A 57,671-nucleotide genomic window follows, 5' to 3' on the forward strand; every position below is an offset into this window, starting at 1 on the left:
CGTGGTCCGGCATAAGTTGGTCAAAGATATTATCGAGGCCTACGAGAAATTCCACGAGCTGCCCGGTCACACCAGCGAAGACGAGCGGACGAAAGATTAGGCAGATACCGCCACAGAGAAACCGTCCAGAAAATCAATCAGCCAAATTGTGTGTTGTTACACCAGCACAGGGCAGTGGATACCGACGTGAGTGCTGTGATCTGCTTTCAGATTGTTTTTTAGAGTTCTACGGTTTTAAGTTACAGTGCGAGTTTCATCCGTCACAAGCAGCTGTGATCTGCTTTCAGATTGTTTTTTAGAGTTCTACGGTTTTAAGCCTGAGCCTGTAAATCGGCTACAATGGCCGGCTGTGATCTGCTTTCAGATTGTTTTTTAGAGTTCTACGGTTTTAAGCAGGAGCTTCGCGAAACGGCCACAGAAGATGCTGTGATCTGCTTTCAGATTGTTTTTTAGAGTTCTACGGTTTTAAGCCTACGATGGAAGCTATTGGGACAACCCCGGCTGTGATCTGCTTTCAGATTGTTTTTTAGAGTTCTACGGTTTTAAGTGGCCGCTGCCGGCTGTGATCGTGGACATGGCTGTGATCTGCTTTCAGATTGTTTTTTAGAGTTCTACGGTTTTAAGCACGAGCACGGCGAAGTTGCGCGTGCCACGGCTGTGATCTGCTTTCAGATTGTTTTTTAGAGTTCTACGGTTTTAAGGCTGCTCGACTCGATCCAGTATGCTGTTCAGCTGTGATCTGCTTTCAGATTGTTTTTTAGAGTTCTACGGTTTTAAGTGCAGGTCATGGGTGAAGTAGCCAGAGAGGCTGTGATCTGCTTTCAGATTGTTTTTTAGAGTTCTACGGTTTTAAGTTCCGAGTCTGCGATTGCATGAGCGGCGCGGCTGTGATCTGCTTTCAGATTGTTTTTTAGAGTTCTACGGTTTTAAGACGATGACAGCAAGTGCTTTGGACACAACGAATTACGGGCACAATTAGAAAGTAAAAAAGGAGCGCATTCAGAACATCTCGAGTTGCTGCGGCGGCCGCTCGCCCTCCACGGCGGACTGACCATCGAATATCTCCATCAGTCCGAACTGCTTATCGGTGATCGTGAGTATCCCGACTTTGCCCTTCGGCGGCAAGGCGTAACGCACGCGCCGCTTGTGGACCTCAGCATTCTCGCGCGAGAACGAGTGCCGCATATAGGTCGAGAACTGGAATTGCGTGAAGCCGTCCTTGAGTAGCGACTTCCTGAATTTCGTGTATTCCTTCCGGTCCTTCTTCGTCAAAACCGGAAGGTCGAAGAGTACCATGGTCCACAAGGTGCGATATTCGTTAAAGCGTGAGTTCTGCATGACCACCCTCTAACCCCCTCCTTGAAAAGGAGGGGGAAACTTCCAATTATGTAAGAGTTGCGGATTATTTGGTTCGGTCCCAAACGGAAATTCAGGATAGAGAATCTTGCGGCGCTCGCCTAAAAAACAAAACGCGAGCGAGGCCGCCGTGCGCTGCATCGCCACGTGGAGCGGCCGACGTTTGCCAGCCATCACCACATCGAGTGTCGCAAGGGAAAGAAGCTGCTGCTTGATCGACTTCGATAGCTCCGTGAAGTCCTCACCATTCCGTACGATTTCGAGCACGATCGCATCCAGGAACGGACGGTAAGGTTCCATAATGTCGTCCGCCAACGGATACGCGTTGTATTTATTGCGGTGGTGAATCCCCAATGTCGGAAGCATCCCACTGGCAACCAGCGCCTGGGCCGTCATGGAGCGCAGCACCGCATAGCCGTAATTGAGAAGGTTATTCGGGGGATCGCCGTCCCGGTCGCGCCGGAAGTTTAGCTCTGCCGGAAAAAGATTCGCCCAATAAAAGACCGCCGCGCGGCCTTCGATGTTTGCCGTATCGCCCGAACGAACTTCGGATGCCCACTTCAGCATGTTCTCCGATGGCGTGCCCGAGATAGCGAGCAGTGATGCCTGATTTCGGACTTTGAAGTCGATCGTTTGCGCCCACAACTGCTTTCGCAATGGTTTCGGGGACCGAAGCTGATACTTAAATCGCTCCGGCTGCACGCCGCTGCCGGCCAATGGCAGAAACATCCCGCAGGGCATGTGACGGTCATCGCAACTCACGACCGCCACGTTCGCTGCCATGAGATCGCGCAGGAGCGGTTGCGTGATCGTGATCTGCCAGTGGTCCAGCAAGATGCAGCCGATGTCCTCGATCGGAACACACGTCGTCTCGTCGTGCTCGTCCTCTTCGGTAAGCCGACGCTCGACGACAAGTTGATTGTCTTTCGTCGAGAGGTATGCGGCGTTGCCGAAGTAAAGTGTGCGGCGGATCATGGAACTTGCTTGATGTTGCCGAGAATACCTAACTCGACTTTTACGGCTCGAATTGAATTAGGAGAGACCTGGAAGAAATTCACGTTCCGATCTTTATCCTCAAACTTGCTTATGTTATGCCTATCGAGATAGATAATCCCATTGACGTCAAATTTCCGTACGGTGCATAACCTCTGGAAAAGATTGACTTGATTATTCCAGTCGATTTCGTCCGGGGAGTCTTTGAATGTGACAACCGTATCCTTTTGCATGAGCAATAGCCAAAGCGATAGACCGTTCTTCTCGGCAGGCGCCACGGCCTTGCCAGTCCTTGCGCGCTCAGCAGCCATGAAGAAGGGGATCGTGTCGTATGCCCGCTTCTTTGCTTGTGGTTCTCCATAGATGGCCATGCAATAATTCGAACCCGAATCCACAAAGAGCTTTGGGTTCTCTTTCGGCCGAAGCTGAATAAGATTCGTAGCCGGTTCAGTCACTCGGACCGAATGGACGGGAATCCGTTTCTTGCCGTCCTTGCTGGTCAAGAACATTGGCTGCTGCATCGCTTCCTTGATCTTCGCTTCACCACCGTAGCGTTCGATGTGGTCTTTCACAACTTGTCGAAGAGCCAGATCGACGATCTTCTCGATCTGCTTCATCTTGTCGAGCGAAGCCAGTGGCTTGCGAATGACGTACTCCAATTGGCCCGTGTGTGAGTTCATTATCTGGCCGAAGACAGACTCGGCATGGAGCGCACCCCGGATAGCAACGCTCCGTTGAATTGTCTGCGCCCCGGATTTGGGATGAGAATAGCGGTACTTGTTATTCTTCGATGTGAGAAGCCGCTTCTCATTTCGGTATGAGATGAGCATCCCCGAAAGAAAAGCTTCCAAGTCCCGGCGATGGTCGTGATACGGGCCGGGTATGCCTCCGGCGGAAATTTCGCCGGTCGCAGGATTCGCATATTGCAGACTGAGTGGATCGTGCTCATCCGCTTCCACAGACACGCCCAATCCGGCCGCACGTACCAGCTCCCGCCCAGCAGGAGTATGGAGCATTTCTAATAAATTATCACTGAGTCGCCGATGAGGATCGAAGGCGCTTGCCTGGCTCAGCAAATTAATCCACCAGTTGTCTGTGTTTGCGATGACAAATGCATCGACCGCGTGATGCCGGTGGTCGTTGCGGCTCTTTTCATTATCGCCATCGGTGTTAAGGATTGTGTTGAGGCCCCAGAACCGCCGCAGTATGGACGTTACCTGGCCATCGGTCGCGCGAACGTCCCTGCACACTCGGCGGAGGACATCCCGTGTGGCGCGTGCGATCATCGCGGTGCTTTCGATGCTCCCAGGTCTGAATTCCTCGAATTCCTCTTGCAGCATCCGCTCTTGCTTTATATGGGGCAAGGTCTTTATCCTCTCCTTGAACTGACGCACTGCCTCGGCACCCTGCTTTTCAAAAAACTTGATCGGTGTATCGTTGCCTTTCTTCGCATTGAACTCTCGTTCGCACAGCGTCTTATTCCGGAACGAGTTATCGAACGACTTGCTATACGGGACAATATGCTCGATCTCTATCTCCGCGCTGAAGAGCTGGCCGAGCGTGATAGTCTTTCCTGTGTATGGCGAGATCCTTCCGCATTCAAGCCAGAGTTCGTATTTCTGTTTGTCTGATGGCCTAACCTTCTTGACGAATTTTGCGAACTCCTCGATATCGATGGAAGCGTTTATCCTTCGGAGATCCTCCTGTGCGAACTCCATCTCCAGCCACAGCTCAAATTTCGTAATTTGACTGCGCGAAATATCAGCCCATTGCATCCTTCGTTTGAGAAACTCTCTATATTCTTCGCGCTGCCTGTCCTTATCCTGATTGTTTCGCCGCATCTTTTCGCGGACCTCCTTGGGCATCCGCATCGAGCGTGCGAACTCGATCCGGATTTGATCGGGCCGTCCCTCTTCCTGGATGATTGCGTTTACCAGCGCGACGGTTTCGCTGACAGCGCGCATGACCATTGGATTGCGTAACTGCTCGATCTCATCATTCGGCTTGCGAACGATCTTGTCTTCCATAGCGCGTTCCTTGCCTTGCGTCTCTTCATCGAACGAATGGTGGTAGCCAGCGGCCTTGCTGGCTTCGGAATAGTCGAGACCGTCTCTTAGGAACGGCAGCATCTTCTCGATCGCTTTGTGGCTGATGCGCGAATAGTCCGGTTCAAGCGAGATTTCGCCGAAGGCTTCGGCAGCCTCATCGGATAGCCCGATATTCCTCTTACCCCACTTCGCAAGCCAACTCTCATCCGGCGCGAAATAGAGCACGTGCCAAATATGGTCTCTCTTCGCTTCCGGGAGTGCCTGCCATGCCTCGGCTCCAATTGCCTTGATGATATTCGACGCCGTGGTATTTCCCTTGATCTTGTCGATGTCATTGAAATACGCGGCCCGAGAGAGCTTAAGATGCGCCTTCGCTTTGGGGACGGTGAGCAAATCCGTCTCGGCAAGGACGGAGGCAAGCGTCTTTTTTTCATCGAGTGTCAGCGAACCCAGGTGACGTGTGGCATCTGTTACACGTATACGGCTCAGCGTTTCCCAAATGCGAAATTCCTGGAATCGCAACGAGCTTCTGGGAGCGACTCTCTTGCTTGGTTCGAACCGACACTTACCCACTCGACCCTTTTGCGATTTGAGCGGCCGCTGATAGTAGATGCACCGTTCTTTGATTTCGCGCCGGCGTTCTTCAGTCAAAAGGTCTGGATAAAATCGTGCCTGCGATTTCCAGATCGCGTCGAATTCTTCTTCGTACATCGAACGATGCACAAAACGTTTTCTTATCCGCTCAATCGGCTCATCGGGATTGTGCCAGTTCTCCTTTGTCTCGTTCGCGTCGTACAGCGAGAAGTAATATTCCCCGAGAGTTCGGAAGCCGAGATCGTGGACCTTCTGCTTCAACTCCGACATCTGAAGTTTGATACCTGTTTCATCGTCTCCATCCTTGGGAGCGGCCTTGCGATTGCTCTTGAAGCCTCGCCGCTGATTCAGGTGGAGCAGGACACGACCAATCTCTTTGAGCTCGAGTTTCTGGTCGAGCCCCCGAACTCGAAGTCCGTAAAGTGCTTGTGCCGATGGCATTTCGAGCCGGTCGGGTAGCATATTGAGTTCGAGCAGTATTCGCCGAAGCTGTTTGCGCCGCAACTTGTATCGATCGTAACCGCGCCGGATGCCGCGAGCGGTCCTTCGTGCGGCATTCTTCGATTCCTCCGTGGCACTCTTCGCGAACTTATCCTCCTGTACGCCGACAGGAAAGATCCGGACGCCGGAGCGGATGATGCGGGACTTATCTTCCATAAGACACCAGCCGATTGAGGTTGTGCCGATGTCGAGACCTAGGGTTCGAGCCATGAGATGCTCCTTTCTTACTCCAAAACTACGAAAACTTTCGTATATTTGTAGACAATCTGAAAGCTCATCATAGTAAAGATGATTCTACAGGCTTCGGCCTTGGCCCTGGTTCGTCCGGGGCTTTTCTTTTTTTCTCATATTTGTTCGCCCGGCTCTTGACATTGCACTTTCGGCGCCGTATATTAGATAGTGGGATCACGGGCACCCATTGCTCATTGAAAGCAGAGGCGATTTTGCGCGAAGGGAGTGGGCGTTCATTAAATGACAATTCAAAAGAGAGAATTAAAGTATTACTTTAACTTCGGGCACCTATTTCTTATTGAAGGAGAGTGATGAAGCACAAACGCGCGGCACGAGTGAAGACGTGGCAAGGTTCATGATGACCAACTGATGGACCTATTTCGTATCGGCATTCTAAACGTCACTTGGGTGGATGTCATCGACATCCTGCTCGTGGCGTTTCTCTTCTATCGGCTGTACGTCGCGATGCGCGGGACGATTGCGGCGCAGATCTTTTTGGGTCTGTTGCTGGTCATCGCCGGCTCACTGGTTGCGCGCGCGGCGGATATGAAGGCGCTCTCCTGGTTGCTCAAAACGCTGACGGACATTTGGGTCATCGCGCTCATCGTTCTGTTCCAGCCGGAGCTTCGGCGATTGCTGCTGTTCCTTGGCCGCAATCCAGTGGTGAAATTCTTTATCCGGTTTGACGTGAAGGAGTATGCCGCGCTGATCGTCGGTGCGCTGGAAGAACTCAAACAACGGGGTGAGGGCGCGCTTATTATTGTTATTCGCACGACGGACATCAAGCTGTTCGTTGATACCGGCTTGCCGATCCGCGCGCTGGTTTCAAAGGAGTTGCTCGTTTCGATCTTCAATCGGAAGAGCCCGCTCCATGATGGTGCTGTGGTCATCAAGGACCGCTACATTGAAGCAGCCCGTTGCACGCTGCCACTGACATCGGTCGAGAAGGTCGGCAACAGGATGTTGGGTACCCGACACCGGGCGGCGCTCGGGATTTCGGAGCAAGCGGATGTTGTGTCGCTCGTTTTGAGCGAGGAGACTGGCGAGTTCGCGATTGCGCAAGCTGGGCGGCTTTATACAGGACTTACGGCCGAGGAGATGCAGACGCGTCTCTCCCAGGCGATTACGACTGCAAGTTCCACGAAGGCAGCGCCAGCGGAGTTCTCGAATCGAGACTACGCACTCGAAGCACGGGAGGCATTCGACCGGTAGCTACGCCGCTTGTGCCTTTGGCTTTCGCAGTTTGCCAACGAGCATTGAGACGAGTCCCGAGATCAACCCAAAGAATGCGCCGAATATCGGGCCCATGTATATCATCGCCAATGCTCCCGTGCCCCAGGGCGCGTTCGCAAATTGCTTTGCTTCGTCCATGTGATTGGCAAGATAGGTATCGTGCAATGCTGCATGGATGAGTCCGATCCAGACGCCGCTCACAACACTCACACAGAAGGCGTGGAGAAAATACTTACCCTTCGGGACGCGGCTTGTAATGACCCAGGCGTTGAACGCAAAGATCACGAGCCAAACGAGCGGCTCGATGGTCGAAGGAATCACGCTGACGGTGAGAACGGCCATCGCCACGCCGATCAAGGACAAAAGAAAAATGAGCTTCCAGTTCATCGAAGACTCCACTCTTGAAATTACTTACTTATCCGCTTCACCCATAATCGGATCGATCGAGCCGATGATAGCGACGATGTCGGAGATCATGGCGCCTTCGAGCAGGCGGGAAAGTCCCTGCAAATTGACGAAGCTTGGGCTACGGATTTTACTGCGCCACGGGAAGCCGGTGCCGTTCGAGACCAGATACCAGCCCAACTCACCCTTTGCGGCTTCGATGCCATTGTATGCTTCGCCAATGGGTGCCGCCTGGCCGAAGTTCACCAGCATGAAATCGTTGATCAAGTCTTCCATCTTTGAATAGACCTGACCCTTGCGTGGGAGGACTTTCTTCACGTCGCGGGCAAAGTAATCGCCCTTCGGAAGTTTATCGAGACATTGCCGGACGATCTTCGCGGACTCTGCAATTTCATAAAAGCGGCACCAGTAGCGCGCAAGTACATCGGACTCGGTGCGTGTAATGACATCGAAATCGAGTTCGCTATACACCAGATACGGATTGTCGCGTCGAAGATCGATGGGCAGACCAGCAGCGCGAATGTTCGGGCCGGTCCAACCAAGATCGAGAGCCTCATCCTGTGGCATAACGCCAATGCCGCTGGTCCGCTCGAGAAAGATCCTGTTCTTGTTGAGCATTGCGCCGATGTCCTTCATCGCATCGGGCAAGCCTTCCAGGAATGCGTTGATCATTCGAATGGAGTCCTCACCGATGTCCTGCGCCATTCCACCAATGCGCATATAACTCACCGTGAAGCGGACGCCTGTGAGCACATCGAAAATATCGTAGAGCTTCTCGCGCTCACGCAACGCCCACACAAAAACCGTGAGTGCGCCAACATCCATCGCGAGCGCGCCGAGCGCCATGAGGTGCGAGGAGATGCGGGCTAATTCGCAGCAGATTACGCGCGTGTATTGTGCGCGCTTCGGAAGCTCGATCTTCATCAGCTTCTCCACCGCCATGACATAGGCCACATTGTTCGCGACGGGCGAAATATAATCGAGTCGGTCCGTGTGCGGGATGAACTCGTGATACGTCATATTCTCCGCGAGCTTTTCATAGCCACGGTGAAGGTAACCGAGTTCGCTTTCGGCACTAACAACGGTCTCGCCATCCAAACGGAGCAGCACGCGGAGTACGCCATGCGTTGCCGGATGCTGTGGGCCCATGTTGAGGACCATCTCGTTTTCGAGCGAGTCCTCATCCTGCGAGACCGTCGTGTCCTTCGACATCAACGTTTCGAGAATGCGCTGGCGCGGCGGTACTTCCTGGAAGGCTGGTTGCTCGATTCGTACTTCTTCGTCGATGAGAGCCATAAAAATCTGATTATTCTCCTCGGTTCGCTACATCGAATCTGGGGTCGGCATCCTCATGGTGTGGCAGCGGGATTGAGCCCGGAATGCCCATGAGCGGAAAGTCCTTGCGCAACGGATGATATTCGAAATCTTCCGGCATGTACATGCGGCGCAAGTCGGGGTGATTGTCGAAGATCACACCGAACATGTCGTAAGTCTCGCGCTCATTCCAGTTGCAGCCCTCCCAAACGGAGCAGAGCGAGGGCACGTGCGGATCGCGCTCCTCGCAACGGACCTTGAGAAAGATGCGCTGCTTGGTCTTGGGATTGCGGATATTGTAGGAGACTTCGAACCGCTCCTTCTTCTCCATTCGGTCGTGACCGAATGCGTCCATCAAATGGAGGAATCCGAACTCATGCTTCAATCGCTTCGCGACATCGAGAATGCGTTCGCGTGAAACAATGGCGCCTTCGTCGCCGGCAATATCGACGTGGACGAAATTCAGGGAGGCGTCGGTCTCTTTGAGTTGCTCGAAGCTAAACATGCTGGGGTCTTAGACAGTAATAATCTTGCGCTCGCCGTGCTTGGCTGGCATCGCCCATGTGGCCGGACCTTCGATGACCGGGATCGGAATCTCGATCGGTTGCTGATTCGAAGCAGAGTCGATAATAGTGCCGCGCTTGAAAGGACGGTCGTGCTTGATTTCGTCCTGGATCATCATCAATCCTTTTAGGAGTGAATCCGGTCGCGGCGGGCAGCCGACGACGTAGACATCGACAGGCAAAAACTGATTGATGCCCTGTACGACAGAGTAGGTCCGATAGATTCCGCCCGATACCGTGCAGACACCCATCGCAATTACCCACTTTGGCCCTGGCATTTGATCGTAAATCTTTCGTACGACCTTCGACATTTTGTAGGTCACTGTGCCGGCCACGATCAGAAGATCGGCCTGACGTGGCGAGAACCGGAATACTTCCGAGCCAAAGCGCGACACATCGTAGCGCGGCCCGGCGAAGTGCATCATTTCGATTGCACAGCAGGAAATGCCCAGCGGCATCGGCCATACCGCATTACGCCGCGCCCAGTTTACAAGATCATCGATCTTGCTGGTTATGAATCCTTCCGATTGCAGTTCTTCGATCATAAGTCGCTAGTCCCATTCCAGCGCGCCTTTTTTCAGGATATAGATGTATCCTACGAAAAGTAGCGCGATAAAGATAAACATCTCCCAGAGGGCAAAGGCTCCTAATTTGCTGAACGTGACGGCCCACGGATAGAGAAAGACAAGCTCGATGTCGAAGATGATGAAGAGCATTCCGACCACGTAATACTTGATCGAAACGCGCTCCCGCGTCGTGCCGACCGGGATCATGCCCGATTCGTACGTCGAGAGTTTCTGGAAGTTAGGCCGGCGCGGGCCGATCCAACGACTGAGAGTGACCATCATCACGCCGAATCCTATGGCGATGATGAGCATGAGGGCTATCGGAATGTAGTTCTGAAGCATGGTTTCACGTTAATCTTATACAAAAATACGACATATTGGGGGCTCGCGACCGATACTGGTATTCTCCAGTCCCTCGCTCCTTAGTCCAGGAACTCCAATTTCTCGATCGCGTGTGCTTCCAGTGTGGCAACATTATAGCTTTCGGCGACTTTGCCGGCGATCCGCACAGCTTCCGCCGTGGAGAGTTGCGTGTAATATTGGCGGTACTGCTCGGGCCAGACGACTACGTCCATCATGCCGCTCTTGTCTGAGAGATTCAGCATCAGCATTAGTTCGCCGCGCTTCGTGCGAACGGCCTTTGTCGCGGCCTTTGCGCCCACAACCGTTACGCGCTTGCCGATATGCCGAGCGAGATCGCTGGCGCGCACCGTACCCTCCGCATACTGCTTAAGGAAATCGCATGGATGATTCGTCACGGAATATCCGAATGTGTTGCGTTCCAACCGGAATTGATAGAGTGGATCGTAATCGCTCAGGTGCTGAAGTGAAATGTGAGAAAGATCATCCGCAAATCCAAGTCCGGGCTGGCCGCTAAGCTTGTGCAAGTGAGAAGTCCCAAGCATCGCGGCTCGAAATCTAACCAGCATCTCGACTCGCCTTGTCCCGAAAGAATCGCACGCTCCGAGCGTGACCAAGAGCGCGCCGTCTTCCATCGTGACACCGCTCCGAATGGCAAAGTCTTCGATAGAAGTGAATGGCGCTCCCGCGCGCGCCGCAAGCAATCGCTCACGTGACGCGCTCGATAAATCACTAAAGGCGACAAAGCCAAGCCGGATGCTTCGCTCATCATCGACTGTATGCTCATAGTGGCTCAGGTTCACATCGGGAAGCTTAACGGTAATACCGAGCAACCGCGCTTCATTGAGATACTCCTGATGCCGGTAGAACCCACCTTGATTGTTCAGCACCGAGCAGAGAAACTCCGCCGGATGATAGACTTTGAGCCACGCCTCCTGAAACGAAAGCACCGCGTAGCTGGCCGAGTGCGCCTTGCAAAACGAATAGCCCGAGAACGAGATAATCTGTCGCCAGATCTCCTGCGCAATGGCATCATGAACGCCTTTTGATTTACAGCCATCCAGGAAACGGTCTTTGAGATCGGTCATCCGCTCGTGCGAGCGGGTCTTCCCGCTCATGGCGCGACGCATGAGATCGGCTTCGCCATACGAGAGTCCCGCAACGTCATGCGCAACCGTCAACACATCTTCCTGATAGACCATGACGCCATACGTCTCCGGCATGAGCCGCGCAAGAATTGGATCGGCACGGTTGCGCCTCGCCGGGTCACGATGCCGCGCGATGAATTCCTGCATCATGCCGGACTGCGCGACGCCGGGACGAATGACGGAGGAAGCGGCGGTGAGATTCTCAAATGTATCGGTTCGAAGCTTCCGCAGCAGTCCGATCATCGCGGGACTTTCGATGTAAAAGCAGCCGCGTGTTTTTCCAGTGCGGATCAGTTCTTTCGTTTGCTCGTCCGCGAATGCCACGTTCTCATTCTCGACGGGAGGCCGAGTGCCGGTGCGTCCTTCGACAAGCCGCATCGTATCCCAATAGGTACCAAGCCCACGCGTGGCGAGAATATCGAGCTTGATGAGTTTCCAATCGTCGGCGGAATACATGTCCTGCTGCGTGATTGGCACGCCGATGGGCGCCATTTGCACTGGCGTGTAATGGGTCATCGCTCTGTCGGCGATGAGCAGCCCACCCGCATGGACCGAGAGATTTCGAGGAAAGCTCTCAATGCGCGCGGCACATTGCATCCACTGCTTGATATCCGCCGGCCGGTTGCCTTCGTTGAGAGCGCTCGAGCGCGACGCGACCTTGCCTTCGACATAGATCGTCCGAATGTGCGTCATCTGCTCGTTGATCTCGGCTTCAGTAAAGCCGAACGCCTTGCCGGTCTCGCGCACTGCGCCACGATCGCGGTAACACTGAACTGTACACAACATGGCTGCTCGGGATTGACCGATGCTTCTGTTCTGGCCGAATGTATCGATCATATAGTGGATGACCTCGTAGCGGTCCTTCCACGAAAAGTCAATATCGAAATCGGGTGGCATGGACCGCTCCGGATTCAGGAAGCGCTCGAAGCGAAGATGATTGCGGACGGGATCGACATTCGAGATTTCCAGACAATAGGCAATGAGTGAATTCGCGCCGGAGCCGCGGCCCAGATATGGGAAGTTCTTCCGCTTCGCGAACTGGATCATGTCCCAGACGGCCAGGTAGTAGTCTGTCGCTCGCAATTCGATGATCGTTGCCAATTCCTGCTCGAAGCGCGCGTGGTGCTCGGCTGTGGGACGGTCGAACCGCTTGCGGAAGCCGGCTTCCGCAAGCGCATGAAGAAATATCGCAGAGTCTTCAACCGGATACTTCGTGAATTTTGAGTAGCTGAAATCAAATTCGACGTTGCACGACTCTGCAATCTTCTGCGCATTGGCAAATGCGTCTTCGCCAACGTCCGAGAGAAGAGCGCGAAGTTCATGCTCGTTTGTAAATCGTTGGCTTTCCGCACCGACTTCCCACTCCGGCACGGTGTTGAGCGTGGTGTTACTGCCGATCGTGCGCAGGAGCTTATGCAGTGCGTGGTCCTCGCGTTTGGCAAAAAGAATGTCGTTCGTTGCGACGACTGGCAGCCGATATTGCCGATAGATAGTTCGAAGCTTCTTCCACTGCTTCCGCTCGTGCGGAGCAAGCTCCATGAAGAGGTTGCCTATTTTCATCTGTGGTGCAAGTTGCTCCAGGAGTGTGCTGCTCGATGATAGCATCACAATATCTTCCGAGCGATCGTGCAAGAATGGCGCGAGTGGCTTATACTCCAAGTCCTCTTCCTGAATCTCGACCTGTCCGGGTTCTTCGCTTTCGAGCGTGAGCTTTGGTTTGGTTTGTGGGATGGCTTCGAGAACTGCGGTGACCGTCTCGCAAATTTCCCGGTAGCCATCGGCATTTCGGGCGAGCAGCGTCGCTGTTTCGTGCCGCGTGCGAAGTTCGACACCAATAATCGGTTTGATGCCATGCTTTTTTGTGGCGATATAGAACTCCACGGCGCCGGAGAGATTGTTCGTGTCGGTCTGCGCGATAGCAGTCATGCCGGCAGTTGCAGCAAGCTCGGCCAGCGCTTCCGACGGGATCGTGCCGCGGCTAAACGAGTACCAGGAATGCGTGTGCAGGTGCGTGAACATGATTACTTCGAGAGGATGGATGCCAGCGTGACGGCGTTGTCCATCGCCGATGGTGCTGGATGTGTCGCGAGGATCGCTGTGACGGTGTCGGATGATTCTCGTAGTGTGCGAATTCGTTGCGCGATGACAGCAAGTTCCGCGTTGGTATAGCGATAGGCAAATCGCTCGCTGGCGAGATGCTCGAACCAGTGACGCTTATCGCGGCCCAGCAGCCGGAGTATCGCATGCTTTCCGCTCGCGTGAATGTCCTTGATGATGCCGGGCAATTCGGGTGCATCGTGCTGCACGACCGGAATCCTCTTGCCGCGCAGGACTTGCTCCGCCCGCGCCCACGAATGATGTTCGAACTCCAGGAAACACCGGAGCGGATACACATTCTCAACAATGTCGCACAATACGTCAAGCTGTGCTGCATCGTATTCACTCGTTCTTTCCAATGAGAGCATGAGCGTATCACGTCCCGGCCGTAGCGCGTTGATAAACACTGTCCACGCGGGCTGCGTAATGTATCGCTGCTCCGAATCCAGATCGTCCATCGTGATACGCCACACGGAGTGCCGCGGCAGCTTCCGTACGTGGCGAATTACCGATGCTTCCGGCAGACTCATGATTGGGAATGAGAATTCTATCGCGCTGATGCATGACGATGTTCCCGCTGTTTGTGGGCCATGTGCTCCTACTCCGATGGAGATGCCGTTGTTCATGCTGCGACGCCGTGAGGTGTGATGACATGCATGCGCGGCGCACTGGCGCCAGCGAAGCCGATAATGCGCTTGCCATATTTTTCACGGAGAGAATCGATCGCGGAGTAGAGCGGATCGACGTCGTGCTCTTCTTCGAAAAGAAATTGCTGTTCCAGGTCTTCTAAAAATGTATTCGCCTCGAGTCCCAACAATCGGACTCGCACGCGGCGCGTCCAGAGCGCGCGAAAGAGCTTCTCCGCCAGACGATAGATCGACTGGTCCTGATTGGTCCACGAGCAGGTCAGCGTTTTGGTCACCGTGGTAAAATCCGAATAACGGAGCTTGAGTGTGAGCTTGCTCGTCAGCAGCTTCGCCTTTCGCAGATCGCTGGCGAGCGCCGACGAGAGCGAGAGAAGAATCGAGTACAGCTTCTGCACGTCGATCGTGTCCTCGCCAAAGGTCTGCTCGCGCGAGTAGCTTTTTTGCTCGTGGGTCGGACGCACCGGCGAGTGATCGATCCCTTGCGCTCGCTCGTGAAGGTTATTGCCCGCCTTGCGGCCAAAGAACCGTGAGAGAATCGGCACCGGAGTCTCCGCAAGCTGACCGATGCGCCGCACGCCGAGTTGCAGCAACTTCGTTTCGTTGACTTCGCCGACGCCCGGGAGCGCGCGAATGTTGAACGGCGAAAGAAACAACGCCTCTTCTCCATCGGCAACTCTGAAATGTCGTGCATCGCCTTTCTTCGCAACTTCGGTCGTTGCGACTTTCGCGATAAGCTTATTTGTCGCCAGGCCGCACGAAAGCGGAAGCTGTGTCTCGCCACTGACCGTCTTCCGAATCTCCTGCGCCCAGCGATATGTATCGCCTTTCAACCGCTCGGTCAGTGAGAGATCGAGATAGAACTCATCGACGCTCGACGTTTCGCAGATCGGCGCGAGATCGGTCAGGATTTCGCGGACGAGCTTCGAATACTCGGCATAGTGAATGTAATTGCCGTGAAGGAATACGGCCTGCGGGCACAGCCGGTAGGCCCGACGGATCGGCTGCGCCGAATGTACGCCGAATGCCCGCGCCTCGTAGTTGCAACCGGCCACGACGCCGCGCCCGAACGGATTGCCGCCCACGATCACCGGACGCTTTGCCAGCGCTGGATCGAGCAGCCGCTCCACCGATACGAAGAAGGTATCGAGGTCGAGATGAAGGATGTTGTGTCTGAAAGAATTATAGGTGCCCATAAACCCACTGACTAATGTACGACAAAAATCGGGCAGGCCATAAAAATCCACTGGGCACCTTTTCTCCCGCGCAGGGCTTCGCGAAGCCGATGGAACCGCTTCCAGGCCAATATTATTATCAGTATAAGATGGACAGAGAAACCAGCATGACATTCTCGGATTTAGTGGAGGAGGTTCGGCACCGGTCGGTTGAACAGAAGGTGGAACTCGAGCATCTTCTGAAGCGCGATCTCATCGAAGCGCGAAGAAAGGAGATCTATGAGAATCATCTGCAAGCCGTCGAGGAAGCGAAGAGCGGCAAGCGTGTGCCGACATCCGACGTGAGCGAGTTCATGCGCCGGCTCGACGAAAATGGTCCGGATCGTTGAGAGTAGCGGCTTTATTCGCGCATACGCAAAGCTGGTCCGGCGGCGTCCCGAGCTGCGCGAAAAATTGCAAGAGAAGTTAGAAGTCTTCGTTAAGAATCCATTCGATCCATCGCTCGACACGCACAAGCTTTCCGGGCATTTGAAGGACTCAATGGCCTTCAGTCTGACCCGAAAGCTCCGAGTCGTGTTTTCCTTCGTCAAACCAGATCTCGTCACGCTCGAGGACATTGGCAACCATGACGACGTGTATTAGCCGGGCCGCGCGCCGATTCGCACGGTCACATGTCCATGCTCCCGAAGCGACTCATCGCACTCTCGGTTCTAGCGCCTGTGTTTTGTAGCGCACGCTTTAGCTTACGCGGGTAAAGGGCACTGCTACAAGTGCAAGTTGTTGTTGTGAGTCATGGATTTCTCCGCCGAACGTCACGCGCCCAAACTGAAGGCTCTTGCGGAGCAAGGGATTTATCTCGGTACCTCGTCCTGGAAATACGAGGGCTGGATCGGGCAGGTCTATCGTGCGGACTATTCTGGCGCGCGATCGAGCGTGAGCAAGAAGCGATTCGAGGCCGAGTGCCTCAGTGAATATGCGAGCATCTTCCCCACCGTCTGCTTCGATGGCGGCTACTGGCGTTTCCCAGAGCCAAAGCAACTTTGTTCTTATGCCGAGCAATTGCCCGATGATTTCAAGTTCGCAATCAAAGTAACCAATACCATTACCGAGCGGCGAAACCGTGATGGCCGCACGAATCCCGATTATCTCATCGCACAACTCTTCGTCGAGCAATTCCTGGATCCGGTCCGCAGTTCGCTTGGTGAGAAGCTGGGGCCGATCGTCTTCGAGTTCAGTCCCTATTTTTTCGGCAAGCCATTCGGTCAGATTGATTATTCGCCGCTCGGATTCGTCAAGGATTTGCATGCATTTCTCAACGTGATCCCAAAAACAGACTTGAAGCTGGCTGTCGAGGTGCGCGATCCGGAGTTACTGGCGTTTCCGCGTTACCTGGATTGCCTCGAGTATCACGGCGTTGCGCACGTGCTAAACGAGCAGACCTGGATGCCGGAAATATTGGAGCAGATCGAAGTACCGGGAGTGTTCAGTGCACCGTTTTCGGTGATTCGCGCGCTCGTCCGGCCAGGCACCAAGCACAATGAGGCTGTCGAAGAATTCGCACCGTACAATCGTACCCAATTGGCGTTGCCACGTCTGCGTGAAGGGCTCGCGCAAGCGGTTCAGCAGGCTAACGCCTCCCGACGCGGTCTCTATGCCTATGTGAATAACCGCACCGAAGGGAACGCGCCAAATACACTCGCTGCCGTGCTGGAAATTCTCTATCCAGATCCTCAGAATACTCCCTAGGCGTTGGGCCCGAAGGTATGTCGCAGAGATGCAGAATGAATCTTTGATCGGGCCGCCGCAATCTTCGTATTTTTGTAATGGAAATTACCATCACCGTTCTCCACAATTCACTCCTCAGAACGAAAAAGCATGAAGATTACCGTAGTCGGCGCCGGAAATGTTGGCGCAACCACCGCACAACGCATTGCAGATAAGGAACTCGCCGAGCAAGTTGTGCTCGTCGATGTCGTCGAAGGCCTCCCGCAGGGCAAAGGCTTGGACATGTGGGAATCCGCCCCGATCGAAAGCTCGGACACTCGCATGATCGGTACCAATGGATACGAAGAGACCAAGGATTCCGATATTGTCATCCTCACGGCTGGCCTTGCACGCAAGCCGGGGATGTCACGTGATGATTTGCTCATCAAAAATGCCGAGATCGTTGGCGGCTGCGCCGAAAACGCGATCAAATATAGTCCAAACGCGATCTTTATTGTGGTGGCAAATCCGCTCGATGTGATGGTCTACGTCACAATGAAGCGGACCGGCCTGGGACGCGAGAAGGTCATGGGGATGGCCGGCGTGCTGGATTCTTCACGGTTCCGGTCATTCATCGCGTTAGAGCTGAATGTCTCGGTCGAGGACGTAACAGCCTTTGTGCTCGGTGGCCATGGCGATTCGATGGTGCCGCTTCCTCGGTACTCGTCCGTTGCAGGGATACCTGTCACGGAGCTGATTCCCGCCGCGCGGCTGGCCGAGATCGTCCAGCGCACTCGCGATGGCGGCATTGAGATCGTCAACTTTCTCAAGACCGGAAGCGCGTACTACGCCCCATCAGCAGGCGCCGTGCAGATGGCAGAATCGATCGTGAAGAACAAGCACCGCGTGTTGCCGAGCGCCGTGTGGCTCAATGGGGAGTATGGCCTGAAGGATACCGTAGCCGGCGTACCGATCAAGATCGGTAAGACTGGAGTCGAGCAGGTCATCGAGATCAAACTACTGCCGGATGAAGCGGCTGCGCTGCAAAGAAGTGCAGATGATGTGAAGGCGAATATTGCCAAGCTGAAGTTCTGATCTGCAAGCGCTCGCTATTTGGCGCGCTCGACCGTGCCGCTGCCCGCAATGCTTGTGTGGACATCGGTAACGCCACCAATATAATGGATATTGCCGGAACCAGCGATGGAGGCATCGAGCCGACGTGACACGTTCACGTCGGCTCCTCCGGAACCTGTGACATCGATTTTGGAGGTACCGGAATAGAGACTATCGGCGATAAGATTGCCGGAGCCAGCGATTTCACCGATATGGCTCTCCGCTGAACCTGCGAGCTTGATCGAACCGGAGCCGGATATGGTGGTAGTCAAATCTTTTGCTTTGACCTGAAGATCGTAGGTCCCTGAGCCCGAAAGTTCGAGACTCAACCTATCGGAAGTAATCGGTGTGGTCGCGTGAATCTCACCGGATCCCGCGAGATCGATCGCGCTATAGGTCGGTGTTGAAATATAAAGCCGAATCGTTTTCGTTGGCCGAAGATTGCCCTCCGAGCTGACCGTCAGTTTGCCATCTTTAACTGTGGTGGTAATATGCTCGAGGAGGTTCTTATCTGCTTCGATGCGAATTCCGGATGGCTCTCCCTGCGACAGGATGACCTCGTACTCGCCTTCAAGTTCAATCGACTGGAATTTTCCTGGCGTCCGTTGATCTGTTATAATGGTCCCATTGCCAGTGTACGTTTCGAAGACGGTGGATATGTTGCGACCGCAGCCGGAGAGGATTAAAAGAAGGGTAGCAATGCTCAGAAATTTCATGGGATTTGAGAATGTGGTGTTGGTGGCTACGTGGCGGCAAGAATGGTGTTTCAATTCAAGCGATCTGCATTCTAACGGCTCTATTTCCTTTTAGTATTTAACGGCGCGGGAATTGCTCTTTCACAGAGCATGAATAACTCTAATGTGACTTCAGATGGTACGCGAGAGATGATCAGCCACGGAATCGCGCAGACTGTTGGTAGTCCATCGCGCGGTGAAGTGACCTCCTCGACTCAGTCGGCCCTCATGGGGATTGTGCTGGCGCGGATCGAAAGCGGGCAACTCTCCTTCTCCTCGTTGGTCAATCGATTCAACGAATTAGCGCCGGAGGCAACCCGAACTTGGATAGGACCCGGTATTAACGCGGCAATTACAGCGGCAGAAGTCGAGCGTATTCTCGGCCCCAGAGACTTAGCATCAATCTCGAATGAAGCGGGCCTGCCAGCCAGTGAAGTCTCCGTCGAACTGGCCCAACTGCTGCCGACAATCATTGACAAATTCACACCCGAAGGTTCATTGCCGGATGCACCACTTGTGCGACAAGCCGCCGGCGATTTGCGAACGAAAATTTCGTAATCCTTCAAACTGCCGAGTGTCGTCGGAAAAGCTTATATGAGCCGATGGTGGTATCTAAGGTATAGGACTTCTCTATCAGCGATTCGAATTCCGGAAACCGCTTTATTTGCTCCATCGATGACTCCCCATGCGGCAGCATCCAAAGATGATCGTCGGTCGTGACGAGCACGTAGACCGGTGGATGCCGCGTGAGATCACGAAGGAATTCTGCGCGCCATGATTGCTGCAATGGTGTGAGCGGCTCAGCTTCGATCGGGTGCATCAACAAATGCTCATTCGATTGAAAGCGAGAACTGGCACTCCGGCCCGAGAGCTGGTAGGGCCAGATTCGCATTGCAAATATCTGTATGTAGTCACCTTCGAAGGTGTGTGCCTTGAGGTATCTTCCCGTCGCAAGTTCGTCACGAAGATTCATCTGTCCTCGCTGCTGGTCTGCGTAGATCGCTTCGAGAGATTTGCCCTCATGCCAGTCGCGAAGGAGCCGCATCGGCAAACGAGTTGCGCCAAACCCGAGCAGCACCATGAGAAGCGCCACGATTGCGAAGCGATTTTGTCTGGACCATGAGATCAGACCCGCAAATCCCAATGCTGCAAGAACGCAGGCGATCGAGTAGGTTGGCACAAAATGGTGTGCATCGCCCTGTCCCTGGATAAATGTCGAAATTGGTGCGACGAAACAGAGGGCCAACAAGAGCATGAGCGGACGTCTGTCATGCGATTGAAAGAACACAAGTGCTAATCCTGCGAAGTAGAAGTAAGTCATGACGCCGGAACCGCGGAAAGTCACTCCATGACGAAATTTGCCGTATACCTCGAGATTGAATAGGATTGTGGCTTCGAACAACTCGCCTACATGGCCAACGATCAAATAGAAGAAGATAATTGCCAAGGGAAGCAGGACGGACGATAGTGCAAAGACCAACAGACTGCGGCGAGTCGTTTCACGCCGTTGCGTGAAGAGATACCATAATGCTGGAATCCCCGCCAGCACCATGAGTGGCCGGACCAATAACATCGCCCCAAGCATCAGGCCAGCCCAGCCCCATGCAGAAGCCACATGCTCGTCGCGATCGGTGCGCAGCAATTGTATTGCATAAAAAACGAGCATCGGAGCGACAAAGCAATCCCGCTGGCCCGTGTCCCAGACGCCAAGACCAATATAGGTAAAGGCGTAGAGTAATGGCGCGAAGAGCGCAGCGACGCCACTCGCATCGAGGCGTCGGGCCAATCGCGCGATCAGCCAACACGTCAGAATCTGAACGAGCAGATCGAACGTGGCAAAACCCAGAGCACTGGTGCCAAAAAGGAGAATCGCAAGCGCATAAATAAACGCTCCGCCGGGAAAATTCTGGTCGAACGATGCGACATAGGGCAACCCGCCATGGAGTAAAGTCCATCCGAGATAATGATGGAATGACTGGTCCATCTGCATGGCGAACAGCAGTCGAGGAATCAGTGCTATCGAACCCAGTATGGTCCCTGCGCTCGCGAGCATAGCAGGAGATAGGGGGAGGGACGATTGGGTCTTCACTGGGCGCAAGAAGCTCAACATAAGCCGAAATCGACTTGACGCGAATTCCTTTATTCCGGTTCCAGGACCATCCGGTTGCTCACCCTGAATGTTCGGATGGAATAACAGTCCCTCAACATGTTACCGAGGCCATCAAGCCCGGGATTACAGTCTCAAAGGCACGCCCACTATGAACCGAGAGAGGCCTTATCCTCGTTTTTCGACTTCTCTGCCTTGCGCCGGATGCCAGTGTCGTCGCCCTTCTCGAAGCCTTGTCCGAAGAATGGGCTTCGGTTCGCGATCTCACTTTCGGGATCGACGGACTGATTCGGGCGGTCAAGTTCGGATACGGGTTCGCGAAAACGGCTCTTTGAATCGAGGATGTCCTCTTCCTCGACCTCGGGTCCCTCTTCACTCGGGGCCTCTGTCTCTACAACTTCGGCACCGCGTTCTGCAAAGAAGCGAGACTGGTTCAGCTCGTCTTCCTGATCGTTGTTCTTTCTGGTTTTTTCGCTCATATTGACGTTTGAGTGCAAGATCGGTGCCGAGCTCGGAATGGTGCATCCTTCTTTGGAAAATGGGATGCATAACGCAATAAATGAGCAATAATCTTACCTGGTGGCAAGATGTTTTCAGACTAATACTTTAGCATTGTTCTCCACATCTCGTACAACTCTCCAGTTGCCTTGACGTCCCGCATGCAATACTCCGCAATTTCTCTGTGGCGGCCTTCACTGAAGAAGAGCGGGACTTTATCGCCCGCAATCCCTTCCGACTTTGGTGAAGCAATTCCGAATGACTTGGTGTAAAAATCGAGATTGAACTTCCGGGTCGCTCCCGCTTTATCGAAGCCCTGCCCAAAACAAAGTTTGTCCTGGAGATCGATGTGTTCGATGCCGCTGTACCGATCGCTGGCTGAGCCGCCAACTTTGAATTCCCACCGGGTGCCCGCCATCATGTTGACCGATGGCCGAATGCCGAGCACCGCACTACGAAGCATGAGAAAGGGGCAATCGAAATTGCGGCCATTGAAAGTAACGACGCCACTGTATTTCTCCGAAAGGCCATTCCAGAAATGCTGCAATAGGGCGGACTCATCCACGAATGCCTTGTACCGGATCTTCATGCCATCGCGTTCGACGATCTCATCCGATTCTTCCTGGGCAAGATAGAGTGCGCTACCTTTGAGCGTCTCATGCACGAGAGTGCCGATGCAGACGACCTTGCCGGTTAGCGGATTGAGTCCGCCCCAGCCCTTTCGTTGCTCGCGTTCTTCCTCTGTGACAGCGCCGCGCAGCAGGTAATCGCGCTGCACTTCATCGAATGAGGTTTCAAAATCAAGCGGGATGGTTTCGATGTCGAAGATCAGGGTGCTCATCGGTAGCGAGTTATGAGTAACGAGTAACGCGTGACAAGTTGAGAACGAGGAATTTGCATTGAACGATTCAACTTGGTGCTCGTTTGCCGATGCTCAATATTTTCAAACATGGACTACACGAACCTTGGCCGGACCGGCCTGAAAGTCAGTCGCCTTTGTCTTGGGACGATGAACTTCGGTCATCGCACACCTGAAGCGGAAGCGTTTCGGATTATGGACCGCGCGCTCGAACTTGGCGTCAATTTCTTCGATACCGCGAACGTCTATACCCGTCCCGCACCGCGCGGAACAACCGAGACAATCGTCGGTAACTGGTTCGCGCAAGGCGATGGCCGGCGCGAGAAGGTCGTGCTCGCAACCAAACTCTATGGCGAAATGGACCCGTGGCCGAACAACGCGCGCTACGGAGCGCTCGCGATCCGCAAGGCCTGTGAAGCAAGCTTGAAGCGCATGCAGACGGATTATATCGATCTCTATCAGATGCACCACATCGACCGCGCGATCACGTGGGACGAGGCATGGCAGGCGTTCGAGCAATTGTTCACATCCGGCAAGATTGTCTATAGCGGCTCCTCGAACTTTGCCGGTTGGCATGTTGCCGCTGCCTGCGAAGCAGCAAAACGACGCAACTATCTCGGGCTCGTCTCCGAGCAGAGTCTCTACAATCTCTTAGACCGCACCATCGAACTCGAAGTCATTCCTGCTTGTCAGCATTACGGACTCGGCCTTCTACCCTGGTCGCCACTCGGTGGGGGATTGCTCGGTGGAATTCTTGAGGCATCAGGTGATGGTCGCAGAACATCCCCGGGCGTGCAGCAGAGGCTGGATGAAGCGCGCCCTCAAATTCAAGCATACGAATCGCTCTGCAAAGAAATCGGAGTTGCACCGGGTGTGCTGGCACTTGCATGGTTGCTCAGGCAACCGGCTGTCACGGCTCCGATTGTTGGTCCGCGGACCGTTGAGCAATTGGACGAAGCAGTTTCGGCGCTCACAATCGTAATTGAAGACGAGACACTGAAGCGACTGGACGAAATCTTTCCCGGTCCGGGCGGCGCTGCCCCGGAAGCGTATGCCTGGTAAACGCATTGTATACTCAGTCGGACATTCGAATCGTCCAATCGAGGAATTCGTCTCGTTGCTCGAAGAGAATGAGATCGAGCTACTGGCTGATGTTAGGACCGTGCCGCGATCGCGTACGAACCCACAATTCAACCGCGAAACCTTGCCAGGCACGCTGAAGAAACATGGCATCGAATACATCCATCTTGCGGCGCTCGGCGGGCTACGAGGGCACCGCAAGGATCAGCCCGCATCACGAAATACCTACTGGGAAAACGCCAGCTTCCGGAATTACGCTGACTATGCGGAGACAGCCGGATTTCGAGAAGGTCTGGATGAGTTGATTCATCTCGCTCGAGCGAAACGGACGGCATTTATGTGTGCCGAAGCACTCTGGTGGCGTTGTCACCGGCGGATCATCACAGATTATCTGCTCGCGGGAGGTTTTGTCGTTCGCCACATTATGGGCACTGGAAAAGTTGAGGTTGCGAAATTGAACGAGCACGCCGCCATTCTAAAGAACGGATCGATCGAGTATCCCGGCGATCAGCGGGAGTTAGAGTTCGTATAGGTCGGAGCCTTCCTCATCGTCCTCCTCGTAATTGAACGAGGTCGTTGCCTGAGCATTTGTACTGCTCTGAACATTTCGGGAAGGGTCGCTAAACTGCGGATGCTCAAATTCGAGCAACGGTGTCGTTGCTTCGTTATCATGCCCGCGCCGAAGTTTCTCGATCAACTCCAGCTTGTCAGAATTCGAAAGGACCTGATCGGCCACAGAATATACTCGCTGCTCTTCGATCCGGACGTGCTCGCGATAGAGAATCGCAAGCTCTTTGCCAAGTGCTATAAAGGCGGCGTCTTCCGCAGCATGCTGCGCGTGCGACGCTTCAAGGGCCGCCGGGTCGTGCGGTTTCGCACGAAAGATTTCCCAGTCTTTCACGAGCGCTCGCAGCTTCTGCTCGAGAACCGTATGGCCTTCGATCAGGAACCGGATCGGTGCATTCGGCGGCTGAAAGCCAACGTGAGGCACCTTTGCGATCACGAAAGGAAATAAGTACCGTTCTTCGTCGCGCTCATGTTCTGGCGCAAGGACGGTAAAGAACCGAAACAATTCTTCCCATTCCGGTTGGGTAGCAAAGCTCTTGAAGACTCCGCGAGTTTCTGCGTCCTTCAGCAACGTTTCGAGTTCAACGCACGAATGCAGCACTTGTTTGTGCATGTCGCGAAAGAACGCAACGCCATCGGAATAGTTGTTCGGATCAAGGAGGATCATGAGTCAGAACCGGGATTTATGAGATATTCGGGATGAATGGGATTTTGTGCTCGGAACGTTCCTTCATTTGCGGGATGAATCGCAATAGCGGACATGTTAACCATCTTGCATATCCCAAATATCTCATAAATGCCGATTCTGATGTCTGAACTTTTGATTAAACGGTTGAGTGACACGGACAGTGACATTCCGCTTCCCGGTTATGCGACCGAACATGCTGCCGGTATGGATATTCGCGTCAATAAGCCGGTCGAAATTGCGCCTGGTGCGGTCGTGCTTGCCCCGACCGGTATCGCGCTCGAAATTCCGGAAGGCTATGAAGGCCAGGTGCGGCCTCGGAGCGGTCTTGCCGCACAACACGGCATCACTTGTCTGAACTCGCCTGGAACGATCGATGCCGATTATCGCGGCGAGTTGAAGGTGATCCTCATCAATCATGGCAAAGAGACGGTTCGATTCGAGCGCGGCCAGCGCGTCGCACAGCTTGTTATCAGCAAGTACGAGCGCGTCGAAGTGATCGAAACCACGCAACTTGCGGAAACGGCACGTGCCTCCGGCGGCTTCGGTCACACTGGAATTCATTGATCTGTATTTGTCATTCGTCATTTGTCTTTGAGCCGTGCCCCTCGTCCACGATAAAGTAATCACGATCGAGCGCCACATCATCGAGCAGCAGGCCAGCGCCGATGCTGAACGCTCTGATGGTGCCACGGGCGATTTCTCCGCGCTACTGCGCGATCTGACGCTCGCATTCAAAATCATCAACCGCGAGGTCATGCAGGCCGGTCTGGTCGATGTGCTTGGCGCCACAGGCGATGTCAACGTGCAAGGCGAGATCGTCCAAAAGCTCGATGCCTTTGCCAACACGGTGATTTACCGCGCCATGGACCATGGTGGGCATCTCTGTGGCATGGCCAGCGAAGAAGACCCGGATATTCTGCCAATCCCAAAAGATTACAAGTGTGGCCGCTACGTACTGCTGTTCGATCCACTCGACGGCTCTTCGAACATCGATGTGAACGTCTCGATCGGTACGATCTTCTCGATTCTTCGACGCGTCACGCCGGAGGAAACCCACGGTACGCTCGACGACTTCCTGCAACCCGGCTACAAGCAAGTGGCAGCGGGCTACACGATCTATGGGCCTTCGACCATGCTGGTGTACACTGCGGGTCGCGGCGTATTTGGCTTTACGTATGATCCCTCTGTCGGGGAGTTCTTGCTTTCACATGATGATATTCGGATTCCACAACACGGATCGATCTACAGTGTGAACGAAGGCAATTACCATAAGTGGGATTCGCGCGTTCAGCGGTTTATCGACTGGGCAAAGATGGATGTGCCCGACGAGCGCAAGAAGGCGTATTCGCTCCGGTATATTGGCTCGATGGTTGCGGATGTCCATCGGACGTTACTTTATGGCGGCGTATTCCTCTATCCGGCTGATGTGAAGAGTCACAAAGGCAAGCTCAGGCTGCTATACGAAGCCAACCCCATGTCCTTCGTGGTTGAGCAAGCCGGCGGCAAAGCGAGCGATGGTTCGCAGCGTGTACTGGAGATTCAGCCCGAGCATCTGCACCAGCGGACACCACTTATTGTTGGAAGCCCAAAGAACGTTGAAGAGGTAGAGAGATTTTTGAACGGGGATTACAGTTGAACCGGGATTTCACGGATTGAGGGGGATTACGTGGACGATTTTTCGGATTGTCCTAGTGACGATCTAAGTACTTCTTAGTGAGTAAAACACGCTGGCACTTTAAGCGAAAACAAAATCCTATTAATCGTCCGCGTAATCCTGGTTCTGAATTACGTCCTTGCCTTGCTCAGCAAGTTGAGTCCTTCTGTGGATCGTTCGAGCTTGAGCCGGTGGATAAGGTCCTGCACCATGGCGCGCTCTTTGTCATCGACCATGTGAAAGCTGATCATGTGCGGACTTCCGGCCCTGACTGCGGCAAGAGCAGCCTTAGAAATCGCGTTGCGCACATCGTCCGCTTCCCGCTCCGAAAGACGGCTCATGACGGCTGCGAGGAGCGAGAGCGCCCGCTGAAACATATTCGTGTCCCACGTTCCCCGGAGCATCGGAAGGAGCCCCATATCAGTCCCGATCGATTCCATGTCGGAATGTGAGGCCAGCGCGAAATCGCGCTCGATCTTCTGCAAGTATTCCTGCATCGCCTGGAATTCCGCAGTCGAAGTCGCATCGTCACGGACGACGATTTGCATCACCGGAGCCAGCAACAGCGCGGCGAAGGCGAGCTTTGCCGGTGTCGTGTTGGAATCCTGCCACAAGCCAAGCGAACGCAACTCAGCGACTTCAGCGGCACCAAAAAATTGAGAGTTTTCGAGCGAGACAAGCATCGGGAAATGAAGAATAGTGTATTAGAAAAACTGAAACCTTCAATCGAGGAATTTCATCCCGGCTTCTGCGTGGCGCCTCAGTAGCGGGGCGACTCGATACCTTTCCGGCGCAAGTTCACGGGCAAGCGCATCGAGTATGGCTACGATAGTCTCCGCGCCGATCTCATCGCACCAGGCCAGCGGTCCTTTAGGGTAATTCGTGCCAAGCTTCATCGCAACGTCAATATCTTGCGCGGCAGCAACTGACTCCTGCACGGCAAAGGCGGCTTCGTTTACGATCATCGCAAGGGTGCGCGGGAAAACTCCAGCAACAGTGTCGCCAATCTGCTCGCCGGTTTTGCCGAGGGCTGAGAGGAAGTTCATTGCCACTTCAGCGGTGTAGCTCGCTCCCATCGGGAGTGAGATTTCGACGGTCTTCTGTCGATCGAAATAATTCGGAAAGATGGGCAGCCCGATCACTTGCGATCCATCGGAAAGCGCGCTTCGAACTCTCGTTGCCGAGAGTGTCAGGGTGTTGGTAAGAATCCGAGTTGACGACGCTAAAGAGGTCAATTGCTCTATCTTCCGCCCGGCATCGAGAAAAGCCGCATCAAAAACTGCATCCGGCGATTCCGACACCAATTCGATCGCAGCTTGCGACGAGAGATAGCTTGCGAAGCTATCGCGATATCTGTCGTCGGCAAGTAACTGGATTCGCAATGGTTATCCTTCCAATTTGGCGTTTAGTACCGCCAAAGTCTGCTTCTCGCGATATGCCTGCAACTTCTCGCGGAGGGCGGAATCGGTCGTTGCGAGCATTGCGATAGCGAGCAGAGCAGCGTTCTTCGCGCCGGCCTTCCCGATGGCCAGCGTGCCGACCGGAATTCCACCCGGCATCTGGACCGTCGAAAGGAGGGAGTCCATCCCGTTGAGCGCCTGACTTTCGATGGGGACTCCGAGCACCGGCAGCAGTGTCTGCGCCGCCAGCACCCCGGCCAGATGTGCTGCGCCACCGGCCGCGCCGATGATTACTTTCAAGCCGCGTCCTTCTGCGCTTTCGGCGTATTCTGTTACGGCCTTCGGCGCCCGGTGCGCCGAAAGCACTCTGTACTCGTGCGGCACCCCAAACTCTGCCAGGACCTTCTGCGTCTCGCGCATCGTGTCCCAGTCCGAGGCGCTTCCCATGATAATACCGACAAGTGGTGTGTTCATAATCGTCCGGGCCTAACAGGCTGTGTCTTACGGAGGTTTCAGTCCTTTGGCGAATGAGGGATTGCCCACGGTATTGAAATTGTTCACTCGTCCGTGAAACAAAATCTTTGATCATCATGAGTAAGATCGCAGTCATTCTATCGGGTTCGGGGTATCTCGATGGCTCTGAGATCCGTGAAGCCGTCGGCGTCCTTTGGGCACTCAGCCGGGCTGGTGCCGAGGCCGAATGCTTCGCGCCGGACATCGTTCAGCGCGATGTGGTCGACCATCTGACCGGTGAGCCGGTTGCCGAGCGCCGTGAGGTGCTCGTGGAGTCCGCGCGCATCGCGCGCGGAAGTGTGTCGCCGCTCGCCGAGCTTCGGTCGAGCGAGTTCGATGCACTCATCATGCCCGGAGGGTTTGGGGCGGCGAAGAACCACTCATCGTTTGCTCACGAAGGTTCGAGCGGAAATGTCTTGCCGGAGTTGGGATACATTCTCCATCAATTCCATGAAGAGGGGAAGCCAATCGGCGCCATCTGTATCGCTCCGGCAGTGCTTGCGCTCGCGTTTCCTGGTTTGCCACTCGAGCTTACCGTTGGGGCTATAGGCGATGCGTCGATGGAAATTGAAAAGCTCGGGCATACGCACATCGCAACCCAAGCACACGAGATCCACGTTGACCGGGAGCACCGCATCGTTACGACACCAGCCTACATGTACGACGATGCTCAACTTGCCGATGTGTTCGAGGGGATCAAGAGTCTGGTGGATGAAGTCATTCTAATGACGTCGAACCGCAGCGAATACAAGAAGTCTTTAGCGGGAGCCTGACAACTCGAATGCGTCCCACCCGTGCCGAAATTCACGTCGAGCACTTCCTGCACAATCTCAAGTTCGTGCGAAGCAGGATCGGCCCGCGTGCGCGCATCATGCCGATCGTCAAGGCGAATGCCTACGGTCATGGCCTCGACATCATCGCGCGCGCTGCACTTGAGAGTCAGGAGATCGGTTACTTCGGAGTTGCGACCGAAGAAGAAGGCGCGCGGCTCCGCCGACTTACGTCGCTCCCAATCCTGGTGTTGACTGGCGTCTTGCCAGACGAGACGGAGTTTTTCCTGCAACATCAACTCGATTTTACGCTGACCGATCGCGAGACACTTCATGCGATTGCGGCACGAGCGCAGGCCACCGGTGCTCGCGCAAGAGTCCACCTCAAAGTGGATACCGGCATGCGCCGCATGGGTGTCGAACCAGAGGATGCAATCCCGTTCTTACGAGAAATTGTATCGCTTGAAGAGTCGATCGAACTGGTCGGACTCGCGACACACTTCGCGACAAGTGACGAACTCGATCAATCATTTTTTCGGCGGCAACTCTCCGCATTCGAAGCTGTCGTTCGTGAGGCGAAGGATTCGGGAATCGAAATTCCACTGGTACACGCCGCCAATAGTGGTGCCATTCTCCAATTGCCGTGCGAGAGTGCGTTTGACATGGTGCGTCCTGGCATCATGCTCTATGGGTATGCTCCGAGCTTGGAATTGCAGGAGCAATATGGTGGAGAGCTACAACCAGCGCTTGGACTTGTAAGCACGGTCGTGTTCAAGAAGCATGTGAAAGCGGGCGAAGGCGTGAGCTACAATCTCCGATGGCATGCTCCGCGTGACACACAAATTGCAACCGTTCCAATTGGTTATGGCGATGGCTATCCACGTCTTCTTACTGGCCGTGCAGTGGTAATGATCCGCGACAAGACATATCCCATCGTTGGCGCCATCTGCATGGATCAGGTAATGATCGATGTTGGCGAGGATGATGTCAAGACTGGTGACCTTGTTCAATTCATCACACCCTCGAACGATGGGATCGATGCATGGGGCCTCGCACGGGCAATCGGAACAGTACCGTATGAGATTCTCACCGGTATCGCAGCGAGGGTCCCACGCGTGCAAATAGTTACATGATTCAAATCCGAAAGAGTCTTTCTCTCAAACCACTGACGACCTTCAAGATCGGCGGACCCGCGCGCGAATTCGTGGAAATCGCGGACGCAGAGGATATTCCCGAAGCTCTGGTCTACGCAGAGTCACATGCGCTGAAGACGTTAGTCCTCGGCGGCGGCAGTAACATGCTTGTCAGCGACAACGGCTTTGTTGGTCTCGTAATTAATGTCAAGAACAAGGGGATTGCTGAGTTAGGAAGTGGCCAACTCAAAGTTGCCTCCGGCGAGTATTGGGATCAGGTGGTGCAATTCGCAGTCGAGAGAGGACTCTGGGGCATCGAGAATCTCTCGCGTATTCCGGGACGAACGGGCGCAGTAGCGGTCCAGAACGTCGGCGCATACGGGCAGGAGATCAGTCAGGTGTTGGTGAGCGTCGAGGTGTACGACAGGAAAAAGAAATCCTTTCGAACGCTCACAAAAGAAGAATGTGGCTTTAGTTACCGAAAGAGCATCTTCAATACGACCGAAAAGAACCGGTTTGTGATCCTCAATACGACGCTCCGATTGAGCGAGGAGCCGCATCGTAATCTCACGTATCCAGATGTAAAGAAGCGATTCGAAAACAATCCCGAGCCGACGCAGCAAGAAATTCGCGAAGCAATCAAAGAAATCCGCGATAAGAAATTTCCTTTCCCGCCCGAGTCAGTCGAGGGCAATGCTGGCTCGTTCTTCAAAAATTCGGTGCTATCTGGCGAGCAGTTCGGGCATCTTCTAACGCTCTTCCGTCGCAATTTGCCAGAGCATGTCGGGCGGTTGCATCAGATTACGAGAACCGATCCCATTGCCCACCACCCTTTGCCATCTCCAGTGAAAGTCGCAAGCGCCTTCATCCTCGAAGCCTGCGGACTGAAAGGCTTTCGGCGCGGCGATGTGATGCTGAATCCCTCGCAGCCGGTCGTCGTGCTGAATGTCACCGGTCAAGCGACGGCGGACGAAGTCCTTTCGGTTGTGAAGCAAGTCCGTACGATCGTTGAGGAGAAGACCGGACTCCACCTTTATACCGAACCCGAGTTGATTGGATTCACGGCCGAGGAACTAGAAGAGTATGGGTTCAGCGAAGAGGAGATTACTCGCTACGTGGAGTAAACTCATTTTTGCTCATGCCGAGCGTCATCCCCGAAGACAGTGCGCACGGCTGGCAGCAACGAGACGAAGCGGCTCATGATGAGCAGACTGAAGAAGAGTCCGACCATGCCCTGAATGGTCGCGATATAGCGAGCGACGCCAACCGGGTGGAGATCTCCATAGCCCACCGTAAGCTGTGTCGTCATACTAAAGTAGAGGCAATCATAGAGGTGCGCGACGCCGTGGATATTCAGTGGCATGGTCGCATAGACGACTGCGAAGACCACGACAAGCTCAACGTAGGTGATCGCAGCGAGAATGAGGTTGCGAGTGACCGAGACCGTCACGTGACTCGTCTCGGCAAAGCGCAATCGGTCGAACACGTTAAGATTGATGTTGGCCTGCGCGATGTCGATGACGCGCAACGCCATGAGGGCACGGATCATAATGAGTAACCATAACGCATTCGCTACGTGCAGCACTAATGCAAGCAGTACTTCGAAGACGACCCAGAGCAAGATATACAGATCCACATGCCGGGCGCGATGGAGCATGCGTTCGATGACATAAGATTCTTTTTCGCGAGGATCATCGAGATCTTTCAGCGCCGCATACGTGAGTGAGCGTGTTGGAATGAAGAGAATCGAGGGCGAAACGAACTCGGCCCAAAACAGCACACGTTCGAAAAACCAAGAAATCGGACTGAACTCCCGCAAACGAGCAATACTTTCGGGTTCATGCCGGGCTGAACGAAGTTCATCACGAAGCTTGACGTAAGGATTCAACATGGCTGGTCGGGTGGAGAACTATCTCTACCAAACATATTGGGTCGCTCGTTCAAATCCAGGTAAATAAAAAAGGCCCTCTCCAAACGAGAGGGCTTATTAAAGAGTATTTGGAAAATAGTATTGGGCTAAGCCTTGACGAACTCCGCTTCCAGGGTGATTGTCACATCGTCGCCGACCACGAAGCCGCCAGCTTCGAGCGCGGCGTTCCACATGAGGCCAAAATCCTTACGGTTGATCTTGGTCCGTCCGCTGAATCCGATCCGGCTGCCGCCCCATGGATCTTTGACGATCTGAGTGGACTCGACATTCAATTTCACCGGTCGTGTGACCCCACGGATTGTGAGATCGCCTGCGACGATCAACTCGTCGCCGGACGTGTGCTGCCAATTCGTGGATCGAAATGTCAGCTCAGGATAGGTGGCCGCGTCGAAGAAATCGGCGCTCTTCAAGTGCGCGTCCCGGCTCGCCTCGCGCGTTTCGATGCTTGCGACCTGGAGCGTTGCGAGCAAGCTCGAGTGCTCGATGTTGAGCGGATCGAACTGGAGCTCGCCTGCCAGCTCGCGGAATTCGCCTTTGACGTTTGAGATCATAAGGTGCTTCACGCTAAATCCGGCGTGCGAATGGGTGGCATCAAGCGTCCACTTCGGAAGTGTCTCTGTTGATACTGCTGTGGGGTCAATCGCAGCAATTGGTTTCTCTAATGCATCTACGTTTGCGTTCATACTCATCTCCATCAATTAGAAAACAAAATATTTGTTACAACAACGATTACGACGGACGGCAACACTTGTTTCAACAAATAATTCTTTTCCCGACCAAGATTCCGAGAGACAAGCAGGCATTTCTCATTGCCTATGTCCTTCCCAACGGCAGCACGGGGAAGTATTTGCCACTCATCCGCGTTAGCCCGAAACTCTGTTGAAATGGGGCAGTATAGGGGCCTTTGCCATTCTCCCTTCATCGTCAGCGATGGGTACTAAATGGAAATAGCAGCGAACAAGATCAAAGGGACCAAGACGGTAGCTGAGGCCACAACAAATGGCTCGGCCATTCACGGCACGCCTGCCGCTGAGTTGGAGCGGAAGCTCCGCGATAAGACAGCGAAAATCGGTGTCATCGGCCTGGGCTACGTTGGTCTGCCGCTTGCGGTTGAATTCTCTGTCAAGGGCTTCGAAACCGTCGGGATCGATCTCGATCCGAACAAGATCGACTCTCTTACTGCCGGCAAGAATTACATTCAGGATTTGCGAGATGAGGTCGTGGAAGGATGCCTGAAGAACGGTAAGCTCCGCGCCCAAAGGCACTATGATGGAGTAAGTTCGCTGGATGTTCTGTATATCTGCGTCCCGACGCCGTTCACGACGAACAAGGATCCAGACATTACTTACATTGTGAGTGCGGCAGAGTCGCTTGCGACTCAGCTTCGGGATGGACAACTCATCATTCTGAAATCAACGACGTTTCCGAATACCACGGAAGGCATCGTGCTGCCAATCCTCGAAGCGACAGGCAAGAAAGTTGGACAAGACTTCTTTCTCGCATTTTCGCCTGAGCGAATCGATCCGGGCAACCAAAAGTTTACGACGGCTAATACGCCGATTGTCGTCGGCGGCGTCACGCCGGAATGCACCCGACTCGCGGTTCTGACCAATCAGCAGATTATTGCGCAAGTGATTGCGGTCAGTGGGCCGAAAGTGGCGGAGATGGAAAAGCTCCTCGAGAATATTTTCCGCTCGGTCAATATTGCGCTTGTCAACGAACTTGCGCGTTTGTGCGATCGTATGGGTGGCATCAATATGTGGGAGGTGGTCGATGCGGCTGCCACGAAGCCATTCGGCTACATGCCGTTCTATCCGGGGCCGGGGATCGGCGGGCATTGCATTCTGATCGACCCCTATTATCTTGCCTGGCAGGCTCGCGCGCACGATTTCGAAACGAACTTCATCACGCTTGCTGCTGAGACGAATGAATCGATGCCGTTCTATGTCAAAGATCTTGTCTTTCGTGCTGTAGCCGATCTGCCAGTCCGTTTGCGGGATGCCAAAGTACTGATGCTTGGGGTCGCATTCAAACGCGATGTCGATGACACGCGCCATTCGCCCGCGATTCGCGTCATGGAGATTCTGATGGATGAGGGGGTCAACAATATTGCATACTGCGATCCATTCGTCCCCAATCTCTGGGTCAAGGGTTCTGATTTTGCCGCTCAAGAGCTGACGAAGGAATCGCTCGAAGCCGCCGATGTCGTTGTCATCACTACCGATCATACGAGTTACGATTATGAGTTTATCGTGAAGCACTCTGCGGTCGTGATCGACACGCGAAATGCGACGAAGCATATCTCCGATCCAATTCTTCGTAGCAAGATCGTGCTTCTTGGATCGGGTCACCGCGCACCATCGAACACTCATTAGTCCTATCTGACCTATAGGACCATGCCCCATACGCGTAAGCGAATTATTTTCATCGTCGGTGCTCGGCCCAATTTTATGAAGGTCGCGCCGGTCATCGAGGCCATGAAGCGCATCGCGCCTTACGCGTTCGAAACGCTCCTCGTGCATACTGGCCAGCATTATGACACGAACATGTCGGACGTGTTCTTTCGCGACCTGGAAATGCCGAGGCCGGATATTTTCCTGGGCGCCGGCTCAGGAACTCACGCCGAACAAACCGCGCGGGTAATGATCGCAATGGAATCCCTTCTTGCGGAGGAGAAATCCGATCTGATCCTTGTCCCCGGCGATGTGAATTCCACGCTGGCAACGACGATTGTCGCAGCAAAGGCAGGCCGAACGCTCGGTCATATCGAATCGGGACTTCGTTCGTTCGATCGCTCGATGCCGGAAGAAATCAATCGCATTGTGACCGATGAGTTCTCTCAATTCTGCTTCGTGACAGAGCCGAGCGGACTCGAGAATCTGAAGCATGAGGGGATTGCAGACGAGCGAGTCTTCTATGTTGGCAACACGATGATCGACTCACTCTACAGATATTTGGATCTGGCTCGAGCACGGTTTCCAGTGTTGTCGAACCAGTTAGCGATTACGAATCATGAATATGCACTTGTGACTCTGCATCGGCCGAGCAATGTCGATGATCCTCGCTCCCTCACGATGTTTGTGGAGTTATTCGAGGCAATGCGGTCGTTTGCACCCACCAACGGCCACGCGCGCATTGTGTTTCCGATCCATCCGCGAACGCGAAAAATGCTCGCCGAGTACGATTTGTTATCACGCGTGCAAGCCAATGACCAACTGGTACTCATCGATCCTGTCGGATATCTCGATTTCGTAGCACTTCAGGCGCACGCCCGCGTTGTGCTGACAGATTCTGGTGGTATTCAAGAGGAGACTACGGCGCTCGGTGTGCCTTGTATTACACTTCGGGAAAATACGGAGCGACCTGTGACGGTGAGTGTGGGTACGAACGAACTCGTTGGAGTCGATCCATTGCAGATTCTCGAGTATGCGCGGAAGGCGTTCGAAGGCAAATGGAAGACGGCAGCAGTGCCGGAGTTATGGGACGGTCACGCATCGGATCGGATCGTTCGAGTATTAATGGAAGTATTGTGAAACGCAATCTCAATAGGAACATAGATATCATGGTTCGCACATCCCGTTGGCTGTTGCTCGGCATAATCATTTATGTGAGCGCGCCGATGGGAGTCCGAGCACAAATGACGGCTCCCTCGCCAATTCCAACGATCGGATCTGGTGCATCTGCTACCGATAAGTCTCTTACACCACCCACAAGCTTGGAGGCGCAGGTATTTGCAAGCGCGGTCGATCCGGCAGAGTATCATCTGGGACCTGGCGATGTGCTCCAATGTCGATTCTGGACGAGCGACCAAGCCTATTTCCCAGTCGTCTCATCAGACGAGATATTGCTGATTCCGCATATTGGAGAATTTCAGACTCATGGCAAAACGCTGGCGGACCTTCGCAGTGAAGTCTATGGCAAGGCTGCCGGACTCTTCAAAAGTTTTTCGAGTGATCGATTGCGCCAAGATCCATCAAGCAGCCAAAATCCTCTCAGCCTTACAATCTACCAACCTCGACACATCTATGTTAAGGTGCAAGGGGATGTGTTGACGCCGAGCGGATTTGCATTATTGGCATCGACTCGCGCTGATGTGCCAGTTGATCTTGCGAATAGACCTCCGACAGATGCTGCGCCCCGCGACCCGGCCTCTGAACGGCAACGGAAAAACGAAAAGGAACAGCGTCAACGAATTGAATCCGCATTTGGCAACCGACAGTTGGAGCCTGCCAGTCAGAGGTACATTACGATTTCTCATCCGGATGGTATGCGGGAGCGGCTCGATATGGTGCGCTATGACGCAATGCACGATCCGAAGGCTTCGCCTCTTCTTCGTGAAGGAGATGTCATCGATGTGCCATTTCGCGATGCAACTGCTGGCGTTATTGGTGTCTACGGCGCCGTTCAGTCGCCTGGGGAATTCGAATATGTAATAGGCGATTCACTTTCGTCAGCGGTGAAATACGCCTTTGGGCCTAAGTCGCAAGCAGACATGGAGCATGTCGAACTGACGCGCGTAATAGCGGATGCCGACCCCACAACGAAGGTCTACGATCTTTTGGCGATCGAGTCAGGTCGAGAGCCGGATGTTGCGCTCATGCGTGGCGATCGGGTGATTGTTCGTGGCAAGAGGGAACAAACTCACGCCGCCGTCGTCGTTGTTCGGGGCGAAGTTGGATCCCCCGGTGCATTCCCGATTGAAGACGGCCAGACTCACCTTTCCGATGTGATCAAAGAAGCTGGGGGGCTGACTCCCGAAGCATATCCGCGTGCCGGGAGAGTGCTGCGGCACGGGCATACGGGCCAAGTCCAGGCTGGATCTCTGGATGACATTAGTCGGTCAACCAGGCTTGCTGATATTACAGTCGAGGACACATTCAGCTTTGTTCGGCAAATGTCGATGCGGCAACCAGATCTTGTCGTTGATTTGGATCGGCTGCTGGTGCATGGTGACAAGTCGGAGGATATCGCGCTCGCTGATGGAGATGAGATTATCATTCCAGAGCGGCCAACGACAGTTTACGTCTCCGGTTTTGTCAATCACTCCGGCTATGTGCCATATCAGGAGGGTGCGTCGTTGAACTTCTATGTAAGCCGAGCAGGTGGCTTTGCAGAGGGTGCGGTTCAATCCAGGACAGTAATCATCAAAGCAGGCACGAAGGCATGGATGGACCCTAGCGATACGCATATCGAGGCCGGAGATGAGATATTTGTACCGAAGGAACCAGATATTCCCGTCGATGTCAAACGCAACGAGTTGACATCGCTTGTCACGATGTTTACGAGCATTGGAAGCTTTCTCGTGCTATTGTATCAGGTCTTCATAAAGAAACCCTAACTTTCGATGCGCTATGGCCGGCTCATTGCCGCGTTGCTTCTGTTCGTTCTCTGCCGAGGCACACTGCTCGCGCAGGTGTTGACATCGCGTCCGCATATCGGTGTCGAACAAGTGCCGATTGGCGAGGATGTCTATGCGTTTTTACGCCACCTTTCGGTACGGGGTACTATCGAAGGATATTCGGAAACCGAGCTTCCACTCACCGAATACGAGGTTTCCCAATTTCTCGAACAAGCGCGAGGGAGCACACTTTCGAGTTCCGAATCCGAACTGCTGCAAAAGTATTTGAGGACTTACGCTCATAAGCCACGCGAGGCCGTGACGATGTTCCCTGCACGAGAAGCCGAGCCGTTGTTCTGGGGCGGTATTCCTACCGATAAAGATAAGTATCTGTATCGCTGGTTCGATGACTCGACACAATCCGATCTTTTTGTGCATGCTGTCGGCAGCATCGACATTCGTCGAAAGACCGAACCGGATCCTGCCTCTGTAGGACTATTAACAGTCGGCGGACGATTCTCCGGGACTCTAACTGGTCGCGTTGGATACTATATGCAGACCACCAATGGCGAACGAGTAGGCGATGCCGCGCTTGCACTCGAAGACCCAATACTCGGTCGTAATAACGATCTTCGATATTTTTCCAAGCAGTTCTTCGATTTCACGTCTGCTGAATTGGCATACGATAACGATTGGTTCACGGCTAAGCTGGCACGTGAGCAGGCAGGAATTGGCGGAGGGTTTCAGAGCGATAATATTTTACTCTCGCCAAGCGTGCCATTCCTCGACTTTCTGTCACTTAGCGCCCATGCGGAAGCCGTTCGGTATCAGGCAATGCTCGCCTCATTGGTCGACGATACGATTACGGAACCTGCTCCGGCCTTGCCTGTGAAGTACCTCGCGCTTCATGATCTGACGATTCAAACGAGCCACAATGTCGAGTTTGGCTTCACTGACATTATGGTGTTTGCTCAGCGGCTTGATCTCGGATATCTCAACCCATTTTCTTTTCTGGGGACGGTAAAACACCAGCTCAATCAGCAAGATCAGGATAATAGCCTGCTCGGAGCGCACGCTCGATGGCGTCTGGCGCCAGGGATTGAATTGCGTGGCCAAGCTTTGCTCGATGATTTGGTCGCAAGTAAAATCGGGACCGGATATTGGGGCAATAAATGGGCTTGGCAGTTTGGCGCAATGTGGGCCGGCGCTTTCGGGATGCACGATCTCGATTGGGAAATGGAATGGATTCGTGTCGATCCTTACACATATACTCATTGGGATCCGCACACGCAATATTCAAGTTCGCAGACGATTTTGGGAGCGCAAATCGGGCCGAACGCTCAAAGTCTATGGTCCATGCTGCGCTGGGTCCCTTCGGCCAAATGGACGGCTGCATTTGAAGGACAGTTCGTGCAGCGCGGAGAAAACGTCTTTGACACGGTGGGGACATTGCTCTACAATGCGGGAAGTGATTACACGCTTGGCATGTCCAAGGAAGGTCAGGAGAATCAGACCTATTTTCTAAATGGTCGTCGCGTCAATATTCTTACTTTGACGGCCACACTCAGCTTCGAACCATGGCGTGGTCTGGTTGTCTTTGCGCGCGGAACAAAGAAGGGCGTCGATTACTTAAACGAAGCTCCGGTCACTCCGGGCATTGACCTCGGCGGCCGATCTGTTTCGCTTGCGCCTCGCGAATTACCAGAGACGCTGGTTGCCTTTGGGGTGCGCGCGTTGTTTTAGACTGCCGACCGTTTTTGAATATGACATCGAATCTTCCTGAAGTGCATCCAAGACATAAAGAAACGCCCGCCGTGGGCGCGGACAACATTCCGATACTCGCGGATTCCGTGCCGCTAACACCGGCTCGCCGAGCCTGGGTGGAGAGTGTCACTATTGTGCTTTTGCATAAGTGGCTCATCCTGGCCGTGACCGTTATTGTCACTGCCGCAACCGCTTTCTACGCATTCACGGCAATGCCGAATGTGTTCACGGCCCATGCCGTCATTCTTCCGGCACGCCACGCGGGTGGGGGCGGACTCGATGCTGTTACATCCGGAATTTCCAGCACATTAAAAGATATCGGACTCGCCAAACTCAAAGGTGGAGAAGACAGCTACAGTCCACTTTCACTCATGCGGAGCCGGGAGTTGCAAGAAGGGCTCGTTAAGCAATTCCATTTTCAACAAGTCTATGACGCTCCCACGATGGACGATGCCATCAAGCAATTTGCCACCAACCTGGATGGCGAGTTGACCGAAGAGGGCAATTTCATTGTCAGCTTCCAGGACACGAGTCGGCAACGTGCCGCCGAAGTGACTAATGCTGTTGTCGATGCCATCAACAACATAAACAGCCGGCTTGCAAAAGAGGAGGCGGTCCACAATCTGACATACGTAGAGGAGCGATACAATACCAATGTTGCCGATCTTGATTCAGCCGAAGCAGCACTGGGTGCATTCCAACGAAAGTTCGGGGTCTTCTCGATCACCGAGCAGGCGCGGGCCGAGATGACGGCGCTTGCGGAACTTGAAGGGCAGAAGTCTATGGCCGAAATTGGACTTCATAATGCTCAGCAGATGTACGGTTCGAATTCGAGCGAGGCCGCCGTATATCGAAGCACAATCGAACAGCTAAGTTCTAAGCTTGGAGAAATGCAGGTCGGGATGGATACGAAGGCAAGCTCGTTTGTGCCGACGAATTCCATGCCCGATGTTGCGCTCAGCTACCTTCGGCTCATGCGCGAAGTCGAAATTCAGAGCAAGCTCAAAGCGTTTCTGCTTCCATCGCTTGAACAGGCAAAGCTCGATGAGAATCGAGACCTTTACGGATTCGTGACGCTGGATCACGCCGTTCCACCGAGTAAGAAGTCCGGGCCGCATCGCTCGATGATCCTGCTCCAGGCGCTGATTGGGAGCATGGTGATTAGTTCGATAGCAGTAATTCTGTCAGTGAATGTTCGCCGCGCCCGTGTCAGATTTCAGATTGATCGCGAACGGTTAAGCGATTAGGAAATAAATGATGATGCTCGGCAGCCCGGGACCATATGCCGTGGTTGAAACGTCACCGTTGCGTTTGTCAACGGCGCAGATGCTTGCGGTAGCAAGTGCAGTCATCGCGTTGCTGGTTCTATCGGTTCTCGTCGCGGGGCCTTTCCTAAGCTATGCTGTTCTGGTGTTGATGATGGTTGGCTTTGCGATCATCCGCAACCCTGTGTTGTCAGTCCTTTCCTATGTGGTCATCAACACGGTGCTGACACTTCGCCCCAAAGAATATGGTGGAGGTGGTGCTGCTCCCAGCGTCTTGGATTTCATGCTAGGATTGTGCCTGGCTGGAGTAATGGCCTATTGGATCGTTCGAATCAGGATTGTTGAACAGCAGCCTTTGAGTCGATCGCGAGAGCAACTGTACATGATGCTGTTTGCGGTTTGGGGTCTTATTGGTACGGGCATTGGCTTTCTCACGGGTGGGAATAACTTGTTCAATTCAGCCATCCGCGAGTTGTTGAACTTTACTCCCTTGCTCATATTGCCCATTATCTATGAGCGGTATATCGAAACGGATTCTTCCGAGGAGCATGTCCTCATGTGGGCCGTGGTGGTCGCGGGATGCTTAATGCTTGTCTGGAACGCGCTCACGATGAGAAGCAACATACTGCGGGCGGCATATCTCTATCAGACTGGGCGTGCAACGACCGACCAAGAGCTTTCGGGATTTCTCACGCTGATTGCAGTCTCGTTCTTGATGTCGCTCCGTCGGAGCCGTTGGTTGATTCCGTTCGCGATCGTATTCCTTGCCGGTTGTTTCTCTATTGTCATTTCGATGTTCCGGGGATTATACATTGCCACTGCTATTAGCATGGTATGCATGCTCTTCTCGGGAGATCGCGCCGAACGCCGGAGGGGCATTTCGAGAATCGGGCTTGCTGTGGGATCGGGAGTCCTACTCCTAATCCCCATCATTGAGTCGTCGAGACTCTTTCGATTGTTATTGATGGGGTTTGCCAATCGGATGCTATCTACCCAGCATCTCGGGACGGATCTTTCGCTCTTCAACCGATATGTCGAATGGCGGTACGAATGGAATGTTATCCTTCATGCGCCTCTCTTCGGCTATGGATTTGGTTCTCTGTGGCGCGTGTGGGATGCTCTTCTCGGATTTCATACTTGGATCGGGTTCAGTCATAGCAGCTACCTCTTTCTCCTATTGAAATCGGGCCTGGTTGGATTCTGTCTTTTCTTTCTAGCCTATTTCGGCTTCATGCGCAACGGCTATCGCTTGCTTCGGTCACCGAGGCTATCAGAAACGTCGCGAGCGATCGTTCGGGCAGGCATCGCATTTCTTTTGTTCATTTTGATCGATGCATATACCTCACCTGTATTTGACAGCAAAACGGATCTGGTCTGGGTCGGTCTCATCTGGGGCTACTTCCTTGCGTTGGAAAAAAGTCTTGGGATGCGCGGTCATCTTATCGAACAGAAGCCCGCGCTCTTAACCGCGAAGCCTATTACATGAGTCAACCCAGCCTCACCGTAGAGCTGCCGGAACAGCCATTGGGTACGCGTATCCTGCGCGGGGCTCTGGCTGGATTTGCCATCAATTTGGCGGGCAATGGCTTTCTGTTTATCGGCCAGTTGTTGATTGCACGGCAACTCTCCCGGACTGAGTATGCAGAGTTCACCGTCTGCATCTCCCTGATGGCGATCCTTGCGATGTTTGCCGATCTTGGGATGAATCCTCTCATCACACGGATGCTGGCGCAAGCAGAGGAGGATGCTTCGCGAGGAATGGAAGACCGCCGGGGATCGCTGCTGGGGACGGCTGTCGCGCTTCGACTCGTCTTATCAATCTTCGTGGCGCTAATCATCATCACGATCGGACGACTGTTCTACCCAGTTTCGATGGTACAGAATTGCCTGATTCTATTGATAACCCTTCTCATCTCTTCGCGTGTCCTCGCCGTTCGACCCGCGGCTGAGTCCATGTTTAGAAGCCAGGGAAAGTACTATCTGGTTGCACTGTTTGCACTGTTCGACGCAGTTGCATTTGCGGTTTTGCTTTTTCTCGGCCGGTATTATACATTGCGCCTTCAGAGTGTACTCTGGGTTTATGCGTTGTGCAATGTGCCGGGGTTCATTCTGCTGGTGATTGCGCTTGTTCGATGGATACGTCGCGAGAATGTTTCGCTTCGGCTGGACCCGGTGCTTGCGAAAGGATTCTTGCTCGGCTCGATTCCGCTTTGCATCGGGACCATATTCCTCACCATTCACATCCAAATCGATAGCCTCCTTCTCGATAAGTTGAGCACGCCGTTTGAAGTCGCAAGTTACGGAGCCACGATGCGATTGAATGCCGCCGCTGCTCCGATTCCGCTCGTTCTCGCGGCGGTCATTGCCCCGGAGCTCACTCGGCTTTTGCGTCAGAACGATCAGACGCGATCGCTACAATTGACAGATATCTCGCTTCGGATTCTGCTCGTGCTTGGATTCTTCATTGCGCTTTTGATCACCACGTGTTCGGGTCTCATTGTACCATTGACGCTCGGGGAAAAATATGCTTCTGCCAGCCCGCTCCTGATCTGGACAGGTTGGATGCTGTTGCCGATCTTTATTGGCACCCTCCTTATGGAGGTGAGCGTGGCTGCGGGTCAATCTTGGTTCATGACTGCGAATGCCGGCGTTTGCATGGTCGCGGTGATTATCGGAGATCTATTCCTGCTACGAAAGTTCGGCGCAACGGGAGCGATGGTCTCCAAGCTCATTGCTGTCTCATTGGGGGCGGGACTCCTTGTTTGGTTATCCCGAAATTCGGGCCATCTTGATACCCGTCGGTTTACGTCTGCCTTTCTGCGAACGGGATTAGCCACCATAGCAAGCCTTGCCGCGTCCTGGCTCTTCATGGCTGGGAACTTCCATTTGGCGATCGTTGTGATCGTTCAAATGGGCATTTACTCTCTTGTGATCCACGCGACGAATGTGCTCACGGCACAGGAAGTTCTCTCCCTCTGGAGGAGAGTCACGAAACGACCAAGCGCAATCATCGGATGAAGTATAACTGGAATCCCTGGGAGGTGAAGAATTGGACCGCTGCTCGAGAAGAGTGGAGCAATCCTGATCTTCCAATGGTCACCCTTGGCGTATTGAACTATAATCGCTGTGCGGAACTGCGCCAAACGCTGGATGTTCTGACGCGCGCAGTCAAATATCCTCACTACGAGGTTATTGTTATTGACAACGGATCGACCGATGGCAGTAACGAGATGATTCGGAATGAGTATCCGTCCGTCATTCTCCATGAAGTCGGCAAGAATCTTGGGGTGTCGGCGCGGAACATCGAGTTTGATCTTGCACGAGGAAAGTACCTCTTCATGTTCGATGATGATACCTGCCCTGGAATGCCGGCCACGGTTTTGCGCATCGTCCAGCACATGGAGTCGAATCCAGACATTGCTGTGCTTAGCACCTCCTATTATCAGCCCGTTACTGGGATTATGGAGACAACTCGGTGGGAGAATTACCGATTTGGTGGCGATGAAAGGTCAGGATTCCAAACCCTTTTCCTCGTTGAAGGAGGGTCGTGTGTTCGCGTCGCGGCGCTCAAGGGTGCCGCTGGTTTCGATCCCGAATGGAGTGGCGCCGAAGGTATTGAGCTTGCGTTGCAGATTTACCAGCAGGATCTCGGGGTCTTCTTTTGTCCCTGGTTTTTGACCCTCCATTTTGTCTCACCATCTCCCAGGTTAGCGGGACGGTCTTATCGCGCGCATCGTGCGTATGTGAATTCTCGTCAGTTCGTTTGGATGATAGCTAAGCATTGGCCAATTACGGCAGCGCTTCCGCTTCTCACATGTCTCATCCTTCGACGTATCCTTGCGATGGTGATGCATCGCCATACCGCAACGGAGAATATTCGCGGAATCTTCGATGGATTCAGAGCGATCACCCGGTTCGCCCGGTATGGCCCGAAGCTCAGTTGGAAACAGGTGTTTGCGATTCGTCGTTTCTATCTTGGGATGTTGCGATGGGCCTAACGTGCATTTGTAGGAGTGCACGGTGGCGGAACATAATATTTAGGGAGAGGATTAGTGTATCGTGAGGAGAGCATTGTGGCGATATGCCGCCGTTGTATTGTTTATCTTAGCGGCACTTGTAACGAGGCCATACTACTACGCGGACTCTTTGGAGTACGCACAGTGTATTATTGCGCAGGAGGACGGTCAATCCCCGCCTATGTTCTTTGAATCGTCACACTTGCTTTGGAGGCCGTTGGGATGGGTGGTTCATTCGGCTCTTTTGCCGGTCCTAAGAAATCAGTTCGGTCTTGAGAGGTTTGCACAGGTCAATCTTTCGCTCATTCTCATTTCGCTGATTCTGAGCTTGACCGGTATCATTTATCTTTACCGTTTGCTTCGGCTTCTTCCCATATCTGAAGTTTCGGTACAGGTGACGACTTTGATCTATGCCGTATCACAATGCGTGATGAATTATGGTATGACGGGTACAAGCTACATGTCAGGGATCAGCATACTCATCGCAGGTCTGTACTATGTCTTCGACTCTGCACGTCGACTGTCGGTGGGATTAAGCCTCTGGGCTGCCGGAGTCTTGCTTGCGATTGCCCCGCTCCTTTGGATGCCGTACATCCTTGCACTGCCAGCCGCGATACTTGTCTACCCAACGGTTAATGGCTGGAATCGAAAAAACCTTGTAGAATCGCTGAGGCTCACGATGGTCGTGGCGCTCGTCGCGTTGGCAATCTTGGTGCCGTTCGTTGTGCATCTGCATCTGACCCCGGCCGGTTTCGTCCAGTGGGCACTGGATCCGGGGGACAAACACTATATGGCCGGCCCCCTGAGAACGGTATTCGGTCTACCCAAGACGCTCTTCTATCTGGGCAACGATGGCCTATACGTCAAACGCTTCCTCTATCACGATCCATATCATCCAGTCTCCGCTCTGATGCTCTTCGGTTTAGGCCTCTGGAAGATGGGCCTTTTCTACTCCCTACTGCTTGTCATCTTTGTGGTGATTTTGCGGGATCTGACCGCGCGTAAGTACCTGGTGTTTCTCCTAGTGGGCATTATTCCTAATTTGATATTATCGTTTCGCTGGGATGGAGCGGCATTAGAACGGCACCTGCCTCTCATGCCCTTCCTGTTCATCGCCCTTGCCTTAGGGTTCGCGTATGGATCAACCACATTTGTGCGCCCGCTTATTGGAGCCGTAGGACTCGTTGTCCTAGTCCTGAATGTAAGCGCAATGTGGCCTTCCGTTTCTGCCGAGGCAGAGGCGCGGGGTACGGCTCATATCAGAGAGATCTGGCCACGACTTAACGACCACTCGATCGTTACCGTGCTGAATATCCAGGACGAGCTCGTTGTGTTCCAGAGGATTCATCCACTGAACCCTTACAATCAATCCCATCGACTTTGTCCATACCCTGTGTTGGGAAGCGTGGATGACAGCTCGCGATATTGGAGGGAGCGATTTGAACACGCTAAGAGAGAGGCCTGGATGGAGCATGGTGGGGTCTGGGTGAAGAAGTCCTTGTTGGCTTCTGCACCAGACGTTGATGACTACTGGATTGAAAACGAGAGACCGGGAATTTCCTGGAAGAACATCTCTAACTACTTCCGCCAGCAGTACTACTCGGATTCAACGGATACCTTTCTTCTTCTCCAACCCGACCAGCCGTGACCATCCTCCAACTTGCCCCACGCATGCCGTATCCGTTAACGGATGGGGGAGCGATTGGTATCTGTTCGATTACCAAATGGCTCAAGCGTCTGGGGCATGAGGTAACGCTCATCACGTTTCCGCTCGATTCCAAGCAGGCAACAGATGAAGCAATCAACGATCTCGGCCAGTATGCGGATGTGCGGTTAATTAAGAAGCCGCTCCATCCACGCTGGTGCGTACTGTTGCGAACGCTGGTTCGTGGAGCGTATCCCATCGAACGCAGGCAGATTCCGGAGATGTACCGGCTCATCGAGAGCACCATTGGGCAAAAATCATTTGATATCGTTCATGTCGATCACTCGCACATGGGACCATACGGATTGTGGATCAAGGATCGCTACGGTTTGCCAATCGTGCTTCGAGAGCATAATTTCGAAGCCTTGATCTATGAGCGGTATGCGGAGCGGGAGACGAATCCAGTCAAGAGCTACCTCGCACGTTTGCATGGTGGCCGGTTGAAGCGGGAGGAGGCGCGGTTTCTTACGAACTTTGATGCAGTAGCTGCGATCAGCCAGGAAGATGTTGCTGCGATGAAGCAAGTTGCTCCGGAAGGAAAATATAGGGTTATTCCGGCGGGGGTGGATATTGAGTATTTCAAGCCGAGGAATTCTGAAGAGGATCCCAATTCCATTCTCTCGCTTGGAACGCTGGAATGGGACCCAAACTTCGATGCGACCCGATATTTTCTGGATGCCATCTTCCCGATTATTCTCCAGCGCCGTCCGGCGACGGTTCTCCATATTGTTGGGTTCTCCGGAGAGCGTATTCTGCCGTTTTTGCAACGCTTTGGCCAATCTGTTCAGGTGCATGGACGAGTGCCGGATGTGCGCGACTATTTAGCCCGAGCCGCCGTTCTGGTGGTGCCGCTCAGAATTGGTGGTGGTATGAGGCTGAAGCTGCTCGAGGCCTTTGCGGCAGGAAAGGCGATTGTTTCTACTTCCATCGGCGCCGAAGGAAACGAAGGCAAGGACGGGATTCACCTCTGGATTCGCGACGGTGCCGAATCATTCGCCGATGCGGTCGTAAGACTGCTTTCTGACTCGGCAGCGCGGCAATCGCTTGGCATAAACGCACATGAACTTGCTGTGACGCGCTACGGATGGGATCATGTTGTTAGCGAGTTCGTAAAGCTTTATGAAGAAGTTCTCCGAAACCGCGCGACTGAATGATCCTGGGAGCGTTCAAAGAATTCGATGATCTACGTTGCACTCTTTTGCATTGCACTGTTGCTCTACTCGTATGTAGGGTTTCCGGTGCTTATCCGCATTTTGGCAAAGGTCGCTCCTCGCAAGTCGGGGATTGATGAATCTTATCAGCCTGCGGTATCGATCATTTTACCGGCATTCAATGAGGAGCTTATTCTTGCAGACTGTCTTACGTCCCTCGTCAATCTAAAGTATCCTGCTGAGAAGATCGAGATCCTTTGCGGCTCGGACGGATCGACGGATCGAACAAATTCCATATTACTGGAATTTGCGGCGCGACATCAACAGATTAAGCCAGTTCTTTTCCCTGGCCAACGAGGCAAAATGCTGACTTTAAATGATCTCGTTGCGAAAGCCAAGAATGAGATCTTGCTATTCGTCGATGCTGATATTACGCTGCATCCGAACACGCTCTTGTGCCATGTTCGGCATTATGCCGATCCCGAGACGGGTGCTGTTGCCGGTCACCTCGCGATGGATAGCGAGCAAGCGACCAGCATCTATAAGTCGGAGAATAGTTATTGGCATATCGAGAGTGATCTCAGAAAACATGAAGCTGCGATCTGGTCGACGCTCGCCGTTTATGGTGGGAATTATTCGATCCGCCGTGAACTCTGGCAATCCTTGCCGGATGGGAGAGTTTCGGACGATTTCTTTGTCGGACTACAAGTCGCATTATCTGGAAAGCGGATTCTCTTTGATGAAGGAGCTATATCTATCGAGCAGTATGGTCGTACCTACCCGGATGAATTCCAGAGGAAGCGAAGGACGACGGCACGGACAATTCATACGCTTTCATATTTTCGGTCTTCGCTCATTCGTGGTCGTGTTGCCTGGCTCTTGTGGCCTCACAAAGTATTGCGATGGTTTGCTATGTATATCGTCCTCGCATTGGTGGCGAGCACCTTCCTCTCATTGTACAGCCCTCTCGCAGTAGTGCTGCTGTTGATTGAGCTTGCGCTCGGCTTGCTGGTGGTGATCGGTTGGGTTTCGAAGGGCTTAAAATCTCCGATTCCAGTCGCCAGCCAGATCTACTGGCTTTTCTCGATGAATATTGCGCTCGCATTAGGCGTCATTGATTTTCTATTCTCGAGCCCTGGACCGTTGTGGGCGCAGACCACTCGAATTGCCAACGATCTTACGCCATCACTCAGCCGGGAGGTTTCCGCTCCGTGACCCCGCGCAAGGAACTCGTGCTGCTCATCATCGGCGATTTTATCGCCCTGAATGCCGCGTGGGCAATATTCTTTTGGCTCCGAGTGGATTCTGGCTGGTTCGTTTTTCGGCATGCGGCACCAACGGATGTTTCGCCTTCGCTTCTGCCGATCACGTCGCTCGAGATTTATCTGTTCTGGATGGCCATGTTCCTCATCTTCGGACTCTATCGGCCCTGGTACGTGCGGCCACCGTTCGATGAAATTGTGACGCTGCTAAAGACACTCGGGGTTGGGACCATCATACTTTCGTTAATCATATGGTGGGATTCATCAGACACGTCGGGTCTCGCCTCGAACGATCCACGTGTGTTGGGCTTGACCTACTGGTGTATCACTGCCTCACTTTGCGTGTCTATCCGATTGTTGATTCGCCACGGACAACGACGTCTTTTGGAATCCGGAGTAGGCCGGCGACCATCCATTATCGTTGGTGAACCGGAGATGGTCAGGCAGTTGGCTGGACAGATTGCACATTACCCACGGCTCGGTTACGAGATCATTGGTTTTGTCAATTCGTCTTCCGAAGCGGGAGCCAAGATCCCGGCGTTGACCATTCAACAGCGCAATGGCAAGCCCATGCCGACGAAGGAAGTCCCACTGCTTGGCACGACCGAGGAATTGGAGTCCGTAATCGAAGCTTGTCATCCGAAAGAAATATTGATCGCGCTCGGCACAAACGAGCATGACAAATTGATCGACCTCATTTCGCGTGCCTCACACTCGAATGTCGGACTCAAGATCGTGCCCGATCTCTATGACATTGTTTCAGGACAGGCGCGTACCCGCGAGATCTACGGCTTCCCGCTTATTGACATCAACCCGGTACTGCTAAGTCCGTGGGAGGAATCGGCGAAGCGAATGTTGGATGTGAGCGTGAGTGCTCTGATTCTTGCGGTGGGCACACCAGTTTGGCTTCTAATCGCCGCATCGATCCGGCTGAGTTCGTCCGGACCCATTATTTATACGCAGGAGCGGCTCGGAAAGGATGGCAGGAGATTCCACATCTTCAAATTTCGGTCGATGTACCTTGACGCCGAAAGCGGCGGGCCGCAATGGGCATCGAAGAACGATCCACGTGTAACACCGCTTGGTCGATTCTTGCGCAAATCTCACCTGGATGAAGTGCCGCAACTCTGGAACGTGCTGAAGGGAGATATGTCTCTTGTTGGTCCGCGGCCAGAGCGCGAGTTTTTTGTCAAGCAGTTACTGCGGGAGGTACCATATTACGAGCGGCGGCAGAAAGTCCGCCCCGGAGTGACCGGACTTTATCAAACCGCGGTTCATAAATATGATGAGAACATTGAGGACGTTAAGCAGAAGGTCAAGTACGATCTAATGTACATCGAGTCGATGTCGTTTCGTCTCGATGTGAAGATCCTCCTTCGGACGGTTTACATGATGATGCGTGGAAAGGGACAGGCATGATCACAGCCTCGAACCCCCGTATTGGAATTATCCTCATTAATCTGAATGCTTATGAGGATACAGCATTGTGCCTTCAGTCACTCGAATCACTCACGTACTCGAATACGGAGCTCATTTTGGTCGATAATGGCTCTCGCGACGGTTCCGGCGCGAAACTTCGAGCAGAATTTCCGAGTGTCACGCACATTCGCTCCGAGACCAATCTTGGATTCACCGGCGGGAATAACCTTGGCATTACGCATGCCCTCGATACCGGCTGTGAGCATGTGCTGCTATTGAACAACGATACGATCGTGACACCTGGCTTTCTCGAACCATTGCTCGCACGACTTGAGTCAGAACCACGGATCGCAGCGGTGAGTGGCAAAATCTACTATACGAAAGCCGCACAGAACGGACGTTCCGATATTCTGTGGTATGCTGGCTCATTCCGCAAATGGTGGATGGGTTTTAGCCATTTTGGGATTGACGAGGCCGACCGAGGACTCTATGACAAACCGATGGAGGTACCATATGCGTCCGGCTGTGAAATGCTGCTTCGTGGTACCGCGGTCCGGAGAGTTGGCCTTCTTTCAGATGATTATTTTGCCTACTGGGAGGAATCGGATTGGTGCGAGCGGGCCCGGAAGGCGGGATTTATAGCTTTTTATGAGCCGGCAAGCACGATTTACCACAACTATCGGAGTGGCGATCCGGGCAACGAATCACCGATTCATAATTATCTCCATTGCCGAAACGGATTTATCTTCGCCAGTGTCCATGAGCATGGCTTTGGACGACTCAAATTTTGGTTACTCTTCCCGCTCGAATTAATCTATCGTAGCTTATGGGACATTCGGCGGAAAAATATCCGTGCCGGATGGGCAACCCTTTGGGGCGTTTATGATTTCTTACGAGGCTACCGTGGCGAGCAGCGGCTTCGGGAGCGGGGTCTTATTCAATCTTAATTTCGAAAGAGGCAATAGCTTGGAAGCAGAAGTTCTTACCAGACCGATCCAAATGGTCGATGTTTTGGGTCAGTACCATCGTTATCAGGACGAGATCGACCGTGCGATTCTCGAAGTCGTGCGGAGCGGCAAATACATCAATGGGCCATACGTCGCGCGATTCGAGCGTGCCATGGAGAGCTATCTTGGTGTGAAGCATGCGATTGCCTGTGCCTCGGGTACCGACGCATTGCAGCTAACCCTGATGGCCATCGATCTCAAACCGGGCGACGAGGTTATCACAACACCCTTTACTTTTGCCGCGACAGCAGAAACGATCGTGCTGCTTGGAGGCGTCCCTATCTATATTGACATCGATCCTGTGACATTTAATATCGATGTCGAAACGATCGAGTCAAGGATCACTTCGCGGACCCGCGCGATCGTTCCAGTTCATCTCTTTGGGCAACCGGCGAATATGACGCGAATCCAGGAAATTGCGCGCAAGCATCGTCTGGTCGTAATCGAGGACGCTGCACAGGCCGTTGGAGCCTTGTGGGAAGGCAAGAAGGTGTGTGGGATTGGCGACATGGCCGCGATCTCGTTCTATCCGTCTAAGAATCTTGGAGCCTTCGGCGACGCCGGCATGGTCACAACGAATGATGACAAATACGCCCACGCCGTTCGCACGATTGCGAATCATGGATCCGAACGAGCGTATTATCATGATCGTCTCGGCGTAAATTCCCGCCTTGATGCCATCCAGGCTGCTATCCTAAATGTAAAGCTGCAATATTTAGATGAGTGGAATTGTACTCGTGCAGAAGCCGCTGCAAGCTACAGCAGTCTGTTCGCGGGATATTCAGAATTCTTGACCATACCGGAGGTTGACTCCCGTGCCACGCCAATATGGCATCAGTATTCGATCATACTCAAGGGCGCACGCGAACATGTGACGGAGTATTTGAAGCGCGCGCATGTGCCGTTCAATGTTTATTATCCCGTGCCGCTTCACCTGCAGAAGGCATACGGTGAGGGCAAGCTTGGTGATTTTCCTCACACAGAATATGCCGCCTCGCATATTCTTTCGCTCCCAATGCATTCCGAGCTGACGAGCGAGGACGTCGAGTATATCGCAGGAGAAGTCATCGCGGGCCTCATGATCGCCAACGATCAACAAGCATAACACCACACAACTATGTCGCGCGCGCTTCTTATCATCCCCACATACAACGAGCACGAGAATATCGCGCGACTTGTCAAGGAGGTCTTCGCCCAGCAGCCGAACTGCCCGGACGTAGAGCTTAATATCCTTGTCGTCGATGATAATTCTCCAGACGGCACTTCACTGGTCGTCAAAGAACTTCAGGCAGCAGAAGATCCCGCAAACCGGCATGTCCATTTGCTCTCGCGGCCCGGCAAGATGGGCTTGGGCACCGCATACGTCGACGGCTTTCGATTCGGGCTGGCCGAGGGTTACGATTATATTTTCGAGATGGACGCTGATTTTTCGCACGATCCGCGCGAGATCCCTAATTTCCTTCGGGAGATCAAGAATTATGATCTCGTGATTGGCTCGCGATATATACCCGGCGCACGAGTGGACAATTGGCCACGACGAAGACTATTGCTTTCCTATAATGCGAACGTCTATGCGCGCGTAATCACGGGAATTCCGGTCAAAGACGCGACTGGAGGGTTCAAGTGTTTTCGCCGAAAGGTCCTGGAGGCCATCGATCTTGGCGATATCCGGTCGAACGGGTACGCATTTCAGATTGAGATGAACTTCCGGGCGTGGCGGAAAGGGTTTCGGATCAAGGAAATTCCAATCACATTTGTCGATCGCAATGCTGGGTCGAGCAAGATGAGCCGTGCGATTGTCCGCGAGGCGGTCGGGATGGTCTGGAAGTTGAAAGCACGTGCCATCGCAGGCGAATTATAACACTGTGGATCTTTCCATCATCATCGTCAGCTACAACGTCAAGGAGTTTCTCCGTGGCGCGATTGTGAGCGTCCAGCGCGCGCTAGCGGCCGGCGAAGTATCGGGAGAGATCATCATTGTTGATAATGCCTCTACGGACCGTAGCGTGGAAATGGTCCGGCAGGATTTTCCAGATGTTCGCCTCTTCGCGCTCGAAGAGAACCTCGGCTTCGGCCGCGCGAACAATCTGGCAATGCGGAATGCTCGCGGCGAACAATTTCTTCTCCTGAATCCAGATACCGTCGTTGGGGAAGACACGCTTCGTGTCATGCTCGAGTTTATGCGTGCACATCCGGATGCAGGACTTGCAGGATGCAAATTGCTCAATAGCGACGGGTCTTTCCAAATCAGTTGCCGCCGTGGCTTCCCAACTCCCTGGGCGAGTTTTGCGAAGCTATTTGGCCTCTCGCGGCTGATGCCAAACTCCAAATTGGTCGCCAGGTATAATCTTACATATCTTCCAATCGATCAGACCTATGAGGTGGATGCGCTCAGCGGTGCTTTCATCGTGATGACGCGAGCAGCCTTCGAAGCAACCAGGGGTTTCGACGAAGACTACTTCATGTATGGCGAAGACCTTGACCTGTGCTATCGTGCCAAGCAGGCCGGGTTCAATGTCTATTATGTACATAATACTGCCACGGTCCACTTCCAAGGCGAGTCTTCCAGACGAAGCTCGATGAATGAGGTCGCTGTCTTTTATGAGGCGATGCATATCTTCGTCAAGAAGAACTATCCGAAGTCCATACTCTTTCAGGCATTGTTGCGAATGGGCATTGCCGTTCGAACGAGCCTTGCATTTGTTCAGAAGTTTCGAGGGGCTGTACTGTTTGTCGCACTCGATTTCATTGCAGTCGCACTTGGCGTAGTCATCGCTTGCCAGCTCTTGCTTGGTGATTGGCTTGCGTTGCCGGCACGTGATTATCCCTATGCATTACTGTTGCCGCCATTGATTGCGGTGATCTTGATTGCAGCGCTTCGCGGATACAATCATGCAGAACGCCGGAGCTCCCGTCAGGTTGTGCTTGCCATGCCGGCGATGCTTATCAGCTTTTCCTCACTCACTTATTTTTTTAAGGAGTATCCCGCAAGCCGGGCCATCGTACTTGCGGTGACGGTCACAGCGAGTCTTCTCTTGCTCACCAGCCGTTTGGCGATGCGACTCATCGATCGAATTCGCTGGGGTGGCGCGCAGTCTGCCAGCCCGATGATGCGACGTACGATCATCATCGGCACGAATGAGGAAGCTCGGCGCATTGCTGGCTTGCTCAAGCGGACGGAATTCCTTCGTCGATATGATGTGATCGGATTCATCGATCGCTCGCTTGAATCGCTTGGTGATGAGCTGTTGCCAGGAATTGCGATCCGCGGCGATGTCAACATGCTCCCCCGATTGGTGCGCGACGAGCGAATTCAAGAGGTGATTTTCGCGAGCGACACGCTATCCCATACCGCTATGCTCGAAACGATGCAACGGGTGGCGAGTGAAGCGCCTGCGACGCGAGTAAATTTCAATCTCGTGCCATCCGCTACCGATGTACTGATCGGGCGTCAGAAAATTGAATTACTATCCAAGGATCCAAATAGCGGACTGGCACTGATGCCGGTCGAACTCAATCTTCATCGGATTTCCCACCGTTTGGCCAAACGGCTGCTCGATCTGACCGTCAGCGGACTTGCATTACCTGTGGCAGCGATTCGACTTCTCATCGTGCCCCGCCACCAAAGTGATTTGGCGACCTGGCGCGAGATTTTTGCTGGTCGGTTGACACTGGTCAGCTTTGCATCGGGTGAGGCTCGCGCCGCATATTATAGCAAGCCAGGTCTGACAAGCCTTGCGGCTGTCGCTGCGCCTCGGGATGCGCGCGCAGAGGACATCCATCAATTCGATCAGTATTATGCGCGCAATCACACACTCGGAATGGATTGCGAAATTCTGCTAAAAGCCCTCTTGCTGCGGCGCGACCGGGCCTCTCACCCACAATAACCTACGACTATGGCGAAGATCGTACTCGAATTTGAAAAACCGATCGAAGAACTCGAGCAGAAACTCGAGGAAATGCGTAGCCTTTCCGAAACGGTCGATCTCACTAGTGAGATTGCCGCAATGTCCGCTAAAGTTGAAGAGCTGCGGTCGGAGATTTACCAGAACCTCACGCGCTGGCAACGCGTCCAGCTCGCACGTCATCCGGACCGGCCATATTCCCTCGATTATATCATGGCGTTGAGCCCAGATTTTGTCGAATTGCATGGAGATCGCTCTGTCCGGGACGACCCGGCAATCGTGGGTGGTTTTGGTACGCTTGACGAAATTGGGAGCGTCCTTTGGATCGGACATCAGAAAGGCCGAGACACAAAGCAAAATGTTTATCGGAATTTCGGCATGCCGAATCCGGAAGGATATCGAAAGGCACTTCGCTTGATGAAGCTGGCGGAAAAATTTGGCAAGCCCGTCATTACGCTGCTGGATACACCTGGCGCATTTCCAGGAATCGAGGCTGAGGAACGGGGACAAGCCGAGGCAATTGCGCGCAATCTCTTCGAGATGGCCCGCCTGAAAGTCCCTATTATTGTTGTCATCATCGGTGAAGGCGCCTCCGGAGGGGCGCTTGGGATCGGACTTGGCGATCGCATTTTGATGATGGAAAATGCGTGGTACAGCGTGATCTCACCTGAAAGTTGCTCTTCCATTCTTTGGCGTAGTTGGGACTATAAGGAGCAGGCCGCTGAAGCGCTCAAGCTCACGGCCATCGACATGCTCTCGCAAGGGATAATCGATCGCATTATTCCAGAGCCATTGGGTGGGGCGCATCGCGCTCCAGAAACGGTCTTTCAATCGCTTAAGGAGATTTTGATCGAGGAAATCTCTGCATTGCACGAGGTACAGCGCTTCGGGACAGCATCGAATCTCGAACGGCGCACTGAGAAGTTCGGCTGCATGGGGGTCTGGCAAGAGGAAGCTGAGGTCCTGCCAGAGACAATGCTTGCGGGTATGTCGGAAGGGTCTTCGTTGACATCGGCTAACTGATGTTGGGATGACTATCCTGTTACTTCTCATCGCAGGCTTTGCGTTTGTTGCCGTGGTGATTTTTTCCTCCACGGCTTTTGGAAGGCGGGGGACTCCCACGGCGGACCGAATGGATCTTGCTGCACGCATTTGTGAAGCCTCTGCTCGAGATGCCTTCAGTATAGAACTGGATTATAGCATCGAGAGTCTTCCTTTGCTCGATAATTTGATTGAGCGCGGCTTCGCAAGTGGGTCTGGTGCAACAGACGATACGAAACTCGTCCTCGCTGCCTATGTGGGGCAGGTGTTCGTCCGAGCAGGAAAGGCAATATGGCAGGAGGCTCGAGACGATTCGAATCCGCGATTATTGATGCGAGATAATCAGGAAGTTGTGTCGCCGTTCGAAATCATTAATCAGAAACTCCAGGCACCTGAGAGCATAAATGTTGCGGCAACTGTACGCGGATTGATTTCAACAATGGAATCGAGCAAGAATGATGCGCAGTAACTCGCGCAAAGCCCGCCGGCTCCTGCCGATGGCCGCCATCTTCTCGCTCCCGATTGTATGGGGTACGACCTTCGCCATTGTTCAGCGGGCACTTGGCGACGTGACACCAATGGCCTTCGTCGTCATCCGATTCGGTTTGGCGGGTGCATTCTTTCTCGTGATTTCCAAGCCGGCACGTCGAGGGGCCAAGTTGCTGCTCATTGCGCAGACTCCACATGAGCGTCGATTTCGCAGGGATATGATTATACTTGGGCTTGCTATTGGTGCGGGCTACATTTTTCAGACAATTGGTCTTCTGACGACCACCTCCGCTAAGTCGGCTTTTCTCACCTCGACAACGGTCATCTGGACGCCACTCTTAGCGTGGGCGATGGGTCGTGAGCGCCTCACGCCGCAACTTCTGGTTGCGGTACTGGCAACAGTTGCGGGTATTTTCTTCCTTACGCAACCACTTCGAGCCGAAGGATTCCTGATCGGGGACGGCCTTTCACTTGCTTGCGCTCTGGCGTTTGGTGTCTATATTATCGTGATCGATCGCGCAATGTTGAGGGCCAAAGAATTTGCCGCGGATGAGCATGAGGCATCGATTATGGTGACTTCTACTCAAATTATTGCCGGGACGATAATCTTTCTCATCTGTATGCCCTTGATCGAGGTTCCACGCTTTCATGCCACCACCTTTAGCGTCGGATCGCTCGTTTATACAGGGATTATCGCAACCTGCATGACAGGATATTTGCAGAGCCGCTACCAGCACCATGTGACGCCAACGACGGCCTCGATCATCTACATGCTTGAGCCGGTCGTCGCCGCTGCTATCGCTGAAATATTTCTCACTGAACGAATGGGTTTTCTTGAAATGTTGGGCGGAGGGTTAATAATTATTGGTGTAATAATTGCGCAGGTGAAATTGCCGAATACTCGGGGTTCTACAAAGAGCTAAACAAATTATGTTACGCGCGACACGTCATTCTCTCATTCGCTCATTCATCCTTTGGGCTCCATGGGCCATTTGCATGCTCTGGATTCGCCCTGCTGCGGCCCAGGTCGGCACATCGTTCGGCAAGAATAAGGTCGAATACAAACATTTTGACTGGCACTACCTCCAGTCGCCGCATTTCGATATCTACTTTTATCAGGGCGGCCGCGAGTTGGCAGAGTTTGCGGCGGATCATGCGGAAATGGCGCTTGACTCAATTGAACGCGTGATGAAGTATGACATTACGAATCGAATCGCTATCCTGATTTACAATTCTCACAACGATTTTCAGCAAACGAACGCCGTTGGAGAATTTCTACCTGAGGGAGTAGGTGGTGTCACAGAGCTTTTGAAGAACCGCGTGGTTCTTCC

General features: G+C 53.4%; 55 protein-coding genes and 1 CRISPR repeat array (2 of these 56 running past the window's edge). Of the genes, 34 read left to right on the plus strand and 21 right to left on the minus strand.

What is annotated here, in order from left to right:
* Positions 1-100, plus strand: partial view of a PhoH family protein gene (locus Q8902_06800; protein ID MDP4199261.1) — the 3' portion only. Its footprint begins 893 nt before the window's first position; only the last 100 of its 993 coding nucleotides appear in the window; its start codon lies beyond the left edge, outside the window; the stop codon is at positions 98-100.
* Positions 101-192: 92 nt separating this feature from the next.
* Positions 193-931: direct repeats of the CRISPR family, unit length 47 nt; unit sequence GCTGTGATCTGCTTTCAGATTGTTTTTTAGAGTTCTACGGTTTTAAG.
* A gap of 68 nt (positions 932-999) precedes the next feature.
* Here the strand turns inward: Q8902_06800 and cas2 are convergent.
* From cas2 to Q8902_06815, 3 genes are read right to left on the minus strand one after another with little or no spacing between them, the layout of a single operon-like run.
* Entirely contained in the window at positions 1,000-1,338 is a 339-nt protein-coding gene (gene cas2 / locus Q8902_06805) for a CRISPR-associated endonuclease Cas2 (GenBank protein MDP4199262.1), read from the minus strand.
* Between the two features lie 9 nt (positions 1,339-1,347).
* Positions 1,348-2,331 carry a type II CRISPR-associated endonuclease Cas1 gene (cas1, locus tag Q8902_06810; GenBank protein ID MDP4199263.1) on the minus strand — a complete coding sequence of 328 codons (984 nt, stop codon included), beginning with the start codon at positions 2,329-2,331 and terminating at the stop codon, positions 1,348-1,350.
* The gene (locus Q8902_06815) at positions 2,328-5,702 is read right to left on the minus strand and encodes an HNH endonuclease domain-containing protein (GenBank protein ID MDP4199264.1); all 3,375 of its coding nucleotides are present in this window, start codon (positions 5,700-5,702) and stop codon (positions 2,328-2,330) included. Before Q8902_06815 ends, cas1 begins: the two co-directional genes overlap by 4 nt.
* 390 nt (positions 5,703-6,092) lie before the next feature.
* On the opposite strand from Q8902_06815, the gene cdaA reads away from it, so the two are divergent.
* Positions 6,093-6,935, plus strand: coding sequence for a diadenylate cyclase CdaA (gene cdaA / locus Q8902_06820; GenBank protein MDP4199265.1), 843 nt, complete (start codon positions 6,093-6,095; stop codon positions 6,933-6,935).
* On the opposite strand, the gene Q8902_06825 is transcribed toward cdaA, so the two are convergent.
* The 8 genes from Q8902_06825 to dinB all read right to left on the minus strand — a co-directional run bounded on the left by Q8902_06825 (position 6,936) and on the right by dinB (position 15,249).
* A complete protein-coding gene (locus Q8902_06825; GenBank protein ID MDP4199266.1) occupies positions 6,936-7,343 on the minus strand; it encodes a hypothetical protein in 408 nt (135 codons plus the stop codon).
* A 24-nt stretch (positions 7,344-7,367) separates the two neighbouring features.
* Positions 7,368-8,657 carry an NADH dehydrogenase (quinone) subunit D gene (nuoD, locus tag Q8902_06830; protein MDP4199267.1) on the minus strand — a complete coding sequence of 430 codons (1,290 nt, stop codon included), beginning with the start codon at positions 8,655-8,657 and terminating at the stop codon, positions 7,368-7,370.
* 10 nt (positions 8,658-8,667) lie between these two features.
* A complete protein-coding gene (locus Q8902_06835) occupies positions 8,668-9,180 on the minus strand; it encodes an NADH-quinone oxidoreductase subunit C (GenBank protein ID MDP4199268.1) in 513 nt (170 codons plus the stop codon).
* A gap of 9 nt (positions 9,181-9,189) precedes the next feature.
* A complete protein-coding gene (locus tag Q8902_06840; GenBank protein MDP4199269.1) occupies positions 9,190-9,783 on the minus strand; it encodes an NADH-quinone oxidoreductase subunit B family protein in 594 nt (197 codons plus the stop codon).
* Positions 9,784-9,789: 6 nt separating this feature from the next.
* On the minus strand, positions 9,790-10,146 hold the full coding sequence (gene ndhC, locus Q8902_06845; protein ID MDP4199270.1) for an NADH-quinone oxidoreductase subunit A: 357 nt from the start codon (positions 10,144-10,146) through the stop codon (positions 9,790-9,792).
* 80 nt (positions 10,147-10,226) lie between these two features.
* Positions 10,227-13,331 (minus strand): DNA polymerase III subunit alpha, encoded by a 3,105-nt coding sequence (locus Q8902_06850; GenBank protein ID MDP4199271.1) that lies wholly within the window; start codon positions 13,329-13,331, stop codon positions 10,227-10,229.
* Positions 13,332-13,333: 2 nt separating this feature from the next.
* Entirely contained in the window at positions 13,334-14,035 is a 702-nt protein-coding gene (locus Q8902_06855) for a DUF72 domain-containing protein (GenBank protein MDP4199272.1), read from the minus strand.
* Entirely contained in the window at positions 14,032-15,249 is a 1,218-nt protein-coding gene (gene dinB / locus Q8902_06860; GenBank protein MDP4199273.1) for a DNA polymerase IV, read from the minus strand. The genes Q8902_06855 and dinB overlap by 4 nt, the downstream gene beginning before the upstream one ends.
* Before the next feature lie 14 nt (positions 15,250-15,263).
* Between dinB and Q8902_06865 the strand changes: the two genes are divergently transcribed.
* The 4 genes from Q8902_06865 (at position 15,264) to mdh (ending at position 18,027) form a co-directional block, all read left to right on the plus strand.
* A complete protein-coding gene (locus tag Q8902_06865; protein ID MDP4199274.1) occupies positions 15,264-15,617 on the plus strand; it encodes a hypothetical protein in 354 nt (117 codons plus the stop codon).
* Positions 15,601-15,870 (plus strand): type II toxin-antitoxin system mRNA interferase toxin, RelE/StbE family, encoded by a 270-nt coding sequence (locus Q8902_06870; protein ID MDP4199275.1) that lies wholly within the window; start codon positions 15,601-15,603, stop codon positions 15,868-15,870. Before Q8902_06865 ends, Q8902_06870 begins: the two co-directional genes overlap by 17 nt.
* A 150-nt stretch (positions 15,871-16,020) precedes the next feature.
* Entirely contained in the window at positions 16,021-16,974 is a 954-nt protein-coding gene (locus Q8902_06875; protein ID MDP4199276.1) for a DUF72 domain-containing protein, read from the plus strand.
* Between the two features lie 129 nt (positions 16,975-17,103).
* Positions 17,104-18,027, plus strand: a complete 924-nt coding sequence (gene mdh, locus Q8902_06880; protein ID MDP4199277.1) for a malate dehydrogenase — start codon at positions 17,104-17,106, stop codon at positions 18,025-18,027.
* A 14-nt stretch (positions 18,028-18,041) separates the two neighbouring features.
* On the opposite strand, the gene Q8902_06885 is transcribed toward mdh, so the two are convergent.
* The gene (locus Q8902_06885) at positions 18,042-18,761 is read right to left on the minus strand and encodes a head GIN domain-containing protein (protein MDP4199278.1); all 720 of its coding nucleotides are present in this window, start codon (positions 18,759-18,761) and stop codon (positions 18,042-18,044) included.
* A 129-nt stretch (positions 18,762-18,890) separates the two neighbouring features.
* Between Q8902_06885 and Q8902_06890 the strand changes: the two genes are divergently transcribed.
* Entirely contained in the window at positions 18,891-19,337 is a 447-nt protein-coding gene (locus Q8902_06890) for a YidB family protein (protein MDP4199279.1), read from the plus strand.
* 4 nt (positions 19,338-19,341) lie between these two features.
* Here the strand turns inward: Q8902_06890 and Q8902_06895 are convergent, their stop codons facing one another.
* The 3 genes from Q8902_06895 to Q8902_06905 all read right to left on the minus strand — a co-directional run bounded on the left by Q8902_06895 (position 19,342) and on the right by Q8902_06905 (position 22,225).
* Entirely contained in the window at positions 19,342-20,868 is a 1,527-nt protein-coding gene (locus tag Q8902_06895) for a glycosyltransferase family 39 protein (GenBank protein ID MDP4199280.1), read from the minus strand.
* A gap of 167 nt (positions 20,869-21,035) precedes the next feature.
* The gene (locus Q8902_06900; protein ID MDP4199281.1) at positions 21,036-21,365 is read right to left on the minus strand and encodes a hypothetical protein; all 330 of its coding nucleotides are present in this window, start codon (positions 21,363-21,365) and stop codon (positions 21,036-21,038) included.
* Positions 21,366-21,484: 119 nt separating this feature from the next.
* Complete coding sequence (locus tag Q8902_06905; protein MDP4199282.1) at positions 21,485-22,225, minus strand: ribonuclease H-like domain-containing protein; 741 nt, start codon at positions 22,223-22,225, stop codon at positions 21,485-21,487.
* Positions 22,226-22,333: 108 nt separating this feature from the next.
* Between Q8902_06905 and Q8902_06910 the strand changes: the two genes are divergently transcribed.
* Positions 22,334-23,305 carry an aldo/keto reductase gene (locus Q8902_06910; protein ID MDP4199283.1) on the plus strand — a complete coding sequence of 324 codons (972 nt, stop codon included), beginning with the start codon at positions 22,334-22,336 and terminating at the stop codon, positions 23,303-23,305.
* Positions 23,295-23,855, plus strand: a complete 561-nt coding sequence (locus tag Q8902_06915; GenBank protein ID MDP4199284.1) for a DUF488 domain-containing protein — start codon at positions 23,295-23,297, stop codon at positions 23,853-23,855. Before Q8902_06910 ends, Q8902_06915 begins: the two co-directional genes overlap by 11 nt.
* Here Q8902_06915 and Q8902_06920 read toward each other — a convergent pair.
* A complete protein-coding gene (locus tag Q8902_06920; protein ID MDP4199285.1) occupies positions 23,841-24,557 on the minus strand; it encodes a hemerythrin domain-containing protein in 717 nt (238 codons plus the stop codon). The two genes, Q8902_06915 and Q8902_06920, sit on opposite strands and share 15 nt — an antisense overlap.
* Before the next feature lie 141 nt (positions 24,558-24,698).
* Between Q8902_06920 and dut the strand changes: the two genes are divergently transcribed.
* Together dut and fbp are read left to right on the plus strand one after the other, a co-directional pair.
* Positions 24,699-25,142, plus strand: a complete 444-nt coding sequence (dut, locus tag Q8902_06925) for a dUTP diphosphatase (GenBank protein MDP4199286.1) — start codon at positions 24,699-24,701, stop codon at positions 25,140-25,142.
* Positions 25,143-25,206: 64 nt separating this feature from the next.
* The gene (fbp, locus tag Q8902_06930; protein MDP4199287.1) at positions 25,207-26,214 is read left to right on the plus strand and encodes a class 1 fructose-bisphosphatase; all 1,008 of its coding nucleotides are present in this window, start codon (positions 25,207-25,209) and stop codon (positions 26,212-26,214) included.
* Positions 26,215-26,363: 149 nt separating this feature from the next.
* On the opposite strand, the gene Q8902_06935 is transcribed toward fbp, so the two are convergent.
* From Q8902_06935 to purE, 3 genes are read right to left on the minus strand one after another with little or no spacing between them, the layout of a single operon-like run.
* Positions 26,364-26,915 carry a hypothetical protein gene (locus tag Q8902_06935; GenBank protein ID MDP4199288.1) on the minus strand — a complete coding sequence of 184 codons (552 nt, stop codon included), beginning with the start codon at positions 26,913-26,915 and terminating at the stop codon, positions 26,364-26,366.
* Between the two features lie 39 nt (positions 26,916-26,954).
* On the minus strand, positions 26,955-27,614 hold the full coding sequence (locus Q8902_06940; protein ID MDP4199289.1) for a 3-hydroxyacyl-CoA dehydrogenase family protein: 660 nt from the start codon (positions 27,612-27,614) through the stop codon (positions 26,955-26,957).
* A gap of 3 nt (positions 27,615-27,617) precedes the next feature.
* Entirely contained in the window at positions 27,618-28,106 is a 489-nt protein-coding gene (gene purE, locus Q8902_06945) for a 5-(carboxyamino)imidazole ribonucleotide mutase (protein MDP4199290.1), read from the minus strand.
* Positions 28,107-28,222: 116 nt separating this feature from the next.
* On the opposite strand from purE, the gene elbB reads away from it, so the two are divergent.
* The 3 genes from elbB to Q8902_06960 are packed head-to-tail and all read left to right on the plus strand — an operon-like array spanning position 28,223 to position 31,172.
* On the plus strand, positions 28,223-28,918 hold the full coding sequence (elbB, locus tag Q8902_06950; GenBank protein MDP4199291.1) for an isoprenoid biosynthesis glyoxalase ElbB: 696 nt from the start codon (positions 28,223-28,225) through the stop codon (positions 28,916-28,918).
* Between the two features lie 8 nt (positions 28,919-28,926).
* Positions 28,927-30,048 carry an alanine racemase gene (gene alr, locus Q8902_06955; GenBank protein MDP4199292.1) on the plus strand — a complete coding sequence of 374 codons (1,122 nt, stop codon included), beginning with the start codon at positions 28,927-28,929 and terminating at the stop codon, positions 30,046-30,048.
* Complete coding sequence (locus Q8902_06960) at positions 30,045-31,172, plus strand: UDP-N-acetylmuramate dehydrogenase (protein MDP4199293.1); 1,128 nt, start codon at positions 30,045-30,047, stop codon at positions 31,170-31,172. The genes alr and Q8902_06960 overlap by 4 nt, the downstream gene beginning before the upstream one ends.
* 2 nt (positions 31,173-31,174) lie before the next feature.
* Here the strand turns inward: Q8902_06960 and Q8902_06965 are convergent, their stop codons facing one another.
* On the minus strand, positions 31,175-31,939 hold the full coding sequence (locus Q8902_06965; GenBank protein ID MDP4199294.1) for a potassium channel family protein: 765 nt from the start codon (positions 31,937-31,939) through the stop codon (positions 31,175-31,177).
* Between the two features lie 125 nt (positions 31,940-32,064).
* On the minus strand, positions 32,065-32,661 hold the full coding sequence (locus Q8902_06970) for a YceI family protein (protein ID MDP4199295.1): 597 nt from the start codon (positions 32,659-32,661) through the stop codon (positions 32,065-32,067).
* Positions 32,662-32,919: 258 nt separating this feature from the next.
* Here Q8902_06970 and Q8902_06975 point away from each other — a divergent pair, with 258 nt between their 5' ends.
* The 20 genes from Q8902_06975 to Q8902_07070 form a co-directional block, all read left to right on the plus strand.
* Positions 32,920-34,353 (plus strand): nucleotide sugar dehydrogenase, encoded by a 1,434-nt coding sequence (locus Q8902_06975; GenBank protein ID MDP4199296.1) that lies wholly within the window; start codon positions 32,920-32,922, stop codon positions 34,351-34,353.
* A gap of 21 nt (positions 34,354-34,374) precedes the next feature.
* On the plus strand, positions 34,375-35,511 hold the full coding sequence (wecB, locus tag Q8902_06980; protein MDP4199297.1) for a UDP-N-acetylglucosamine 2-epimerase (non-hydrolyzing): 1,137 nt from the start codon (positions 34,375-34,377) through the stop codon (positions 35,509-35,511).
* A 29-nt stretch (positions 35,512-35,540) separates the two neighbouring features.
* Positions 35,541-37,316, plus strand: a complete 1,776-nt coding sequence (locus Q8902_06985; GenBank protein ID MDP4199298.1) for an SLBB domain-containing protein — start codon at positions 35,541-35,543, stop codon at positions 37,314-37,316.
* A 6-nt stretch (positions 37,317-37,322) separates the two neighbouring features.
* Positions 37,323-39,059, plus strand: coding sequence for a hypothetical protein (locus Q8902_06990; GenBank protein ID MDP4199299.1), 1,737 nt, complete (start codon positions 37,323-37,325; stop codon positions 39,057-39,059).
* Positions 39,060-39,079: 20 nt separating this feature from the next.
* Positions 39,080-40,327: a Wzz/FepE/Etk N-terminal domain-containing protein gene (locus Q8902_06995; protein MDP4199300.1), complete on the plus strand. Its 1,248-nt coding sequence runs from the start codon at positions 39,080-39,082 to the stop codon at positions 40,325-40,327.
* Positions 40,328-40,334: 7 nt separating this feature from the next.
* The gene (locus Q8902_07000; protein MDP4199301.1) at positions 40,335-41,831 is read left to right on the plus strand and encodes an O-antigen ligase family protein; all 1,497 of its coding nucleotides are present in this window, start codon (positions 40,335-40,337) and stop codon (positions 41,829-41,831) included.
* Positions 41,828-43,363, plus strand: a complete 1,536-nt coding sequence (locus tag Q8902_07005; protein ID MDP4199302.1) for an oligosaccharide flippase family protein — start codon at positions 41,828-41,830, stop codon at positions 43,361-43,363. Before Q8902_07000 ends, Q8902_07005 begins: the two co-directional genes overlap by 4 nt.
* Positions 43,360-44,343, plus strand: a complete 984-nt coding sequence (locus Q8902_07010) for a glycosyltransferase (GenBank protein MDP4199303.1) — start codon at positions 43,360-43,362, stop codon at positions 44,341-44,343. The genes Q8902_07005 and Q8902_07010 overlap by 4 nt, the downstream gene beginning before the upstream one ends.
* 61 nt (positions 44,344-44,404) lie before the next feature.
* A complete protein-coding gene (locus tag Q8902_07015; GenBank protein MDP4199304.1) occupies positions 44,405-46,009 on the plus strand; it encodes a hypothetical protein in 1,605 nt (534 codons plus the stop codon).
* Positions 46,006-47,220 carry a glycosyltransferase family 4 protein gene (locus Q8902_07020; GenBank protein ID MDP4199305.1) on the plus strand — a complete coding sequence of 405 codons (1,215 nt, stop codon included), beginning with the start codon at positions 46,006-46,008 and terminating at the stop codon, positions 47,218-47,220. The genes Q8902_07015 and Q8902_07020 overlap by 4 nt, the downstream gene beginning before the upstream one ends.
* A 24-nt stretch (positions 47,221-47,244) precedes the next feature.
* The gene (locus Q8902_07025; GenBank protein ID MDP4199306.1) at positions 47,245-48,432 is read left to right on the plus strand and encodes a glycosyltransferase; all 1,188 of its coding nucleotides are present in this window, start codon (positions 47,245-47,247) and stop codon (positions 48,430-48,432) included.
* Entirely contained in the window at positions 48,429-49,898 is a 1,470-nt protein-coding gene (locus Q8902_07030; GenBank protein ID MDP4199307.1) for a sugar transferase, read from the plus strand. Before Q8902_07025 ends, Q8902_07030 begins: the two co-directional genes overlap by 4 nt.
* Positions 49,895-50,845, plus strand: coding sequence for a glycosyltransferase family 2 protein (locus tag Q8902_07035; GenBank protein ID MDP4199308.1), 951 nt, complete (start codon positions 49,895-49,897; stop codon positions 50,843-50,845). The genes Q8902_07030 and Q8902_07035 overlap by 4 nt, the downstream gene beginning before the upstream one ends.
* Before the next feature lie 19 nt (positions 50,846-50,864).
* Positions 50,865-52,010, plus strand: coding sequence for a DegT/DnrJ/EryC1/StrS family aminotransferase (locus Q8902_07040; protein ID MDP4199309.1), 1,146 nt, complete (start codon positions 50,865-50,867; stop codon positions 52,008-52,010).
* Between the two features lie 12 nt (positions 52,011-52,022).
* On the plus strand, positions 52,023-52,766 hold the full coding sequence (locus Q8902_07045; GenBank protein ID MDP4199310.1) for a polyprenol monophosphomannose synthase: 744 nt from the start codon (positions 52,023-52,025) through the stop codon (positions 52,764-52,766).
* A 4-nt stretch (positions 52,767-52,770) separates the two neighbouring features.
* A complete protein-coding gene (locus Q8902_07050; protein ID MDP4199311.1) occupies positions 52,771-54,792 on the plus strand; it encodes a glycosyltransferase in 2,022 nt (673 codons plus the stop codon).
* A 9-nt stretch (positions 54,793-54,801) separates the two neighbouring features.
* On the plus strand, positions 54,802-55,833 hold the full coding sequence (locus Q8902_07055) for an acetyl-CoA carboxylase carboxyltransferase subunit alpha (GenBank protein MDP4199312.1): 1,032 nt from the start codon (positions 54,802-54,804) through the stop codon (positions 55,831-55,833).
* Between the two features lie 7 nt (positions 55,834-55,840).
* The gene (locus Q8902_07060; protein ID MDP4199313.1) at positions 55,841-56,320 is read left to right on the plus strand and encodes a hypothetical protein; all 480 of its coding nucleotides are present in this window, start codon (positions 55,841-55,843) and stop codon (positions 56,318-56,320) included.
* On the plus strand, positions 56,307-57,263 hold the full coding sequence (locus tag Q8902_07065) for a DMT family transporter (protein MDP4199314.1): 957 nt from the start codon (positions 56,307-56,309) through the stop codon (positions 57,261-57,263). Before Q8902_07060 ends, Q8902_07065 begins: the two co-directional genes overlap by 14 nt.
* 7 nt (positions 57,264-57,270) lie before the next feature.
* A protein-coding gene (locus Q8902_07070; protein ID MDP4199315.1) for a biopolymer transporter Tol crosses the window boundary here: on the plus strand, positions 57,271-57,671 show its beginning. The gene runs 2,734 nt beyond the window's last position; only the first 401 of its 3,135 coding nucleotides appear in the window; the start codon lies at positions 57,271-57,273; its stop codon lies off the right edge, out of view.

The sequence above is a fragment of the Bacteroidota bacterium genome (assembly GCA_030706745.1).
Classification (GTDB): domain Bacteria; phylum Bacteroidota; class Ignavibacteria; order Palsa-1295; family Palsa-1295; genus PALSA-1295.

Excerpts from the sequence above, each read along its gene's own strand:
- Q8902_06975 (MDP4199296.1), top strand. The coding sequence starts at position 32,920 with ATGGAAATAGCAGCGAACAAGATCAAAGGGACCAAGACGGTAGCTGAG.
- cas2 (MDP4199262.1), bottom strand. The coding sequence starts at position 1,338 with ATGCAGAACTCACGCTTTAACGAATATCGCACCTTGTGGACCATGGTA.
- Q8902_06920 (MDP4199285.1), bottom strand. The coding sequence starts at position 24,557 with ATGATCCTCCTTGATCCGAACAACTATTCCGATGGCGTTGCGTTCTTT.
- Q8902_06915 (MDP4199284.1), top strand. The coding sequence starts at position 23,295 with ATGCCTGGTAAACGCATTGTATACTCAGTCGGACATTCGAATCGTCCA.
- wecB (MDP4199297.1), top strand. The coding sequence starts at position 34,375 with ATGCCCCATACGCGTAAGCGAATTATTTTCATCGTCGGTGCTCGGCCC.
- Q8902_06970 (MDP4199295.1), bottom strand. The coding sequence starts at position 32,661 with ATGAACGCAAACGTAGATGCATTAGAGAAACCAATTGCTGCGATTGAC.
- Q8902_07025 (MDP4199306.1), top strand. The coding sequence starts at position 47,245 with ATGATCTACGTTGCACTCTTTTGCATTGCACTGTTGCTCTACTCGTAT.
- Q8902_06935 (MDP4199288.1), bottom strand. The coding sequence starts at position 26,915 with ATGCTTGTCTCGCTCGAAAACTCTCAATTTTTTGGTGCCGCTGAAGTC.
- Q8902_06875 (MDP4199276.1), top strand. The coding sequence starts at position 16,021 with ATGGATTTCTCCGCCGAACGTCACGCGCCCAAACTGAAGGCTCTTGCG.
- Q8902_06995 (MDP4199300.1), top strand. The coding sequence starts at position 39,080 with ATGACATCGAATCTTCCTGAAGTGCATCCAAGACATAAAGAAACGCCC.
- Q8902_06855 (MDP4199272.1), bottom strand. The coding sequence starts at position 14,035 with ATGAACAACGGCATCTCCATCGGAGTAGGAGCACATGGCCCACAAACA.
- Q8902_07045 (MDP4199310.1), top strand. The coding sequence starts at position 52,023 with ATGTCGCGCGCGCTTCTTATCATCCCCACATACAACGAGCACGAGAAT.
- Q8902_06815 (MDP4199264.1), bottom strand. The coding sequence starts at position 5,702 with ATGGCTCGAACCCTAGGTCTCGACATCGGCACAACCTCAATCGGCTGG.
- dut (MDP4199286.1), top strand. The coding sequence starts at position 24,699 with ATGTCTGAACTTTTGATTAAACGGTTGAGTGACACGGACAGTGACATT.
- Q8902_07010 (MDP4199303.1), top strand. The coding sequence starts at position 43,360 with ATGAAGTATAACTGGAATCCCTGGGAGGTGAAGAATTGGACCGCTGCT.
- Q8902_06910 (MDP4199283.1), top strand. The coding sequence starts at position 22,334 with ATGGACTACACGAACCTTGGCCGGACCGGCCTGAAAGTCAGTCGCCTT.
- purE (MDP4199290.1), bottom strand. The coding sequence starts at position 28,106 with ATGAACACACCACTTGTCGGTATTATCATGGGAAGCGCCTCGGACTGG.
- Q8902_06960 (MDP4199293.1), top strand. The coding sequence starts at position 30,045 with ATGATTCAAATCCGAAAGAGTCTTTCTCTCAAACCACTGACGACCTTC.
- ndhC (MDP4199270.1), bottom strand. The coding sequence starts at position 10,146 with ATGCTTCAGAACTACATTCCGATAGCCCTCATGCTCATCATCGCCATA.
- Q8902_06870 (MDP4199275.1), top strand. The coding sequence starts at position 15,601 with ATGGTCCGGATCGTTGAGAGTAGCGGCTTTATTCGCGCATACGCAAAG.
- Q8902_07060 (MDP4199313.1), top strand. The coding sequence starts at position 55,841 with ATGACTATCCTGTTACTTCTCATCGCAGGCTTTGCGTTTGTTGCCGTG.
- cas1 (MDP4199263.1), bottom strand. The coding sequence starts at position 2,331 with ATGATCCGCCGCACACTTTACTTCGGCAACGCCGCATACCTCTCGACG.
- Q8902_07055 (MDP4199312.1), top strand. The coding sequence starts at position 54,802 with ATGGCGAAGATCGTACTCGAATTTGAAAAACCGATCGAAGAACTCGAG.
- Q8902_06825 (MDP4199266.1), bottom strand. The coding sequence starts at position 7,343 with ATGAACTGGAAGCTCATTTTTCTTTTGTCCTTGATCGGCGTGGCGATG.
- Q8902_07035 (MDP4199308.1), top strand. The coding sequence starts at position 49,895 with ATGATCACAGCCTCGAACCCCCGTATTGGAATTATCCTCATTAATCTG.
- mdh (MDP4199277.1), top strand. The coding sequence starts at position 17,104 with ATGAAGATTACCGTAGTCGGCGCCGGAAATGTTGGCGCAACCACCGCA.
- Q8902_06835 (MDP4199268.1), bottom strand. The coding sequence starts at position 9,180 with ATGTTTAGCTTCGAGCAACTCAAAGAGACCGACGCCTCCCTGAATTTC.
- dinB (MDP4199273.1), bottom strand. The coding sequence starts at position 15,249 with ATGGGCACCTATAATTCTTTCAGACACAACATCCTTCATCTCGACCTC.
- Q8902_06990 (MDP4199299.1), top strand. The coding sequence starts at position 37,323 with ATGCGCTATGGCCGGCTCATTGCCGCGTTGCTTCTGTTCGTTCTCTGC.
- Q8902_07000 (MDP4199301.1), top strand. The coding sequence starts at position 40,335 with ATGATGATGCTCGGCAGCCCGGGACCATATGCCGTGGTTGAAACGTCA.
- Q8902_06840 (MDP4199269.1), bottom strand. The coding sequence starts at position 9,783 with ATGATCGAAGAACTGCAATCGGAAGGATTCATAACCAGCAAGATCGAT.
- Q8902_06865 (MDP4199274.1), top strand. The coding sequence starts at position 15,264 with ATGTACGACAAAAATCGGGCAGGCCATAAAAATCCACTGGGCACCTTT.
- Q8902_06965 (MDP4199294.1), bottom strand. The coding sequence starts at position 31,939 with ATGTTGAATCCTTACGTCAAGCTTCGTGATGAACTTCGTTCAGCCCGG.
- nuoD (MDP4199267.1), bottom strand. The coding sequence starts at position 8,657 with ATGGCTCTCATCGACGAAGAAGTACGAATCGAGCAACCAGCCTTCCAG.
- Q8902_07005 (MDP4199302.1), top strand. The coding sequence starts at position 41,828 with ATGAGTCAACCCAGCCTCACCGTAGAGCTGCCGGAACAGCCATTGGGT.
- Q8902_06905 (MDP4199282.1), bottom strand. The coding sequence starts at position 22,225 with ATGAGCACCCTGATCTTCGACATCGAAACCATCCCGCTTGATTTTGAA.
- Q8902_06890 (MDP4199279.1), top strand. The coding sequence starts at position 18,891 with ATGAATAACTCTAATGTGACTTCAGATGGTACGCGAGAGATGATCAGC.
- Q8902_07065 (MDP4199314.1), top strand. The coding sequence starts at position 56,307 with ATGATGCGCAGTAACTCGCGCAAAGCCCGCCGGCTCCTGCCGATGGCC.
- Q8902_06850 (MDP4199271.1), bottom strand. The coding sequence starts at position 13,331 with ATGTTCACGCACCTGCACACGCATTCCTGGTACTCGTTTAGCCGCGGC.
- Q8902_06885 (MDP4199278.1), bottom strand. The coding sequence starts at position 18,761 with ATGAAATTTCTGAGCATTGCTACCCTTCTTTTAATCCTCTCCGGCTGC.
- alr (MDP4199292.1), top strand. The coding sequence starts at position 28,927 with ATGCGTCCCACCCGTGCCGAAATTCACGTCGAGCACTTCCTGCACAAT.
- elbB (MDP4199291.1), top strand. The coding sequence starts at position 28,223 with ATGAGTAAGATCGCAGTCATTCTATCGGGTTCGGGGTATCTCGATGGC.
- Q8902_06900 (MDP4199281.1), bottom strand. The coding sequence starts at position 21,365 with ATGAGCGAAAAAACCAGAAAGAACAACGATCAGGAAGACGAGCTGAAC.
- cdaA (MDP4199265.1), top strand. The coding sequence starts at position 6,093 with ATGGACCTATTTCGTATCGGCATTCTAAACGTCACTTGGGTGGATGTC.
- Q8902_06985 (MDP4199298.1), top strand. The coding sequence starts at position 35,541 with ATGGTTCGCACATCCCGTTGGCTGTTGCTCGGCATAATCATTTATGTG.